Annotated in this window: 57 protein-coding genes (1 of these 57 cut by a window edge); 36 read left to right on the forward strand and 21 right to left on the reverse strand. The window is 64.0% G+C overall.

The genetic code is table 11. From position 1 onward, the window contains the following. Window positions 1-2: 2 nt before the first annotated feature. The 5 genes from U1R88_RS02600 (at window position 3) to guaA (ending at window position 6,643) form a co-directional block, all read left to right on the forward strand. The gene (locus U1R88_RS02600; protein WP_068282613.1) at window positions 3-380 is read left to right on the forward strand and encodes a hypothetical protein; all 378 of its coding nucleotides are present in this window, start codon (window positions 3-5) and stop codon (window positions 378-380) included. A gap of 136 nt (window positions 381-516) precedes the next feature. After that, the gene (locus tag U1R88_RS02605; protein ID WP_322429834.1) at window positions 517-1,734 is read left to right on the forward strand and encodes an LL-diaminopimelate aminotransferase; all 1,218 of its coding nucleotides are present in this window, start codon (window positions 517-519) and stop codon (window positions 1,732-1,734) included. Between the two features lie 226 nt (window positions 1,735-1,960). Beyond that, window positions 1,961-3,457 (forward strand): IMP dehydrogenase, encoded by a 1,497-nt coding sequence (gene guaB, locus U1R88_RS02610; protein WP_068282620.1) that lies wholly within the window; start codon window positions 1,961-1,963, stop codon window positions 3,455-3,457. Between the two features lie 130 nt (window positions 3,458-3,587). Next, window positions 3,588-4,877 carry an RsmB/NOP family class I SAM-dependent RNA methyltransferase gene (locus tag U1R88_RS02615; RefSeq protein ID WP_322429835.1) on the forward strand — a complete coding sequence of 430 codons (1,290 nt, stop codon included), beginning with the start codon at window positions 3,588-3,590 and terminating at the stop codon, window positions 4,875-4,877. A 215-nt stretch (window positions 4,878-5,092) separates the two neighbouring features. After that, the gene (gene guaA, locus U1R88_RS02620) at window positions 5,093-6,643 is read left to right on the forward strand and encodes a glutamine-hydrolyzing GMP synthase (protein ID WP_322429836.1); all 1,551 of its coding nucleotides are present in this window, start codon (window positions 5,093-5,095) and stop codon (window positions 6,641-6,643) included. A 140-nt stretch (window positions 6,644-6,783) separates the two neighbouring features. On the opposite strand, the gene U1R88_RS02625 is transcribed toward guaA, so the two are convergent. Together U1R88_RS02625 and U1R88_RS02630 are read right to left on the reverse strand one after the other, a co-directional pair. Next, window positions 6,784-7,383: an NADPH-dependent F420 reductase gene (locus U1R88_RS02625; protein ID WP_322429837.1), complete on the reverse strand. Its 600-nt coding sequence runs from the start codon at window positions 7,381-7,383 to the stop codon at window positions 6,784-6,786. 141 nt (window positions 7,384-7,524) lie between these two features. Beyond that, entirely contained in the window at window positions 7,525-8,277 is a 753-nt protein-coding gene (locus U1R88_RS02630; protein WP_322429838.1) for an SDR family NAD(P)-dependent oxidoreductase, read from the reverse strand. 276 nt (window positions 8,278-8,553) lie between these two features. Here U1R88_RS02630 and U1R88_RS02635 point away from each other — a divergent pair, with 276 nt between their 5' ends. Next, a complete protein-coding gene (locus U1R88_RS02635; RefSeq protein ID WP_322429839.1) occupies window positions 8,554-9,471 on the forward strand; it encodes a LysR family transcriptional regulator in 918 nt (305 codons plus the stop codon). A 110-nt stretch (window positions 9,472-9,581) separates the two neighbouring features. Beyond that, window positions 9,582-9,992, forward strand: coding sequence for a RidA family protein (locus tag U1R88_RS02640; protein ID WP_068282639.1), 411 nt, complete (start codon window positions 9,582-9,584; stop codon window positions 9,990-9,992). Window positions 9,993-10,083: 91 nt separating this feature from the next. On the opposite strand, the gene U1R88_RS02645 is transcribed toward U1R88_RS02640, so the two are convergent. After that, window positions 10,084-10,983: an AraC family transcriptional regulator gene (locus U1R88_RS02645; RefSeq protein ID WP_322429840.1), complete on the reverse strand. Its 900-nt coding sequence runs from the start codon at window positions 10,981-10,983 to the stop codon at window positions 10,084-10,086. 95 nt (window positions 10,984-11,078) lie between these two features. Here U1R88_RS02645 and U1R88_RS02650 point away from each other — a divergent pair, with 95 nt between their 5' ends. The 6 genes from U1R88_RS02650 (at window position 11,079) to U1R88_RS02675 (ending at window position 14,593) form a co-directional block, all read left to right on the forward strand. After that, window positions 11,079-11,828: an SDR family oxidoreductase gene (locus U1R88_RS02650; protein WP_322429841.1), complete on the forward strand. Its 750-nt coding sequence runs from the start codon at window positions 11,079-11,081 to the stop codon at window positions 11,826-11,828. A gap of 188 nt (window positions 11,829-12,016) precedes the next feature. After that, window positions 12,017-12,346, forward strand: coding sequence for an ArsR/SmtB family transcription factor (locus tag U1R88_RS02655; protein WP_322429842.1), 330 nt, complete (start codon window positions 12,017-12,019; stop codon window positions 12,344-12,346). Next, window positions 12,343-12,810, forward strand: a complete 468-nt coding sequence (locus tag U1R88_RS02660) for an SRPBCC family protein (RefSeq protein ID WP_322429843.1) — start codon at window positions 12,343-12,345, stop codon at window positions 12,808-12,810. The genes U1R88_RS02655 and U1R88_RS02660 overlap by 4 nt, the downstream gene beginning before the upstream one ends. A 15-nt stretch (window positions 12,811-12,825) precedes the next feature. Further along, entirely contained in the window at window positions 12,826-13,239 is a 414-nt protein-coding gene (locus U1R88_RS02665) for a GFA family protein (RefSeq protein ID WP_322429844.1), read from the forward strand. A gap of 125 nt (window positions 13,240-13,364) precedes the next feature. Next, entirely contained in the window at window positions 13,365-13,973 is a 609-nt protein-coding gene (locus U1R88_RS02670; protein ID WP_322429845.1) for a 2'-5' RNA ligase family protein, read from the forward strand. Between the two features lie 20 nt (window positions 13,974-13,993). Beyond that, window positions 13,994-14,593: a YdeI/OmpD-associated family protein gene (locus tag U1R88_RS02675; RefSeq protein WP_322429846.1), complete on the forward strand. Its 600-nt coding sequence runs from the start codon at window positions 13,994-13,996 to the stop codon at window positions 14,591-14,593. A gap of 179 nt (window positions 14,594-14,772) precedes the next feature. On the opposite strand, the gene U1R88_RS02680 is transcribed toward U1R88_RS02675, so the two are convergent. Together U1R88_RS02680 and U1R88_RS02685 are read right to left on the reverse strand one after the other, a co-directional pair. After that, window positions 14,773-15,963, reverse strand: a complete 1,191-nt coding sequence (locus U1R88_RS02680; protein ID WP_322429847.1) for an amidohydrolase family protein — start codon at window positions 15,961-15,963, stop codon at window positions 14,773-14,775. Continuing rightward, window positions 15,963-17,003, reverse strand: coding sequence for a questin oxidase family protein (locus U1R88_RS02685; RefSeq protein WP_322429848.1), 1,041 nt, complete (start codon window positions 17,001-17,003; stop codon window positions 15,963-15,965). The genes U1R88_RS02680 and U1R88_RS02685 overlap by 1 nt, the downstream gene beginning before the upstream one ends. 289 nt (window positions 17,004-17,292) lie before the next feature. On the opposite strand from U1R88_RS02685, the gene U1R88_RS02690 reads away from it, so the two are divergent. The 6 genes from U1R88_RS02690 (at window position 17,293) to U1R88_RS02715 (ending at window position 23,004) form a co-directional block, all read left to right on the forward strand. Beyond that, on the forward strand, window positions 17,293-18,567 hold the full coding sequence (locus U1R88_RS02690) for an ABC transporter substrate-binding protein (protein ID WP_425545375.1): 1,275 nt from the start codon (window positions 17,293-17,295) through the stop codon (window positions 18,565-18,567). Between the two features lie 200 nt (window positions 18,568-18,767). Further along, on the forward strand, window positions 18,768-19,667 hold the full coding sequence (locus tag U1R88_RS02695; RefSeq protein WP_322429849.1) for a carbohydrate ABC transporter permease: 900 nt from the start codon (window positions 18,768-18,770) through the stop codon (window positions 19,665-19,667). Continuing rightward, window positions 19,660-20,484 carry a carbohydrate ABC transporter permease gene (locus tag U1R88_RS02700; RefSeq protein ID WP_322429850.1) on the forward strand — a complete coding sequence of 275 codons (825 nt, stop codon included), beginning with the start codon at window positions 19,660-19,662 and terminating at the stop codon, window positions 20,482-20,484. Before U1R88_RS02695 ends, U1R88_RS02700 begins: the two co-directional genes overlap by 8 nt. 10 nt (window positions 20,485-20,494) lie before the next feature. Then, a complete protein-coding gene (locus U1R88_RS02705) occupies window positions 20,495-21,664 on the forward strand; it encodes an ABC transporter ATP-binding protein (RefSeq protein WP_322429851.1) in 1,170 nt (389 codons plus the stop codon). 134 nt (window positions 21,665-21,798) lie between these two features. Further along, the gene (locus U1R88_RS02710; RefSeq protein WP_322429852.1) at window positions 21,799-22,509 is read left to right on the forward strand and encodes a riboflavin synthase subunit alpha; all 711 of its coding nucleotides are present in this window, start codon (window positions 21,799-21,801) and stop codon (window positions 22,507-22,509) included. 18 nt (window positions 22,510-22,527) lie between these two features. Beyond that, a complete protein-coding gene (locus U1R88_RS02715) occupies window positions 22,528-23,004 on the forward strand; it encodes a DUF4279 domain-containing protein (RefSeq protein WP_322429853.1) in 477 nt (158 codons plus the stop codon). 18 nt (window positions 23,005-23,022) lie between these two features. On the opposite strand, the gene U1R88_RS02720 is transcribed toward U1R88_RS02715, so the two are convergent. From U1R88_RS02720 to bioB, 5 genes are all read right to left on the reverse strand, one after another. Then, on the reverse strand, window positions 23,023-24,015 hold the full coding sequence (locus U1R88_RS02720; protein WP_322429854.1) for a beta-ketoacyl-ACP synthase III: 993 nt from the start codon (window positions 24,013-24,015) through the stop codon (window positions 23,023-23,025). After that, on the reverse strand, window positions 24,012-25,289 hold the full coding sequence (locus U1R88_RS02725; protein WP_322429855.1) for an adenosylmethionine--8-amino-7-oxononanoate transaminase: 1,278 nt from the start codon (window positions 25,287-25,289) through the stop codon (window positions 24,012-24,014). Before U1R88_RS02725 ends, U1R88_RS02720 begins: the two co-directional genes overlap by 4 nt. Further along, window positions 25,283-25,939 carry a dethiobiotin synthase gene (bioD, locus tag U1R88_RS02730; RefSeq protein ID WP_322429856.1) on the reverse strand — a complete coding sequence of 219 codons (657 nt, stop codon included), beginning with the start codon at window positions 25,937-25,939 and terminating at the stop codon, window positions 25,283-25,285. Before bioD ends, U1R88_RS02725 begins: the two co-directional genes overlap by 7 nt. A 105-nt stretch (window positions 25,940-26,044) precedes the next feature. Further along, window positions 26,045-27,196, reverse strand: coding sequence for an 8-amino-7-oxononanoate synthase (locus tag U1R88_RS02735; RefSeq protein WP_425545388.1), 1,152 nt, complete (start codon window positions 27,194-27,196; stop codon window positions 26,045-26,047). Window positions 27,197-27,204: 8 nt separating this feature from the next. Continuing rightward, a complete protein-coding gene (gene bioB, locus U1R88_RS02740; RefSeq protein ID WP_425545376.1) occupies window positions 27,205-28,233 on the reverse strand; it encodes a biotin synthase BioB in 1,029 nt (342 codons plus the stop codon). Between the two features lie 184 nt (window positions 28,234-28,417). On the opposite strand from bioB, the gene U1R88_RS02745 reads away from it, so the two are divergent. After that, window positions 28,418-29,053, forward strand: a complete 636-nt coding sequence (locus U1R88_RS02745; protein WP_322429857.1) for a GntR family transcriptional regulator — start codon at window positions 28,418-28,420, stop codon at window positions 29,051-29,053. A gap of 188 nt (window positions 29,054-29,241) precedes the next feature. Here the strand turns inward: U1R88_RS02745 and U1R88_RS02750 are convergent, their stop codons facing one another. Continuing rightward, the gene (locus tag U1R88_RS02750) at window positions 29,242-29,931 is read right to left on the reverse strand and encodes a MerR family transcriptional regulator (RefSeq protein ID WP_322429858.1); all 690 of its coding nucleotides are present in this window, start codon (window positions 29,929-29,931) and stop codon (window positions 29,242-29,244) included. Between the two features lie 75 nt (window positions 29,932-30,006). Next, a complete protein-coding gene (locus U1R88_RS02755; RefSeq protein ID WP_322429859.1) occupies window positions 30,007-30,465 on the reverse strand; it encodes a winged helix-turn-helix transcriptional regulator in 459 nt (152 codons plus the stop codon). 177 nt (window positions 30,466-30,642) lie between these two features. Here U1R88_RS02755 and U1R88_RS02760 point away from each other — a divergent pair, with 177 nt between their 5' ends. After that, window positions 30,643-31,839 carry an MFS transporter gene (locus tag U1R88_RS02760; RefSeq protein ID WP_322430494.1) on the forward strand — a complete coding sequence of 399 codons (1,197 nt, stop codon included), beginning with the start codon at window positions 30,643-30,645 and terminating at the stop codon, window positions 31,837-31,839. 18 nt (window positions 31,840-31,857) lie between these two features. Here the strand turns inward: U1R88_RS02760 and U1R88_RS02765 are convergent, their stop codons facing one another. The 4 genes from U1R88_RS02765 to U1R88_RS02780 all read right to left on the reverse strand — a co-directional run bounded on the left by U1R88_RS02765 (window position 31,858) and on the right by U1R88_RS02780 (window position 34,171). Then, the gene (locus tag U1R88_RS02765; protein ID WP_322429860.1) at window positions 31,858-32,193 is read right to left on the reverse strand and encodes a tetratricopeptide repeat protein; all 336 of its coding nucleotides are present in this window, start codon (window positions 32,191-32,193) and stop codon (window positions 31,858-31,860) included. Beyond that, window positions 32,172-32,774: a flavin reductase family protein gene (locus U1R88_RS02770; protein ID WP_322429861.1), complete on the reverse strand. Its 603-nt coding sequence runs from the start codon at window positions 32,772-32,774 to the stop codon at window positions 32,172-32,174. Before U1R88_RS02770 ends, U1R88_RS02765 begins: the two co-directional genes overlap by 22 nt. A gap of 41 nt (window positions 32,775-32,815) precedes the next feature. Further along, window positions 32,816-33,424: a superoxide dismutase gene (locus U1R88_RS02775; protein ID WP_322429862.1), complete on the reverse strand. Its 609-nt coding sequence runs from the start codon at window positions 33,422-33,424 to the stop codon at window positions 32,816-32,818. 174 nt (window positions 33,425-33,598) lie between these two features. Next, the gene (locus U1R88_RS02780) at window positions 33,599-34,171 is read right to left on the reverse strand and encodes a TetR/AcrR family transcriptional regulator (protein WP_322429863.1); all 573 of its coding nucleotides are present in this window, start codon (window positions 34,169-34,171) and stop codon (window positions 33,599-33,601) included. Window positions 34,172-34,254: 83 nt separating this feature from the next. Here U1R88_RS02780 and U1R88_RS02785 point away from each other — a divergent pair, with 83 nt between their 5' ends. Then, a complete protein-coding gene (locus U1R88_RS02785) occupies window positions 34,255-35,760 on the forward strand; it encodes an MFS transporter (protein ID WP_322429864.1) in 1,506 nt (501 codons plus the stop codon). Here the strand turns inward: U1R88_RS02785 and cydX are convergent. From cydX to U1R88_RS02800, 3 genes are read right to left on the reverse strand one after another with little or no spacing between them, the layout of a single operon-like run. After that, complete coding sequence (gene cydX / locus U1R88_RS02790) at window positions 35,745-35,885, reverse strand: cytochrome bd-I oxidase subunit CydX (RefSeq protein ID WP_322429865.1); 141 nt, start codon at window positions 35,883-35,885, stop codon at window positions 35,745-35,747. The two genes, U1R88_RS02785 and cydX, sit on opposite strands and share 16 nt — an antisense overlap. 12 nt (window positions 35,886-35,897) lie before the next feature. Further along, window positions 35,898-37,046, reverse strand: coding sequence for a cytochrome d ubiquinol oxidase subunit II (gene cydB, locus U1R88_RS02795; protein WP_322429866.1), 1,149 nt, complete (start codon window positions 37,044-37,046; stop codon window positions 35,898-35,900). Between the two features lie 21 nt (window positions 37,047-37,067). After that, a complete protein-coding gene (locus tag U1R88_RS02800) occupies window positions 37,068-38,651 on the reverse strand; it encodes a cytochrome ubiquinol oxidase subunit I (protein WP_322430495.1) in 1,584 nt (527 codons plus the stop codon). 321 nt (window positions 38,652-38,972) lie between these two features. Here U1R88_RS02800 and cydD point away from each other — a divergent pair, with 321 nt between their 5' ends. Together cydD and cydC are read left to right on the forward strand one after the other, a co-directional pair. Next, on the forward strand, window positions 38,973-40,697 hold the full coding sequence (cydD, locus tag U1R88_RS02805; protein ID WP_322429867.1) for a thiol reductant ABC exporter subunit CydD: 1,725 nt from the start codon (window positions 38,973-38,975) through the stop codon (window positions 40,695-40,697). After that, on the forward strand, window positions 40,694-42,364 hold the full coding sequence (gene cydC / locus U1R88_RS02810; RefSeq protein ID WP_322429868.1) for a thiol reductant ABC exporter subunit CydC: 1,671 nt from the start codon (window positions 40,694-40,696) through the stop codon (window positions 42,362-42,364). Before cydD ends, cydC begins: the two co-directional genes overlap by 4 nt. Here the strand turns inward: cydC and U1R88_RS02815 are convergent. Next, window positions 42,350-43,117, reverse strand: a complete 768-nt coding sequence (locus U1R88_RS02815) for a Crp/Fnr family transcriptional regulator (protein WP_322429869.1) — start codon at window positions 43,115-43,117, stop codon at window positions 42,350-42,352. The genes cydC and U1R88_RS02815 overlap by 15 nt on opposite strands. A 237-nt stretch (window positions 43,118-43,354) precedes the next feature. On the opposite strand from U1R88_RS02815, the gene U1R88_RS02820 reads away from it, so the two are divergent. From U1R88_RS02820 to U1R88_RS02830, 3 genes are all read left to right on the forward strand, one after another. Further along, a complete protein-coding gene (locus U1R88_RS02820) occupies window positions 43,355-44,371 on the forward strand; it encodes an alpha/beta fold hydrolase (protein ID WP_322429870.1) in 1,017 nt (338 codons plus the stop codon). A 75-nt stretch (window positions 44,372-44,446) separates the two neighbouring features. Then, the gene (locus tag U1R88_RS02825) at window positions 44,447-44,902 is read left to right on the forward strand and encodes an AmiS/UreI family transporter (protein WP_322430496.1); all 456 of its coding nucleotides are present in this window, start codon (window positions 44,447-44,449) and stop codon (window positions 44,900-44,902) included. Between the two features lie 29 nt (window positions 44,903-44,931). After that, window positions 44,932-45,804: a LysR family transcriptional regulator gene (locus U1R88_RS02830; protein WP_322429871.1), complete on the forward strand. Its 873-nt coding sequence runs from the start codon at window positions 44,932-44,934 to the stop codon at window positions 45,802-45,804. 4 nt (window positions 45,805-45,808) lie between these two features. Here U1R88_RS02830 and U1R88_RS02835 read toward each other — a convergent pair whose 3' ends face one another. Next, a complete protein-coding gene (locus U1R88_RS02835) occupies window positions 45,809-46,597 on the reverse strand; it encodes an IclR family transcriptional regulator (protein ID WP_068282735.1) in 789 nt (262 codons plus the stop codon). Window positions 46,598-46,881: 284 nt separating this feature from the next. Here U1R88_RS02835 and U1R88_RS02840 point away from each other — a divergent pair, with 284 nt between their 5' ends. The 9 genes from U1R88_RS02840 to U1R88_RS02880 all read left to right on the forward strand — a co-directional run. Next, window positions 46,882-47,952: an ABC transporter substrate-binding protein gene (locus tag U1R88_RS02840; protein WP_322429872.1), complete on the forward strand. Its 1,071-nt coding sequence runs from the start codon at window positions 46,882-46,884 to the stop codon at window positions 47,950-47,952. Window positions 47,953-47,982: 30 nt separating this feature from the next. After that, entirely contained in the window at window positions 47,983-49,491 is a 1,509-nt protein-coding gene (locus U1R88_RS02845) for a sugar ABC transporter ATP-binding protein (protein ID WP_322429873.1), read from the forward strand. After that, a complete protein-coding gene (locus U1R88_RS02850; protein WP_322429874.1) occupies window positions 49,488-50,450 on the forward strand; it encodes an ABC transporter permease in 963 nt (320 codons plus the stop codon). Before U1R88_RS02845 ends, U1R88_RS02850 begins: the two co-directional genes overlap by 4 nt. Continuing rightward, the gene (locus U1R88_RS02855) at window positions 50,447-51,400 is read left to right on the forward strand and encodes an ABC transporter permease (protein ID WP_322429875.1); all 954 of its coding nucleotides are present in this window, start codon (window positions 50,447-50,449) and stop codon (window positions 51,398-51,400) included. The genes U1R88_RS02850 and U1R88_RS02855 overlap by 4 nt, the downstream gene beginning before the upstream one ends. Then, complete coding sequence (locus U1R88_RS02860; protein WP_322429876.1) at window positions 51,397-52,341, forward strand: amidohydrolase family protein; 945 nt, start codon at window positions 51,397-51,399, stop codon at window positions 52,339-52,341. The genes U1R88_RS02855 and U1R88_RS02860 overlap by 4 nt, the downstream gene beginning before the upstream one ends. Window positions 52,342-52,344: 3 nt before the next feature. Beyond that, a complete protein-coding gene (locus U1R88_RS02865; RefSeq protein ID WP_322429877.1) occupies window positions 52,345-53,646 on the forward strand; it encodes an alanine racemase in 1,302 nt (433 codons plus the stop codon). Between the two features lie 50 nt (window positions 53,647-53,696). Continuing rightward, window positions 53,697-54,041 carry a RidA family protein gene (locus U1R88_RS02870; protein WP_068282757.1) on the forward strand — a complete coding sequence of 115 codons (345 nt, stop codon included), beginning with the start codon at window positions 53,697-53,699 and terminating at the stop codon, window positions 54,039-54,041. Between the two features lie 13 nt (window positions 54,042-54,054). After that, entirely contained in the window at window positions 54,055-55,065 is a 1,011-nt protein-coding gene (locus U1R88_RS02875) for a M14 family metallopeptidase (protein WP_322429878.1), read from the forward strand. Window positions 55,066-55,178: 113 nt separating this feature from the next. Further along, a protein-coding gene (locus tag U1R88_RS02880; RefSeq protein WP_322429879.1) for an N-acyl-D-amino-acid deacylase family protein crosses the window boundary here: on the forward strand, window positions 55,179-55,439 show its start. 1,329 nt of this gene lie beyond the right edge of the window; only the first 261 of its 1,590 coding nucleotides appear in the window; it begins with the start codon at window positions 55,179-55,181; its stop codon lies beyond the right edge, outside the window.

Consider the following 55,439-nt stretch of genomic DNA (forward strand, 5'->3'; position numbering starts at 1 on the left):
TCATGCGGATCCATTCCTTCCTCGTCGTCGCCGCATTGGCTGGCATCGGGCTTGCCAGCTGTGCCGGAGGCTCCGGCCAGACCAGCAAGCGCCTCGGGCTGACCTCGGGTCCGTTGCCGACGCCCCAACCCTTCGTGACGCAATCCCGCACGAGCCAGCCCAATGTCTATCCGCGGATCGGTGCTTTGCCGCCGCCGCGCAGCGACCAGATTCTGTCCATGAGCGAGCGCAAGGCGCTGGAGGCCAGCCTGCTGGCGACGCCGGGCCGGCAGCCGAGCCCCGAGGAACTCAAGGCCCGAGCGCAGGCCAACCGCAAGGTCGCCCAGAAGCGCGTTCCGCCGTCCCAGCGCAAGCACGTCGGCTTTTTCCCGCCGCAATGATCGATATCGCATTGTCGTAGATCGATTTTTCACGACCGGCGCAGATTTTTGGCATTTCTTTTGCCATCATTCATCGAAATGATTTAGAGGTTCGCTCCCCGTAACCCTGAATGCGCTGTCGCGCGAAAGCACCGTCATGTCCGACTTTTACTCAACCCGCCGTTTGCCGCCCTATGTCTTCGAGCAGGTCAACCGGGTGAAGGCGGCAGCGCGCGGGCAGGGCGCAGATATCATCGACCTGGGCATGGGCAACCCCGACCTGCCCACGCCGAAATTCATCACCGACAAGTTGATCGAGACGGCCCAGAAGCCGCGCACCAATCGCTATTCGGCATCCAAGGGCATTCCGGGCTTGCGCAAGGCCCAGGCCAATTATTATGCCCGCCGCTTCGGCGTGAAGCTCAATCCCGACACCCAGGTCGTCGCCACGCTGGGGTCCAAGGAAGGCTTCGCCAATATGGCGACCGCCATCACCGCGCCCGGCGACGTGGTGCTTTGTCCCAATCCGTCTTACCCGATCCATGCCTTCGGCTTCCTGATGGCAGGGGGCGTAATCCGTTCCGTCCCGGCTGAGCCGAACGAGGATTTCTTCCGCTCGGCCGAGCGCGCGGTAAAGCATTCGATCCCCAAGCCGATCGCGGTGATCGTCTCCTATCCCGCCAATCCGACGGCCTGCGTCGCCAGCCTCGATTTCTACCGGGACCTGATCGCCTTCGCCAAGGCGAACGACCTCTTCGTGCTCTCGGACCTTGCCTATTCGGAAATCTATTTCGGCAGTGAGCCGACGCCGTCCGTGCTGCAGGTCCCGGGCGCGATGGATGTCGCCGTCGAATTCACCACCCTGTCCAAGACCTTCTCGATGGCGGGCTGGCGCATGGGCTTTGCGGTCGGCAACGAGCGGCTCTGCGCCGCGCTCGCCCGCGTGAAGTCTTATCTCGACTACGGTGCCTATACCCCGATCCAGGTCGCTGCCGCTGCCGCGCTGAACGGCCCGGAGGACTGCATCGCCGAAATGCGCGAGACCTATCGCAAGCGCCGCGATGCCCTGGTGGAGAGTTTTGCCCGTGCCGGGTGGGACGTGCCGACCCCGCCGGCCTCGATGTTTGCCTGGGCGCCGATCCCGCCCAAGTTCAAGGAACTGGGCTCGGTGGAGTTCTCCAAGCTCCTGATCGAGAAGGCCTCCGTAGCGGTGGCGCCGGGCATCGGCTTCGGCGAGCATGGCGACGATTTCGTGCGCATCGCCTTCGTCGAGAACGAGCAGCGCATCCGCCAGGCGGCGCGCAACATCCGCAAGTTCATGGAAGGCGCAGACCAGACGCTGCACAACGTGCTGCCGCTGACGAAGTCTGCGTGATCCGGTGTGCCGGTTCGCCTCCATCGCAAGGAAGCTGAGAAAGCCGGCACGCCGAATTTTTCGTTACGACCAAAAATGCATGGCTGACAGGCAGTAAAAAGACGACTGCCTGTCTTTCCCTTGTCGATTTCAAATGGTAAACGATCGCGCCAACCCAGCTCCGGCGGCACGGATTCCAGCCCCCCGAAGCAGGATCGATTCCGCTTTTACTGATTGAGAGTTGGCAATGACACGCATCGTTGATTCATCGCTTTTCCCTGAAGCGCTCACCTTTGACGATGTGCTGCTGACGCCCGGGCACTCCGAGGTGCTCCCGGCCCAGGCTGACATCCGTTCGCGCGTCACCCGTTCCATCTCCGTCAACCTGCCGCTGCTGGCTTCGGCGATGGATACCGTCACCGAGGCGAACATGGCGATCGCCATGGCGCAGAATGGCGGCATTGGCGTGATCCACCGCAACCTTACCCCGGAAGAGCAGGCCGAACAGGTTCGCCAGGTCAAGCGCTTCGAGAGCGGCATGGTGGTGAACCCGATCACCATTCCGCCGGAAGCCACGCTGGCCGATGCGCTCGCCTTGATGAAGCGCCACCGCATCTCCGGCATTCCGGTCGTCACCGGCGCCGCTCCCGGAGTGCCCGGCATCCTGGTCGGCATCCTCACCAATCGCGACGTCCGCTTCGCCGACAAGCTCGACCAGCCCGTGGCCGAACTGATGACCAAGGAGCGCCTGGTCACCGTGAAGTCCGGCGTGGAGCAGGAGGAGGCCAAGCGCCTGCTGCATCAATTTCGCATCGAGAAGCTGGTGGTGGTCGACGAGGCCTATCGCTGCGTCGGCCTGATGACCGTCAAGGACATCGAGAAGGCCACGCTCCATCCCAACGCCTGCAAGGACGAGCAGGGGCGCCTGCGCGTCGCCGCTGCTTCCACGGTCGGCGACGGCGGCCATGCCCGCTCCGAAATGCTGATCGATGCCGGCGTCGACATGATCGTGGTCGATACCGCCCACGGCCATTCGCAGAAGGTGCTGGACGCGGTGTCGCGCATCAAGCGCCAGTCCAATTCGGTGCAGGTGGTGGCCGGCAACGTCGCCACCGGCGAGGCGACCCGGGCCCTAATCGGCGCGGGCGCCGATTCCATCAAGGTCGGCATCGGCCCCGGTTCGATCTGCACCACCCGCATCGTGGCCGGTGTCGGTGTGCCGCAACTCACCGCCATCATCGACTCGGCCAATGCGGCGCGCGAACACGACGTGCCCGTCATCGCCGATGGCGGCATCAAGACTTCGGGCGATTTCGCCAAGGCGATCGCCGCCGGCGCTTCGGTCGCCATGGTCGGCTCGATGCTGGCCGGCACCGACGAGACCCCCGGCGAGGTCTATCTCTACCAGGGTCGCTCCTACAAATCCTATCGCGGCATGGGCTCGATCGGTGCCATGTCCGCCGGCTCGGCCGACCGCTATTTCCAGGCCGACATCAAGGATTCGATGAAGCTGGTGCCGGAAGGCATCGAAGGCCAGGTCGCCTATAAGGGGCCGGTCTCGGCCGTACTGCACCAACTCGCCGGCGGCCTGCGCGCCTCGATGGGTTATGTCGGCGCCGAGACGATCACGGATTTCCAGGAGCGTGCCAGGTTCGTGCGCATCTCCAATGCGGGCCTGCGCGAAAGCCATGTCCATGACGTGACCATCACTCGCGAGAGCCCGAACTATCCGGGACGGAATTGATCCTTCCCGGGTGCGCGGACAACAGCCACATTGAACTACGTTCAATGTGGCGGCGACGTCCGCCTCTTGTTTCTTACAAACGCCACGTTTCCAAGAGCGGACGAGACGTCCGCGCACCCGGGATTTTATCTTGACCCCCTCCGCCCGCCTGTCCGCCGCCATCGAGATCCTGGCCGATATCGAAGCCCGCCGCCGTCCTGCCGCTGATGTGCTCAAGGATTGGGGGCTCTCCCATCGTTTCGCCGGCTCCGGCGACCGGGCGGCGCTGGCCGGGCTGGTCTATGACACCTTGCGCCGCCGCGCCTCGGCCCGCTGGCTGATGGACAGCGAGGCACCGCGTGCCTCGCTGATCGGCATGCTGGTCCTGCAGCGCGGCGAGACGATCGAAACGCTCGAAGCCCTGTTCACCGGCGAACGCTTCGCGCCCGAACCGTTGACGGAGGACGAGCGCAAGGCGCTGGCCGGGCGCAAGCTGGAGCAGGCGGCGCCCGATATCCAGGCGGATGTTCCGAACTGGCTGTGGGCCTCCTTCGAGGCGGCCTTCGGAGAGGACGCCATCGCCGAGGGACGGGCTTTGGCCGAGCGTGCGCCGGTGGATCTGCGCGTCAACACGCTGAAGGCGACGCGGGACAAGCTCCTCGCTGAACTCGAGCCTCTCCATGCCAGCGCCACGCCTCTCTCGCGCTGGGGTGTGCGCGTGCCGCTCGGTCCTGACGGCCGCAGCCCGGCCATCCAGGCCGAGGAGAGCTTCCAGAAGGGCTGGTTCGAGATCCAGGACGAAGGCTCGCAACTGGCCGGCCTCGTCGCGGCGGCCAAGCCGGGCGAGCAGGTGCTGGATCTGTGCGCCGGCGGTGGCGGCAAGACGCTGGAATTCGCTGCCGCCATGGAGAACAAGGGACAGATCTTCGCCACCGACAGCGACAAGCGCCGCCTGGCCCCGATCCATGATCGGCTTGCCAGGGCGGGGATCCGCAACGTCCAGGTCCGCACACCGCGAGGAGGCTTGGCAATCGACGACCTCGATGGCCGCATGGACCTGGTGCTGGTGGATGCGCCCTGCTCGGGCAGCGGCACCTGGCGCCGCAACCCCGACACGAAATGGCGCATGCGCCCCTCGAGCCTGGCCGATCGCCAGAAGGATCAGGCCGCCGTGCTCAAGGCGGGGGCGAGAGCGGTGAAACCCGGCGGTCGCCTGGTCTTCGTCACCTGCTCCGTGCTGCCGGAAGAGAACGATGCCTCGGTGAAGGCCTTCCTGGCCGACAACGTCGATTTCACCGCCGCGCCCCTGCCGGAACTGGCCAAGGGCGCCGGGCTTTCGGCTTTCGCACGCTTCGGTTCGTCGGGCGGCATCGGCCTGCAACTTTCGCCCCTCCGTTCCGGTACTGATGGTTTCTTCATCGCCCTGCTGCACAAGAAGTAATAATTGGTGTGCCGGTCTTCAGACCGGCATGGAGCCGCCAGTCTGCCTGGGGTAAGATGCCGGTCTGAAGACCGGCACACCAAATTCGCACCCTTCGCCTTATGTTGGCATTATTGCAAATAACTCAGTTGAATCTTGTTTTGCACTGTGCGGCGTTGCAAGATTTCGACCTTCCCTCAGTTGCATCGAAAGCCCCGGTCGACTACCTCCCTGCCATGACACACAACGCCATCCTCATCATCGATTTCGGTTCGCAAGTCACCCAGCTGATCGCACGCCGCGTGCGCGAGGTCGGCGTCTATTGCGAGATCCATCCCTTCCAGAGCGCCGCCGAGGCTTTCGAGAAGTTGAAGCCAAAGGGCGTGATCTTCTCCGGCGGCCCGGCCTCGGTGACGACGGCCGGAAGCCCCCGGGCACCGCAGGCGGTGTTCGATTCCGGCGTGCCGATCCTGGCGATCTGCTACGGCCAGCAGACCCTGGCGACCCAACTCGGGGGCAAGGTCGAAGGCGGCCACGCCGCCGAGTTCGGCCGCTCCGACGTCGAGATCCTCGAGGCGAGTCCGCTTTTTGAAGGCTTCTGGGAAGCCGGCAAACGCTATCCGGTGTGGATGAGCCATGGCGACCGCGTCACGCAGCTGCCTGCTGGATTCAAGGTGGTCGGCACCTCCGAGAACGCCCCTTTCGCCATCGCGGTGAACGAGGAGCGGCGCTACTACACCACGATGTTCCATCCGGAAGTGGTGCACACGCCCGATGGCGGCAAGCTCCTGAAGAACTTCGTGCAGAAGATCGTCGGCATCGAGTCGGACTGGACCATGGCGGCCTACCGGGCCGAGATGATCGAGAAGATCCGCAAGCAGGTCGGCAAGGGCAGGGTGCTCTGCGGCCTGTCGGGCGGGGTCGACTCCTCCGTGGCGGCCGTGCTGATCTATGAGGCGATCGGCGATCAGCTCACCTGCGTCTTCGTCGACCACGGCCTGATGCGGGCCGGCGAAGCCGATCAGGTCGTCGGCCTCTTCCGCGAGCACTACAACATTCCCCTGGTACATGTGGATGCGTCCGAGCGCTTCCTGGGCGAGCTTGCCGGCGTCACCGATCCGGAAGTGAAGCGCAAGACCATCGGCCGCCTCTTCATCGAGGTGTTCGAAGAAGAGGCCCGCAAGATCGGGGGCGCCGAATTCCTGGCCCAGGGCACGCTCTATCCCGATGTGATCGAGAGCGTCTCCTTCTCCGGCGGGCCCTCGGTGACGATCAAGTCGCACCACAATGTCGGCGGCCTTCCCGAGCGCATGAACATGAAGCTGGTGGAACCGCTGCGCGAGCTCTTCAAGGACGAGGTCAGGGCGCTCGGTCGCGAACTCGGCCTGACGGAAGCCTTCGTCGCCCGCCACCCCTTCCCAGGTCCGGGCCTCGCCATCCGCATTCCCGGCGAGATCACAAGGGAAAAACTGGACACGCTGCGCGCCGCCGACGCGATCTATCTCGACGAGATCCGCAAGGCCGGCCTCTACGACAAGATCTGGCAGGCCTTCGCCGTGTTGCTGCCCGTGCGCACCGTGGGCGTGATGGGCGACGGGCGCACCTATGACAGCGTCTGCGGCCTGCGCGCCGTGACCTCGGTCGACGGCATGACCGCCGATTTTTTCCCCTTCGACATGAACTTCCTCGGGCGCGCGGCGACGCGCATCATCAACGAGGTGAAGGGTATCAACCGGGTGGTGTATGACGTGACAAGCAAGCCGCCCGGCACGATCGAGTGGGAGTGAGGGGACGGCGTAGCGGCGGATGGCAGAGGATATCTGGGTGAATCCTCGGCCATTGATGGCAGTCGATAGACGGCGCCCGGCAGATCTGTCGCTCCGTCGGGCGCCTTCTCGTTCTTCCAACAGCGTCCACACGCTATCGATCACTGCTCCTTCTTGAACAAATCCTGGAAGATGAGCTGGCCCCAGATGCGGCCGCGGGCGTGCACCAGCGCGCCACCCTCGTTGAGTTTTCCCAGCTGGACGGGTGCGAACCCCAGTTGTTTCGCCAACGTCGCCACGGGAGCGATCGCGTCCTCGTCGTCGCTCGACAGAAAGACGACCCGGTGGCCTCCTTCGACGATCGGGTCGGAAGCCAGGGTGGCGGCAATCAGGTGATTGAAGCCTTTCACGAGCTTGGCGCCGGCGAATGCCTTCGCGACGAAGGCGGAGGACGGGAGACCGTCCAACTCTTCAGGCGGAAGCAACGCGTTCATCGCGTCGATCACCGTCTTGCCTTTCCAGTTCGGCAGGGCCTTCGCAACCTCTCGATGCTTCGCGAACGGGACCGCCAGGATGATCGTGCCGGCCTCGAGTGCATCCGGCAGCGACGTGGCGACGACCGTGGGCCCAATCGCCCGAGCCTGCGGCGCCAATGTCTCGGGCGGCCGGCGGCTCGCGACGGCCACCTTGATGTTCTTGCGGGCGAAGGCGTGGGCAAGGGCCTGGCCTACTGCACCAAATCCTATGATCGCATAGCTCATGATACTTCTCCGATCCTAATTGAAGTGTCGATGTCCCGCCGCGAATGCTTGCGCGGCCGGACTGACTGTCAGCGTGGAAGTCGTTCCACCATGGACACGCTGGTTCCCGCCGATCAGCCATTCCCGCGATCAGGCGCGATTTCAGATGGCCGAGAAGCCGCCGTCGACAGACAACTCCACCCCATTCACGAAGCTGGAATCGTCAGAAGCAAGAAACAGCGCGGCTGCCGCGATTTCCTCGGGACGCCCCATCTTTCCCCGCGGGATCAGGGTTTCGAACATCCGCTTTGCTTCTTCGGTGAGAACTTGGTCCTGCATCGGCGTGGCGATCGGTCCCGGGCTCAGCACGTTCACCCGGATATTCCTGCCCTTCAACTCGTTGAGCCAGGTGCGTGCGAAGGAACGCAACGCCGCCTTGCTCGCCGCATACACGGCATAACCGGGAAAACCTTTCACCGAGGCGACCGACCCGGTCATGAAGATCGACCCGGTCATGAAGATCGACCCGCCATCGTTGAACAGCGGCAACGCCTTCTGGACCGTAAACAGCGTACCACGCGTATTCAGACCAAAGGCCGCATCGAAATGCCGCTCGGTAATTTCGCCCAGCGGAACGGCTTCGCCTGTGCCAGCGCTTGCGTACAGGATGTCGATGCTGCCCTTTTCCCGCCTGACCGTGTCGAACAGGCGGTCGAGGTCCTCGAGATTGGCCGCGTCGCCGCGCACGCCGGTTACGTTACGGCCAATCAGCCTGACCGCCTCGTCGAGCACCTCCTGCCTCCGGCCCGTGATGAAGACATACGCGCCTTCTTCGACGAAGCGCTTGGCGCTCGACAACGCCATGCCGCTCGATCCACCCGTGATGACTGCAACTTTACCGTCCAGCTTTCCCATGACTTCTCCTTTTCGGGCTCCGTTTTTGGTCGTGAGGGGAGCACCCGAGAAACCTCAACATGGGTTTGCTGAAGCGGAGCGTTGAGTGCGGAAGCGCGCACATCGGTGGTGCGAAAACGATCCGGTTGGACAGCTGACACCAGCTGCGATGATCGGTATCTGCTGTTCGGAATTGGGTCGTGTCCGTCGATACAGGCTATGATGATCGCCCATATTGCGGTTTGATGTGTTCGGTACAGGCTTTGGAAGGCACACCTTGCGGTGCCGGATTGCACCATGATCGACTGGGATGACGTTCGCTATTTTCTTGTTGTCGCGCGGGGAGGCTCGGTGCGGTCCGCTGCCGCACGCCTCGAGGTAAATCACTCGACCGTGCTGCGACGCATCGCGCAGCTTGAGGAACGCCTCGGGGCGCACCTGTTTGAAAAGCTGCCTTCCGGTTACCGCCTGACGGCTTCAGGCGAGGAGGTCCTCGAGTTTGCGAACCAGATGGAAGCGTCCTCGCACCAACTGGAGACGCGCGTCTTCGGTCGCGACCAGGGTGTGCGCGGGCTTTTGCGGGTGACGCTGGCGCCGACCCTCGCGTCACACCTGCTCATGCCGGACTTCGCCGATTTCGCGATGCTGCATCCGGACATCGAGATGGAAATCTTGTCGTCCGGCGAGCTGGCAAATCTGACCAACCGAGAGGCTGATGTCGCGATCCGCGTCGTCTACGACCGCAAAACCCTACCGCTCAATCTTCACGGCCTGAAGGGACCGGATATATTCGGCGGTATCTACATGTCCCGCGATCGACTAGCTGCGTGGCGTGGGGGCGTGCCTGATCCCATGCGGTGGATCGTCATCAGCATTCATGGCATCCCGGACTGGGCTCACGAGGGTGAGGTTCGCACCGCCGGGGTTCCGTTCAGGGTCACAGATGCCGAGGCGCAGATCGTTGCTGTACGGCAGGGACTCGGCTTGACGACGCTGCCGTGCTTCGTCGGAGATGCCGACCCCTTGCTGGCGCGGGTGCCGGGTACCCACTTGCACATGTACGGAACGCTCTGGCTTCTTACACAGGGGGAGACACGCAAGACGAAGCGCGTGCGGCTCTTCACGGAGTTCGTGTCCCGCAGGCTTGCCGCATACGCGCCGCTTCTGGCGGGACTGTCTGTATCGCGCGGCGGTTCGCCGGCGACACTTGTGTAAGGCGTTCGACATCCGACCCGATTTCGGTGACGCTTTGCTATCGCCCCGTGTGCCAGCGGCGCGGCGATCACCACCGCCGATGTCGATCAAGCCAGGCAGGAGATCGTCCAATGCCCCTCGAACTCATCAACCCGGCCGATCTGCCGGTTCCCGAACTGTACACCCAGGTTGTGGTTGCCACGGGTTCCAGGATGGTATTCGTCTCAGGCCAACAGCCCGAGGACATGCACGGCAAACTCGTCGGGCATGGCGATTTTGCGGCGCAGGCGCGCCTGGCCTTCGCCAATCTGGGCCGGGCACTTCGTGCCGCGGGGGCACGGCCCGAGCACGTCTGCAAGATCACGATCTACGTCGTCGACTATAAACGCGACGAACACGTTCCAATCATCGAAGAAGCGCAGATTTCGTTGTTCGGAGATCACAAACCGGCGAATGTGGTAGTCGGGGTGGCGATCATGTCCCCAGGCTATCTCATAGAGGTCGACGCTATCGCGGTCATTGACGAGGTGGTCACGCGCTAAGCACCGTGGAGACTTCGCTGCTCGCGGACAGTCGCCGCCGCCTGTCCTGCGAGTGGAATGGACGGACCGTCTTGAGCCGATGTTCGTTCAGTTAGGCGGCTTCACGCGCGAACTTACCCGGCGAGCAACCGAGACGTTTGCGAAAAGCGGTGCTGAAGGCGCTGGCGGATTCATAGCCAATTTCATCGGCGATCCGATCCAGGGACTTTACACCACGCGTGAGCGCATCCTTTGCGATCGCCATGCGCCAACGCGCTAGATACTCGATTGGCGCACATCCCAAGACCTCTCCGAACCGCGCGGCGAAGCCTGATCGCGACATGCCGGCCATCTTTGCAAGATCGACGACCGTCCAGTTCTTGCGAACATCGGCGTGGATTGCTTGCAGCACTCGGGCGAGAGCTGGGTCCCGCATGCCGCTGAGGAGGCCTGCAGGCATCGCCCGATTGCCGATGCTGCGCCAGCGAAGAGCCTCGACCAGCAGCGCTTCGAGCATGCGACGGACAATCAGCTCCTTGCCCGGGTAATCGGTCGCGCATTCCTCGGCGAGCAGATCAATGAGACGGCCGAGCCGTGTCGTTCGTCCCTCCGAAGCCGGAATGTGAATGAGGCCGGGCAACAGTGCCAGCAGGAGCGGTGCATTCACCCGCTCGAATGCGAAGGTGCCACCCAGGGCAACAAGGTCCGGCGCGCCTTCCGGTTCGCCATGCCGGATCGCTTCGTTTCGCGGTTCCACCGGTATGCAGTCGATATCCGGTTCGCTGGACAGGGAGAATGCGGGCGTTGTCGGAAGGAGCACGAAATCTCCCTGAGCAAGCCGGAACGGCTCTTCGCCGACGAATCTCAGCCAGGCCTGCCCCTCCAATATGATCGTGAAACCGGGCGCGTCATGGGCCCGATAGCTTACGCCCCAGCGGCCGCGCGCAGTGATCGGCTTGGAGATGGCGGCCGTCGGCCGGAGCAGGCTTATGATGTCGCTGAGTGGATCCATTTTGGACGGTTGGTAATTATTTATGGATAGTAAGTTATATATCGTCCAAATCGGCTTGTCTATCTTGCGGCATCAAACGCAAGGAGACAGGCACTATGGACAAGACGATCCTCATCACCGGCACCTCCTCGGGCTACGGCAAGGCCACTGCCGAGCATTTCCTGCAGAATGGCTGGCATGTCGTCGCTGCGATGAGACGCCCCGACCCGACCATTCTTGGCGCTCAATCCGACCGGCTGCGCGTATTGCCGCTGGATGTCACCGATGAACAAAGCATCGTTGCGCTGGCGGATGCTGCGGGCCCGATCGATGTACTCGTGAACAATGCCGGCGTGGGCGGTGTGGGCGCGTTCGAAGCCATGCCGATGTCACTGATCCGCCAGCTCATCGAGACCAACACGATCGGTGTCATGGCCATGTGCCGGGCAGTCATTCCGCAAATGCGTGCACGCCGTGCAGGCATCATCGTCAACGTGACATCGAGCGTGACGCTCGGGGAGTTTCCGCTCGCTGCCGCCTACACCGCATCCAAGCAGGCAGTCGAAGGGTTCTCGGGCTCGCTCGCTCATGAACTCGGTCATTTCGGAGTGCAGGTCAAACTCGTCGAGCCCGGCTATGCGCCGACCACGCGGTTCGGGGCCAATGCCATCGTGCCGGTCGAGGATTTGCTCCCGCAGGACTATGCCGAGTTTGCGAAGCCAATTCTTGAGGCCTTCGCGAAGCCGGCCATGACCACGCGGGAGAGCGATGTTGCCCAGGCTGTGTGGGCCGCTGTCCACGACACCTCCGGCCAGCTCCGTTTCCCCGCCGGGCCGGATGCCGTAGCTCTGGCGCAAGCACGCTGACCGAGTTTCGCTCCAGACTTTGGAGAGGAGCGCGACGAGCGCCTGCTCGACATGCCTGTATTGGGGGCAACGCTCTGGGCCGTTGAAGGGGCAGGCCGCATCGCATTCCAGGATGCCGAGATGCCGTTTCCTGTAGATTTAGAAACATTAGTGTTGACTAATTCATTAGTATTTGCTAATTGATAATCATGACAGAGACAGCTGCCATCGATACCGTTATGCGCGCCCTCGCGGATCCGACAAGGCGAGCCGTGTTCGAGCGGATCGTCGGATGCGACGAGATTACTGTCGCCGAGCTGACACAGGGGAGCGGCGTCACGCAGGGCGCGGTTTCCCAGCACCTCAAGGCGTTGAAACAGGCGGGGCTCGTCGCCGAACGTCCGGAAGGGCGGAAGGTCTATTACCGGGCCGAACCCGGCGGCCTCGAGCCGCTAGCCGATTGGATGAGCCATTACAGCCTGTTCTGGCGCCGGCGCTTCGCCAATCTCAGAACCCTCTTGAAGGAGATCGACCCGTGAATGATCAAGCCCTGGAGCCGGATACGCAGGAGATCGTGGTCGACGAGATCTTCCCGCATGCGCCGGAAACCATCTGGAAGGCCCTGACCTCAGGCGACCTCATCGCGCGCTGGATGATGGCGCCCGCCGATTTCGTCGCGGTGGAAGGACAGCGTTTCACCTTTCGCACCACGCCGGCCGGTGCCTGGGACGGCGTCATCCATTGCAGGGTACTGGACGTGAAGCCGAACGAGCGCCTCGCCTATGCCTGGCAGGGCGGGGACGAGAACAATGCGGGCTATGGCTCGCGGCTCGATACGGTGGTGACCTGGACGCTGGAGGCCGCCGAGGGCGGGACGCGGGTTCGCCTCGTCCATTCCGGCTTCGTCATGCCCAGGAACGAGACGGCCTTCAGGAACATGGGCGAGGGCTGGAAGAAGGTCCTGCGCAACCTCGGCACCGTCGTGGGCGGCAGCAAGGACTGAGGCGAGGAGGACGAGATGAGCAAGGCCTATACCGGCGGATGCGCCTGCGGCGCGATCCGCTACGAGATCACTGCCGATCCGGTGTTCAGCAATGATTGCCAGTGCCGCGACTGCCAGCGCGAAAGCGGCACGGGGCATCAGTCCCACCTGACCTTCCCGCGGCAGAATGTGACCCTCACCGGGGAAGGGCGGCCCTGGGAGATGGTGGCCGACAGCGGCGTCAGGAAGAACCGCTATTTCTGCCCAACCTGCGGGTCTCCGGTCTATCTGACCTTCTCGTCCATGCCGCAATTCTTCGCCGTTCGTGCCGCGAGCCTTGACGAGCCGAGCCGCTACAAGCCGCAGGCGGTGACCTATACCAGCGGCGGCTATGAGTGGGACCACCTCGATCCGGCCTTGCCGAAATTCGAGAAGATGCCGCCGAGGTGAGGAAATTGGCCGGGCAGCACTAGGGTGGCAGCCATCAGCCGCCTCGCAACCAGATACAATTCGGTTGACCATTGTTCTCTTTTTGTTCTAATTCGGGCTATGCCGATCGAGAACGCGAGGTCATCATGCAGTTGGCGTTTGAGTTCTATGGCGAGCTTCCGCGTGGGCCAGTGCGAGGGGAGAGATTGTTCTTCGCGGTGTTTCCTGCCGCAGAGGATGCGCTTCGGATCGAACGATTCAGGCAGGATTTCCTTGAGGCGAACCATTTCCGCGGGAGCATGTTGCGGCAGGACCGCTTCCACGTCTCGCTCCACCATATCGGCGACTTCAAGCGGCTCAAGTCGCCGCGCACCTATGCGGCGGAACTAGCCGGCGATCTCGTCCAATTGCCCGCTTTCGAGATAACGCTCAATGCTATCAAGAGTTTTGGCACGATCCCCAAACGGGGCAGGGCACCGAGTTATCCGCTCATCCTGTGCTGTGAAGGGGCAGCCCTGTTCGAGCTCCATGAAATACTGGGTGCGGCCATGACCAAGTTGGGGATGCGTGCCTTTCCGGATTTCACCCCACATCTGACCCTTTCCTACGGCGAGTGGCCAATATCGGAACAGCAAATCGACCCGATCTCTATTCGGGTCGCAGATTTTTGCATGGTTCACAGCAGGTTGGGGAAGAGGGAATATCGGATCATTAAGCGCTGGCCTCTCGTCCAGCCCAAGCCGCTCCTGCATTGACCCAAGCGTGAGGAACCCCGATGCCGCCCGTCACCGTCGATCCCGCCAAGATCCGTGAATTCGCGGATGCCGACAGCTTCCATGCCTGGCTTCGCGACCATCACGACAGCGAAAGCGAAGTCTGGATCAAAATCCACAAGGTGGGCTCGGGGCTCGCCTCGATCACGGCCAAGCAGGCGATCGACGTGGTGCTGTGCTGGGGCTGGATTGACGCGGTGCGCAAGGGGCTCGACGAGCGCAGCTTCCTGCAGCGCTATACGCCGCGCGGGCGCAAGAGCATCTGGAGCCGGATCAATGTCGACAATGTCGCCCGTCTGGTCGCCGAGGGGCGCATGACCGAACACGGGTTGAAGCAGGTGGAGGCCGCCAAGGCGGACGGCCGCTGGGATCGGGCCTATGGGAGCGGCAAGGATCTCAAAATTCCCCAGGATCTGCAGGCCGCGATCGAGGCCGAACCGGATGCGCTGCAGATGGTAAGCGCGCTCAGCGCACAGAACCGTTTCGCATTGGCCTTCCGCATGCACAACACCAAGACCGAGGCCGGGCGGAAGAAGAAGATCGAGGCCTTCGTCGCCATGCTCAAGCGCGGCGAGACGATCTATCCGCAATCGAGGAAATGAGGCGGCAGCGCCTGCGAATGAGGGACTGGGCCGGCAATGGGAGCGTGTCATTCCCGGCCGAGCGTAGCGAGGGGAAGGGAAGCTAGGGGGCTGAAACCGCGCCCCGCCGCTCCTGGATTCTCTTTCCGCCGCCTGCGGCGGCGCCGGGAATGACGGGTCGAGCTTTATGCGACCTGGTATCAGATCGGCAGTGTCTCGACCACGACGCCGTTCTCGGCAACGACCACGCCGCCTCGCAGCACGAGCTTGCGGGGCGGGCGGTTGATCACGGCTTCCTCGACGCTCGGCGTGTCGATGACGACGAGATCGGCCGGCGCACCCGGTGCCAGGCCGTAGCCGGCAACTCGGAGAGCCTTGGCCGGCTCGACGGTGGCAAGGTCGAGTGCCATGCGCAGATCCTCGTTGGCGTAGAATTCCTGCCGGGAAGCGACGATGGCGGCACGATCGAGCATGTCGCCATTGCCGAAGGGAGACCAGCAGTCGCGGATGTTGTCGGAGGCCGCAAACAGGGTGACGCCATGGCTGCGCAGCGCCTTCACCGGCGGTACCGGCACGGCGGCCGGGCTCGATGTCATGATCGCCACGCCGGCGCGCGCCAGGGCCTCCGCGGTGCGGCCGAAGCTCTCCGGAGACTGATCGCCGAGGGAAAAAGCATGGCTCACCACCACACGCCCCTGCAGGCCGAGCGCCTCGGTGCGGCTGGCAATGTCGCGCAGCTCGGAGCCACCGGTTTCGCCGCCGTCATGCAGATGGATGTCGACCCCCTTGCCGTATTTTTCGGCGAGGGCGAAGACGATGTCGAGCTGGCCTGGCACGTCATGGTCGAAACCAGCGGGATCGAGCCCGCCGATCAGGTCCGCACCGGCAGCGAGGGCCGCATCGAGGAGGTCGGCGGCGCCGGGTTCGCTTACGACGCCGCTCTGGGGAAAGGCGACGATCTCGATGTCGACCCAAGGCCTCCACCGTTCCCGAACGGCGAGCAGGGCCTCCAGGTTGGCGAGCTTTACGTCATTGTCGATGTCGACATGGCTGCGCACGCGGGTGGTGCCGTTGGCGACGAGGCGACGCAGGAGATTGGTGGCGCGAGCCTCGACGGGCAGGGGGACAGCATGCCGGGCTACGCGTTCGGCGGCGATGCGCTCGCGCACGCTTTCCCCCGGCACATGCGGCACCAGCGGCGCGCCCATATGGGTCTTGTCGAGGTGGATATGGCCATCGATGAAGGCGGGAAGCAGCAGGGCACCGGCAAGATCGCGCCGAGCCGGAGCGCTCAATTGGAAGCGGGACTCCTCGATCGAAGCGATACGCCCGTCGACGATATGGACATCCGCCCGGCGTCCATCGGGCAGGGTGGCATTGGCAAGCAGCATCAGATGAGTCCGAGACGTTTGGCGGCAACGTAGTTGTAGAGCGGATCGCGATAAAGCTTGAATTCCTCGGAGGCCGAGAAGCTGAGGCTGAGATCGTGCTCGTCATCGTGCCTGACGGCCTCGGCGAAAATCTCCGGCCAGTCCGGCACCTTCTGCCGACGCCATGCTTCCACCTGTTCGGCCGCCGGAATGTCGGGAAAGCCGATCTTGGGAATCAGCGAGGCGATGGCCTGCCAGAAGCGGCGCATCGGTATCGTCGGGTCGGGCGACCGCGGCGCCATCATGCGCAACCAATGCGTGCCGGTAAGGGCATGCAGCAGGGAGAAATCCTGGGTGGCCGCAAAGAGCGCCAGCGACAGGCGGGCGTACCGGTCCATGGTATCGGGGCCGATGGCCAGCATGTCGTGCACGGGCGCGAATTCCGGCTTGGCTGCGACCGCGCGCATATTGTGCCAGAGCAGGTCGCATTCTGTGACGATATGGCGGAAGGAGGAAGGCCCATACATATAGGCCAACACATCGAGCGGATCGTCGGTTGTGCCGGCTTCACCCCGGCCGGTGCCGAGGTCGAGATAGGTTGCGGCCCAATAGGCGAGAGCGATGGCGGTTTCCTCGTCATTGTCCGTCCAGGTCGCATAGGCCATGCGCATGAAGGCATGCATTGCGCTGGCGGCAAAGCCGTCGAACAGGACGGGCAGATAGAGCCGGGCTGCCGGCGTGGCCCCGAGCCGCATAACCTCCGACCGGAAGAAAGTGCGGTAATCGCCCTCCCGTTCGCGATCTCCCAGGGTGTCGCGCCAGTTTTCCCGGGAGATTACCTCCTTGGGGGCAGGCACCGGAACGAGGCCGTTCTGGACGCGGTAGATCTCGCAGAACTCCTCCAGCCGCCGGTCATCAGCGCCCATGCGCTGCATGGCAACCAGGATCATCGGCAGGTGGTTGGCGAGCATATAAGGAAACTCAGCGCTCCATTGCTGTGCCCAGCCTATGCATCGCGTGAGCGTATCGTCCTTCCTGTCCGCTTCCTGTCGTGCCGACATCGAACCCTCCCCATCCGGTCCTGGTTTGCCGGCGCATGAGGGGGCTCTGCGTTCCCTCTTGGCCGCTACCGGAAATCTATCCTGTCCGCGCAGGGCAGAAAAGGGTCATGCGCAACAAACCAAACAAAATTATGTAATAATTTGTTAGAATTTGCGAGGATGTGGGGTTCGTTTTTTATTAAGTTGCAAAAAAATGTTTGAGTGTGGTCGAATTTCTCACATTCTGATTGCGCGTAAAAAATGCAATGATAGCCTCCCGGTTGCGAGGGTGTAACGGAGGGGACCCACGATGAACATGACGGCAAAATGCCGCTCTCTCATGCTGGCGGGATTTCTGGTGTTTGCGGGAGGCGCGCAGGCCCAGGAACGTTTCGACGGCGTCACGCTGAGCCTGGCATCGCAGAACGACCAGTTCGCGGTGATCCTGGCTGCAATGGCGCCGGATTTCGAGAAGGCTACCGGCGCCAAGGTCAATGTCGAGATCCTGAGCTATCCCGAACTCTTGACCAAGATTACGGCCGATTATGTCGGTCACACCAAGGGCTATGATATTGCCACCACCGACATCGTCTGGTCGGGGCAGTTCGCCGAAGCCGGCTATACCGTCGACCTCACCGACTGGATCAAGCGCGATGCCGCCGAGATCAAGGTTGACGATATCTATCCCAGTCTGATGAAGGGCCTGGGCGGCTACAAGGGCAAGCAGGTCGCCTTTCCCTTCGCCGGTTATGCCAATGTGCTGGCCTATCGCAAGGACCTCTATGAAGCAGCGGGCCTGAAGCCGCCGGCGACGATGGAAGACTACATCGCCGATGCGATCAAGCTGACCGACCCGGCCAAGAAGACCTTCGGCTTCGTCGCCAATGGCCAGAAGGGCCCGGCCGTGGCGCAAGACTGGATGCAATATAACTTCCAGCTCGGCGGTTCGATCCTGGGGCCGGACGGCAAGCCCACGCTCAATTCGGCGGCCAATCTCCAGAGCGTCATGGATTACAAGAAGCTGTTCGACAAGGCGGCTCCTCCCGGCGCGGCCGATTATGATTGGGGCGCGCGCGAGGAAAGCTTCCGCCAGGGCATGGTCGCCAACATGCAGACCTGGTCGATCGGCGCCGCCGGCTACGATAATCCGGAAATCTCCAAGGTCGTCGGCAAGGTCGGCATCATGCTGACGCCGGCGCGTGCCGGCAAGGAACCTGAATACGGTATCGGCGGCTGGGGGCTCGGCATCAACGCCGATATCGACAAGCGCAAGCAGGAGGCGGCCTGGGCCTTCATCAAGTGGATCACCAGCCCGGCCGTGCACAAGGAATTCAATCTGCGCGGTGCCGGCAGCTATCTGCGCAAGAGCGAGATGACGGACAAGGACCTTCTGGCGAAGTTCCCGTTCCTGCCCGTGCTGGCCACCTCCTTCGAACATGGCAATGTCGATTTCCGGCCGCGCATTCCGCAATATCCGGAATTGCAGGACCTGATCGGCTCGGCTGTCAATGGCGTGCTAGTCGGCAACGCCGATCCCAAGGCAGCCCTGGACGATGCCCAGGCCCAGGCTGAAAAGCTGTTCTGAGCCTGAAATCTCCCAATGAGTGCAGCGAGCATGCGCTCATTGGGAACTAACTTCCGCAGGGCCTGTCCAAGCAAGGTTGCATTGCCACCGAGGGCGGCGCGATCATGCTCGCGCCTGTCTTGTCGTCGACGATTCCGGAGAGCCTGGTTTTGGAAAGTAGTTCAACGCGTCTCGTCGGAAGCAACGGCGCCACGAGGGCGATGCCCCGGCGCCTGTCCTATGCACGCAAGCGCCAGCTCTTCCTGATCCTTCTGGCGGCTCCCGCCATACTCTATGTGCTGGCAATCGCCGTCTGGCCGATGGCACAGGGGATCTTCTATTCCTTCCAGGAATACAGTCTCGTTCGCCCGGCGGGCCGGCATTTCGTCGGGCTCGATAATTATATCGCCCTGTGGAACGACAAGACCGCCCGTCAGGCGCTGATCAACACCTTCATCTTCACCATCGGTGCCGTTTCCCTCGAGTTCATCCTCGGCCTCGGCATCGCCTTGCTGCTCTGGCGCGACGACCTGTTCAACCGCATTGCCCTCGGCCTGTTGCTGATCCCGGCCACGGTGACGCCGCTGGTCGTCGGGCTGATCTTCAAGGCCATGCTCAACGCCGACTATGGCGTGCTCGGCTATTTCCTGGCCGAGGCCGGCATTTCGGGGCCGCGAGGCCTGCTTGCCGATCCGCTGCTCGCTTTGCCGACCTTGATCGCCGTCGACGTCTGGGAGTGGACGCCGCTGATGGCGCTGATCCTGCTGGCCGGGCTGAAGTCCCTGCCGACGGATATCCTCGAGGCGGCACAGGTCGACGGCGCCACCAGCGTGCAGCGCTTCGCCCTGATCATCCTGCCGCTCCTGCTGCCGGCGGCCTTCCTGGCCCTGGTGCTGAGGATGATGGATGCCTTCCGTGTTTTCGATATCATCTATGTCAGCACCAGCGGCGGGCCCGGCGATGCCACCACCACGCTGATGATCCATGGCGTCAAGCAGGGGCTGGAATTCTTCAATATCGGCAGGGCCTCGGCCGTGAGCAATCTGATCACCGTCTGCATCGGCGTGATGGCGGCCTTCTTCATCTTCCTGGTCAGGCCTGCGAGGAACCGCAATGCGTGAGGCTGTTGCCGACAGGGGATTATGGGCAAGGCGTGCTGCCCTCATCGTCATCCTCGCCATCGCGCTCTTTCCGATCGTCTGGCTGTTCTCCACCGCCTATAAGCCGGCGAGGGATATCTTCACCACGCCGCCGCAGCTCTTCTTCGAGCCGACCTTCGCGAATTTCGAAAACGTCTTCCGGCTGTTCGACCTGTGGTCGCTGGTGAAATCGAGCCTGATCATCTCGATCGGCTCGACCCTGCTGTCGCTGCTTCTCGGCGTTCCCGCCGGCTACGCCCTGGCCCGATCCAAGAATCCGAAAGCCGTGTGGCTGGCCTATTTTTTCCTGGCCATCCGCACGGTGCCGCCGGTCGCGACGCTGATACCCTTCTATCTGATGATGCGCGATATCGGCCTGCTCGGCACCTGGTGGGCGGTGATCCTGCTCAACACCGCCCTGAACAGCGCCTTCGTGGTGTGGATGATGTTCTCCTATTTCCGTGCCTCGCCGGTGTCGATCGAGGAGGCGGCGCTGACCGACGGCAGCAACGACTGGAGCACCTTCCTGTTCACTGCCCTGCCGTCCGTGGTGCCCGGCATCATCGCCAGCGCCATCTTCTGCATCATGTTCTCCTGGAACGACTTCCTCTATTCGATGTTCCTGACCCGGGCCGACAGCAAGCCGATCTCGGTGGCGCTGCTCTCGGCCTATGGCACCAAGGACATTTCCTGGGGCACGCTCGGCGCGCTGGCGCATTTCTCCACTCTTCCCATCGTCTTGATGATGATCCTGCTCAATCGCTATTTCGTGCAGGGCCTGACCAAGTCGGCCCATTGAAGGTTCTGTCATGGCCGCAATCAGCTTTTCCCAGGTCAGCAAAGCCTATGCCGACGGGCATCTGGCGGTGAATAAACTGGATCTCGACATCTCAGACGGCGAGTTCCTGGTGCTGGTCGGTCCGTCGGGCTGCGGCAAGTCCACGGCCCTGCGCATGATCGCCGGATTGGAGACCATCACCGGCGGCACGCTCTCGATCGGTGCGGAGGTGGCCAACGACCTGTCGCCGCGCGAGCGCAACGTCGCGATGATCTTCCAGAGCTATGCGCTCTATCCGCATCTTTCCGTCGCAGACAATGTCGGCTTCGCCCTCAAGGTGCGCGGCGAGAGGCGCGAGGTGATCGAGGAGAAGGTGAAGGCCGCCGCCGCCATGCTCGAGCTGGACAAGCTGCTCACCCGCCGCCCCGGACAGTTGTCCGGCGGCCAGCGCCAGCGCGTCGCCATGGGACGAGCGATCGTGCGCGAGCCCGCTGCCTTCCTGATGGACGAACCCTTGTCCAACCTCGATGCCCGACTGCGGGGTCAGATGCGTGCCGAGATCGCCCGCCTGCAGCGGGCGAGCGGTGTGACCACGGTCTATGTAACGCATGACCAAGTCGAGGCGATGACCATGGGCGATCGCGTAGCCGTGATGAACGGCGGTGTGCTGCAGCAATTGGCGCCGCCCCGCGAGCTCTACGACCGGCCGGTCAATCTGTTCGTAGCCACCTTCATCGGCGCGCCGCCGATCAATTTGCTGCCCGGCCGGCTGCTCCGGAGCGGGCAGGGGATGGAGGTTGCCCTGCCGGGCCTCGTTTTGCCCTTGCCGGCCGCTTTCGTACAGGAAAGGCCTGGGCTTGCCGCTGCTGGCGATCGTGAGGTCGTGGTCGGCATTCGTCCCGAAAACCTGTTCGTCGCCGATGGTGCTGCCGAGGCGCTTTCCGCTCGCATCGCCTTTCAGGAGGACCTGGGGGCGAGCCTGCTCATCCATGTCGATCTCGTCGAGCCCGGGACGGGCGCAAAGCAGAAGCGCGCGGGGCTGGACGAACTGGACGAAAGTGCGCCGGCCGTGATTTCCACCCGCATGCGCATCAGCGCGCCTGTCAGTGCGAGGCGCAAGGCCGGCGATGCCGTGAAGGTTGGGCTTCAGGCCGACAGCCTGCACTTCTTCGATCCGGCAAGCCAGCTGGCGATCCGCTGAAGGCATCGGGAGCCATCTTCGTACGGTGCTCGCGCTTGGCGGCTTTCCCAACCATGCCTATCTATGATTAAAGGCGTCATCGCGAGGCGCCGATGCATTGTTCGGCTTCCGGCTTCATTGACAGGACCTCTTCTTTGTTTACAGGCATCATTCAGGGCGTCGCCGATATCGACGCCGTCAAGGATCATGACGGCTTGCGCACCTTCACGTTGCGCTTTCCCGAGGGCTTCAGCGAAGGGCTCGCCATCGGCGCCAGCGTCTCGGTGGACGGTGTCTGCCTGACGGCAACCGAGTTGGTCTCGGCGCAGAAGGCAACCTTCGATGTGATGCTGCAAAGCCTGAAGATCACCACCTTGGCCGACTATGTCGCCGGCGATCGCGTGAATGTCGAGCGCGCCGCCAAAGATGGCGCCGAAATCGGCGGGCATCCGATCTCGGGCCATGTCGATTTCTCCACCACCATCGACTCCGTCGGCACCTCGGAAGGCAACAAGGTCATCCGCATCGCCATCCCGCCGGATTTCGCGCGCTACGTCTTCGCCAAAGGCTATATCGCCATTAATGGCGCCAGCCTGACCGTGTCGGAAGTCGACAAGAAGGAAGGCTGGTTCGAAGTCTGGCTCATTCCCGAAACCCGCCGCATGACCGTTTTCGAGGACAAGCGCGCCGGCGACCGGCTCAATATCGAGATCGAGCGCGACACCCAGGTGGTGGTCGATACCGTGCGCGATGCCGTCCAGGAGAGCCTGGGGCGCTTGCAGCCGGTGCTGGAAGCCCTACTCGCGGAAAAGGGCCTCAACCTCGAGGACTTCGTGCAGGTTCCGCGCCAGATCGGCAAGAGTTGAGGCTCGAAGGGGCGGACAATGTCTAACGTCGTGCCCTTCGGTAGGAGAAAACAAGACGGAGCGGACTCTGAAGGAGAGACGCAACGGCGGTTCGAGCTCCAACTCTTCATCAAACATCCAAGCATCGATCCAGCGGAAATCACGGCTGCGGTCGGACTTGAGCCGAAAATCCAGAGTCGGGTTGGAGATGCGCGTAAGACTCCAAAAGGCACGCCACAGCCGGGCGTCTACCCGGACACGAGTTGGCGCTATGGCGAGCGGCATTGTGTCGAAAAGCAATGGTTTGCCAGTCGTGTTGAAGAACTGGTTGATCGCCTTCTTCCCCACAAAGCCTTTCTGCTGAGCCTGAGGGAAAGCGGCGGCAGGACGTGGATCATCGTTGAGTTTCTTGGCGATGGCTATTTCGGCGATGAAATTTCGCTGCGGACATTGGCTAAATTGGTCGAGCTTGGCCTCGATTTCGGCATTGAGGTCTTCGCTGTTCCTCAAAACTGAAGCTTTTCGCACCCGTCATCACCCCATGCCCAGCACCACGGCGCCCCCGGTCATGCCGGCGCCGGCCGCGGAAAGCAGCAGCTTTTCGCCCGGCCTGAACGGTTCGGCCTGATGGGCGAGCGATAGCGACAACGCAATCGTGGCCGCCGAGGAATTGCCGTAGTCCTCGATGCTGCGCACGGTCTTGGCTGTGTCCAGCCCGAGTTCGGCCGAGACCGCATCGAAGATCCGCGCATTGGCCTGATGCGGCACAAAGCGATCGATGTCCACCGCCGTCATCTCTGCCCGAGCCATGGCCTTTTCGGCGCAATGGCTCATCATGCGCACGGCCTGCGAGAACACCGCTTTGCCGTCGCGCATGGTCATCAGGAAGTCCTGGGCGGCGATCTCGGGGGCGAAGGGGCGATTGCTGCCGCCGGCCGGAATGGAAATCAGGTCGTATAGGCTGCCGTCCGAGGCAAGGTCGACGCCGATGAGGCCGGTCTCCTCGTCGCGCGAGGGGCCGAGCAGCAGGGCGCCGGCGGCGTCTGCGAACACCACGGCACTGGCACGCTCCTGAGGGTTGATGCGGCGGCTCAGGATATTGGCGGCAACCACCAGCACGGCCTTCTCCTGGGTGCGTACGAAGCCATCGGCAAGCGTGAGGGCATAGAGGAAGCCCGAACAGGCGCCGGCAAGATCGACGGCCCCGGCTTTGGCCAGTCCGAGGCGATGTGCCAGCAAAGGTGCTGAGGGCGGCAGCAAATGGTCGGGGGTCGAGGTCGCCAGCAGGACCAACCCCACTTCGTTGGCCGTAATACAGGCATCGGCCAGGGCTGCGGCGCCGGCCTCGGCAGCAAGTCCGCTCAGCGTGTCCGCGGGGCCTGCCCAATGGCGATGATGGATGCCGGTCCGCCGCTCGATCCAACCCGCCTCGAGCCCGAGCTTTGCCTCAATCTCGGCATTGCCGACCCGGCGTTCCGGCACGCAGTGGCCGAAGCCGAGTACGCGGCTCGAACGGCAACGGGTCACGAACTGATGCCGGCGACCAGGTCCACCGCCTCGTCTATGGCCGCATAGGCACGGTCGAGATCATCCGGCGTGACGCAATAGGGCGTCATCAGATAGATCACATTGCCGAGTGGACGGATGAGCAGGCCGCGGGCCTTGAAGAAGGCGCGCAGCCGTGGCCCCGCATCGGAAAGATAGCCGCCCGAAGGCACGGCGATCTCCATGACCGCGATGGTACCGCATTGCCGGATATCGGAGAAACGCGGATCGCGCCGGAAATGGTCGAGGCGACGGCTGTGTTCGGCGGCCAGGCTTGCGATGCGTTCCGTGACCGGTTCTGCGCGCCAGATGTCGAGATTGGCGCAGGCCGCCGCGCAGGCGATGGGATTGGCGGTATAGGAACTGGAATGAAAGAAGGTGCGGCTGCGGTCATCAGACAGATGCGCCTCGAAGATCTCCGCCGTGCACAGGGTTGCTGCGAGCGGCACGGCGCCGCCGGTGAGCCCCTTGGACAGGCACATTATGTCGGGCGTGATGTCGGCTTGCTGGCAGGCGAAGAGGGAGCCGGTGCGCCCCCAGCCGGTCATCACCTCGTCGGCGATCAGGAGGACGCCATGGGTTTCGGCGATCCGCTTCAGTTCGGTGAGAACCCAGGGCGCGTAGATGCGCATGCCCCCGGCACCCAGCACCAAAGGCTCGATCAACAGGGCGGCAATGTCACCCTGCCGGCAGAGGTGTTCGAAGGTATCGAGCGTGCGCTGTTCCTGCCCGGCGGCGGGAAAGGGCAGGCTGTCGACCGAGAACAGCAAGGGGCCGTAGGCCGCATTGAAAACACCGCGTTCACCGGCCGACATCGTGCCGATGGTGTCGCCATGATAGCTGTGCTCCATCACCGCGATGCGCGAGCGCGGCGTGCCTCGATTGTGGAAGAAGCCGAGCGCCATCTTCAGGGCGACCTCGACCGCGGTCGAGCCACTGTCGGAATAGAAGACATGGGCGAGGCCCGAGGGCGCGAGCTCGATCAGGCCCCTGGCCAGCGTCTCGGCCGGCTCATGCGTGTAGTCGGCGAAGATGATCTGGTCGAAGCGTTCGCTGGCCTCCCGGATCGCCCGCATGATGGCGGGATGCCGGTGGCCATGGGTGATCACCCACCAGGAGGAGATCGCATCGAGCACCGCCCGCCCGTCCTCCTCATAGAGGAAGGCACCTTCCGTGCGGGCGATCCGGCGCGTCACCGGATCGAGCCGATGCTGGGTGAAGGGATGCCAGACCGGCGAGGGCAGGGATTTCAGCATGAGGCAAGCCCCTTCTTGATAGTGGATAGGTCGATCCACTTCCGAAAGCCGGCATGCAGGCCATCGGCGGTCAGGGGATCGAGTTTTGGCAGCCGGCCCAGGCTCCGGACATCGCCGATCTCGGCGATGACGGACTGACTGTCAGGCTGCTCGTCGCCGATGAAGACGATGCCGAGGATGGGAATGCCCCGGCGGCGCAGGGCTTCGAGCGACAGCAGCGTGTGGTTGATGGTGCCGAGCGCCGTGCGGGCACAGAGGATCGCCGGATAGCGCCAGCGCGCGAAGACGTCGGCGAACACGATCCGGCGAGTCAGTGGAACCAGCAGTCCGCCGGCTCCTTCGATGACGAGCGGGCCGAAGGTCGGCGGCGGATCCAGCGTGTCGGGATCGAGCTCCATCCCGTCGATGGCAGCCGAGAGATGCGGCGAAGCCGGCGTGGCGAGCCGGTAGGTTTCGGGCAGGATGCGGTTCGATGGGAGCCTGCCCAGGCGCTCCACCGTCTCGCTGTCGGTCTCCTCATCGAGGCCCGATTGCACCGGCTTCCAGTAGCTGGCCTCGAGCGCATGGGCGAGAGCGGCTGAGAATACGGTCTTGCCGATGCCGGTGTCGGTGCCGGTGACTACGATGCGCGGATGGGCCTCATCAATCATGGCGCAGCTCCTGGGACCGCGGACGTCCTCGTCCGCTCTTGGAAACACTGCGCCTCGATGAAAGGAAGAGGCGAACGGGACATCCGCGCTTCCAGGATCTGCGCTTCATCGCCCATCCTCCGCCATCACCGTGGCGAGCCGTTCGACCATTTGCGTGATGGCCTGCTCATCGACATTGGGCGTGATTGAAATGCGCAAACGCGCTGTGCCGGCTGGAACCGTCGGCGGGCGGATGGCGCGGATATCGAAGCCGTCCGCCTGCATCCGTTCGGCGATGGCGAGGCAGCGCTCATTGTCGCCGATGATGACAGGCAGGATCTGCGAGCCGCTGGTCGCGATGCCCAGTCGCTCGACCAGCAGGCGGTTGGCGAAAGCGATCAGGGCCAATTCGCGTTCACGCCGTTCCGGCTCATCCGTCAGCGCGCGGAGTGCCTCCCGCACCAGCACAGCCTGAAGTGGCGAGGGAGCGGTGGCATAGATGAAGGGCGCGGCGTGATTGACCAGGACGTCGCAGAGCACGGCGCCGGCACCGATGAGTGCTCCCGACGAGCCGAGCGCCTTGCCGCAGGTATGCAGCACCACGACGTTGTCGCGGCCTTCCAAGGCGGAGGCAAAGCCGCGCCCGCCCGGGCCGTGAACACCGGTGGCGTGGGCCTCGTCCACATAGAGGAAACCATCATGGGCATCGGCCAGCGCCATCAGTTCCGCCAGGGGCGCGATGTCGCCATCCATGGAATAGAGGCTCTCGACCACGATCCAGGGATGGCCTCTACCGCCGCCCGCCCGCCAGGCGCGGATGGCCTGCTCGAAGGCGGCGACGTCATTATGCGGCACGGCCACCGTCGCTGCGCGGCCGGCCGCGATGCCGGCATGGGCGCTGGCATGGACGAGGGCGTCGCGGACGACGAGGTCGCTGCGCTGGGGCAAGGTGGAGAGCGCGGCGAGATTGGCGGTATAGCCGCCATTGAAATAGAGCATGCGCTCCGAGCCGAAGAAACGGGCGGCTTCAGTTTCCAGGGCTTCGTGCTCGGGGTGGTTGCCGCGCAGCAAGCGCGAGCCGCCGGCGCCGGCGGGTACGCCGCGGTCGACGGCAAAGACGAGGGCTTCGCGCAAGCGCGATGACGACGCCAGCCCCAGATAATCGTTGGAGCTGAAATCGATGCCGCTCTGGGGCGCCAGGACCCGGCGGCGCCCCTTGCGTTCGAACTGGCCGAGCCTCGCCGTATAGCGCGCCAGCCGGGGCCGTTCGCCCGGCAATGCAACGCTCACGGGGCGTCCTCTATGCGCGCGGCCGTGAGGCCAAGGCGGCGCATCAGGCTGGTGTCCTTGTCGTCGCCCGGATTGGCGGCGGTGAGCAGCGTGTCGCCGACGAAGATGGAATTGGCGCCTGCGAAAAAACACAGCGCCTGCATCTCGTCGCTCATCGCAGTGCGTCCCGCGGTGAGGCGTACATGAGAGGTCGGCATCAGGATGCGGGCGAGCGCGATGACGCGAATGAACTCGATGGAATCGACCGGCGGGGTATCCACCAGCCGGGTGCCGGGCACGGGGATGAGCATGTTGATCGGCACGCTTTCCGGCGCCTCGGGCAGGTTGGCGAGCGTCACCAGCATGTCGATGCGGTCATCCACCGCCTCGCCGAGGCCGAGAATACCGCCGGAGCAGACCTTGATGCCGGCCTCGCGCACATTGGCGAGTGTATCCAGCCGCTCGGAAAAGCTGCGGGTGGTGATCACCTCGGGGTAGAAGCGCTCGGAGGTATCGATATTGTGGTTGTAATAATCGAGCCCGGCCTCGGCGAGCGTTCCGGCCTGCTGGGGCGACAGCATGCCGAGCGTCATGCAGGTCTCCATGCCGAGCGACTTCACGCCTTCGACCATGGCGACGAGCATGGCCATGTCGCGCTGCTTGGGACTGCGCCAGGCCGCGCCCATGCAATAGCGCGTGGCGCCGCCCGCCTTGGCCTGGCGCGCCTCCTCGATCACCCGCTGCACCTCAAGGAGTTTGGAGGCCTTCAGGCCACTGTCGTGATGGGCGGACTGGCTGCAATAGCCGCAATCTTCAGGGCAGCCCCCCGTCTTGATGCTGAGCAGCTTGCTGAGCTGGATGCGGTTGGGATCGAAATGCCGACGATGAACGGTCTGGGCGCGAAACAGCAGGTCGTTGAACGGCAGGTCATAGATCGCACGTGCATCGGCACGGTTCCAGGCCAGGGGGATAACGCTGTCAGCGCCCGAACCGAGGATACCGGCTGTAGTTTCACGGCTCTGAACTGTCGATACCTGATCGTGCATATCGTCTCCTCGCGTGACCGCTCGCGGATCCCATGGGGGAGATGCGAGCCTGGGAAGGAGAGGCAGCCAAACATCGGGCGCCTCAAATTATAGATAAAATTTGAAATCTATCTATCTGGAATCATCATAAAGTTGCGAAGAGAGGATGCATCTGATTTTATCATAGATAATCTATGGAGCTGCCATGGCTGAAACCGTCGCCGAGCGCATCGCGCGCACCCTGGCCGAGCGCATCGTGCGCGGAGAACTGGGGCCTGGCACACCGCTCCGGCAGGACAAGATCGCGGCGGAGTTCGAGGCGAGCCATGTGCCCGCTCGCGAGGCCTTCCAACTGCTGCGCGCCCAGGGGCTTGCCGTCAGCGAGCCCCGGCGCGGCATGCGGGTGGCACCGCTCGACCGCAAGGCGGCGCGGGAAATCGTCGAGATCCGCGCGAACCTTGAAGTGTTGGCCGTCAGCCAGGCTATTCCCTGGCTGAATGCGGTGAGCTTGGAGCGAATGGAGCGGGCGCTTCAGGCTGGCGACCGGGCTGACACTATCGAGGCATGGGAGCTCGCCAACCGGGCTTTCCACCGGGAGATCGTGGCGCCATGCCGCATGCCCCGGCTGCTGGCCATGCTGGACGGACTGCAACTCGCCAATTCACGCATCATCTTCGCCGCAACACGCACCGCCGGTTGGCGGCCCGGCACGAGTCACGCCCACCGGCAGATCCTCGATGCCCTGAGGCAGCGTGACGCCGGCCGCGCGGCCACCCTGCTGCAGTCACATATCCGCGGGCTTGAGCAGGGACGGGGCGGCGGGCTGGCTTCCATGCCCTGATCGCCAGGCTATGACCCCTTCTGTGCGGGCTCGAACCTCGGGAGAAGCAAGGCAACTGGCAACGGCCTCGTAGCCGGGGAAACCGGGAAGGGCTGCGACCAGCGCGGGAGGGCTGTGATTGGCCGGACACAGGATGACGGCCTCGTCCCCGCCTACATTCGCCAGGTCCAGGATGGCACGGGATCGGGTCAACATGAAAAGAGGAGGGGAGCCTGGCGCGCGAAACCGACGAGCTGCTCCAGCCTGTGCTCGACGCGGGCGCGAAGAGCCGGATCGGCTGCCAGAACATCCCGCCATGCAGCGCCGTCGGACAGGCGTTCCAGGCCGAGAAACGCCGCGTTCGGCAGGGTTTCGGCCAGCCGCAAGGCGAGCCGGGTCTTGCCGGAGCCGAGCGGGCCGACGATGTAGGTCAGTGGCTTGATGTCCTGCATCTCGAAGCGTTCGCCACCCCAAGGCCAGGGCAGGTCGAAGGCGATGGCTGGCGGCCGGGCCGCGAGCGGCCCTCGCATGAGGTCTCGAACCGTGCATGCCGGCGAGCGTGAAAGACCGCTTCGCAGGCTTCCGAGTGCTGCGAGCGTGGCGGCAAGGCCCTTGAGCCGCTCCTGCACGGCCGACTGATGGGCCGCGAGTGCGGCATCCAGTTCCCGGCCGTCTCCGTTCAGGAGCCGTGCAATCCCGGCAAGGGGGAAACCCAGTGTGCGAAGCTCGGCAATCACGCGTGCCCTGCGCATCTCGTCGGGGCCATAGACCCGCCAGCCCGCCGCAGTACGGGGTGGCGCGAGCAGGCCTTTGTGCTCGTAGAGCCGCAGGGCCTTGGCCGAGACGCCCAGCCGCCGGGCGGCTTCGGATGGATTAAGGAAGCGCACTGATGCCGGCATGAATCACCCCTGGCTGGCTGACCATCCTCTTATCGAGGCGGCCCCAGGGGCAAGGTCAAGCCTGCCGGCTTTCAATCATGCCGCGCCGTCTTCCTCGACCTTCAGGATGACGGCGTCCTTGGCATCGACGGCACGTCCGTCGCTGGTACGGATCTCGAGCTGGATGGCCTGTCCGGTCTCGCGTTCCACCAGGCGCGAATGCGGCTCGCCGGGCGCGAACAGATGCGCCTCGCCGAATTTGCGCAAGGCGACCATCACCGGGAAGAGATCCCGCCCCATTTCGGTGAGGTGATATTCCTGGTGCGCGCCGCCATCCGCTGCCGGCACGGATTTGAGAATTCCCCGAGCGACCAAGGTCTTCAGGCGCTCGGACAGGATATTCTTGGCGATGCCGAGGCTCTTCTGAAACTCGCCGAAACGCGTCAGCCCGTCGAAGGCGTCGCGCACGATCAGCAGCGACCACCAGTCGCCGATCACGTCGAGCGAGCGCGCGCTCGGACAATAGTCCCCGGTAAGGCTCTTGCGCTTGACCATCGTCCTGGTTGTTTCCGAATGCCTTTTCAATTTCGGTTGCATCATAAAACTTCATCATCTATGAGGCAAATGGTTTCATTATTAAACCTATTTGAGATGGAGTTTGCCATGCCCTCGGACGTGGAATTGGGGTCCTCCCGCGCCGCGGCATTGAATGACGGTGCGCCACAGCCCTCCATGCTGCTGTCCCGTTCTCTCATTCTACTTTTTGCGGTGGCGAGCGGCCTTGCCGTCGCCAATGCCTATTTTGCCCACCCCTTGCTCGACGTCATGGCGGACGATCTCGGCCTGTCGCGTGCCACCGCCGGCCTGATCGTCGGTGCGACCCAGCTCGGCTATGGCTTAGGCCTCATCCTGCTGGTGCCGATCGGGGATCTGGTCGACCGGCGCAAGCTGGTCATCGGACAGTCTCTGCTCAGCGTGCTCGCTCTCATCTCGATCGCCTTTGCCTCGAGCGGTGCCATGCTGCTCGCCTCGATGGTCGTAATGGGCCTGCTGGCCGTGGTCACCCAGGCTTTCGTCGCCTATGCCGCCAGCCTGGCACGGCCATCGGCACGCGGCGAGGTGGTCGGTATCGTCACCAGCGGCATCGTGCTCGGCATTCTGCTGGCCCGAACCGTAGCCGGCGTGCTCACCGATCTCTCCGGCTGGCGCACCGTCTATGTCGTCTCCGCGGTGGCCACGCTCGCCATCGTCCTGGCCTTGTGGAAGATGCTGCCGGCTCAACAGCGACCAGCGCAGCGCCTGGCCTACCCCAAGCTGATCGCCTCTCTCTTCACCTTGTTCGTGCAGGAACCGGTGCTGCGGATCCGCGCGGTCATCGCCTTGCTGATCTTCGCCGATATCACCACGCTGCTGGCGCCTCTGGTGATGCCCCTGAGCGCGCCGCCCTTTTCCTTCTCGCACAGCGTGATCGGCCTGTTCGGCCTGGCCGGCGCGGCCGGGGCCCTCGGGGCCTCCAGGGCGGGACGCTGGACCGATCGCGGTTACGGGCAGCGCGTGACCGGCATCGCACTCGGCCTGATGCTGCTTGCCTGGCTGCCGATCGGGCTATTGCCCTGTTCCATCTTGTGGCTGGTCCTCGGCGTTCTCGTCATCGATTTCGGCCTCCAGGCCGTGCATGTCACCAATCAGGGCATGATCTACCGCGTCAGGCCCGAGGCGCAGAGCCGGCTGACCGCCGGCTATATGGTGTTCTATTCGATCGGCAGTGCCGTCGGCTCGTCGTCCTCGACGGTGGTCTATGCCTATACCGGCTGGACCGGCGTCAGCCTGCTCGGTGCGGCCATCGCGGCGGCCACCCTGGTGTTCTGGGCGGCAACCCTAGGGGCAACGCCCAAGGAGGCGACGCAGGCGATCGATGCCGCCGAGTAATGGTGCGCGATCGAGGGCTCAGGTCGAATGGCGCCGCTTCAGCTTGCCGAGCAGCGATGTCATTTCCCGCAGGGCCTGCAACTCGCCGCTGTCCCGGGCAACGGCGCAGCCCTTGCCCCAGACGGCCATCGCCTCCGGCGCATTGCCTGCCTTGGCATGGGCGGCACCAAGCTGCTTGTAGGCGGCGGCATAATCGGCTTTCAGGGCGACGGCTTGCGTGAGGTGCAGGATCGCTCCGGCCGGGTCGCCTTGTTCCAGCCGGGTTCGGCCGAGTGTGAAGCGCGCAAGGGCATTGTCGCGGCCGGAGGCAATCTGCTGTTCGAGACGGGCGATCAATCCGCCGGAGTCGGCCATGGCTGCGGCTCCTCGATCGAGAGTGTCGGCCATCCCGAAAGCGGGGCCGGCCGGTGGTATTGCCGCCGGTGCCAGAGCAGCGGGACCGTCGTCTTCGCCAGTTCGGTTCCGACGATCGCGCCCGCGATGACGAGATGCGTGGGAACCGACATGCTGCCGATCAATTCGCAATCGAGGGACGCGGCGGCCGAGGACAGGCGTGGCGTACCGGATTCCCAATTTTGCCAGTCGCCGATGCTGAAGCGATCGATGCCGCCGAGCTTGCCGGCGAAAGCATCGGCGATGGTCTCCTGCTCGCTCGCCAGCATCGCCACGGAAAAACGACCCGAGGCAAGAATGAGCTCGGCCAGGCGGCATGTCCGGTCGATCGAAACCAGAAGAGACGGTGGTTCGGCCGAAAGGGAAAGCACGGCCGTTGCCGTGCGCCCCTGGCGTTCACCCTGCCAATGGCCGGCGACGACGCACACTGTCGCCGCCAGGTTCGACATCGTCTCGGCGAATTCCGACCGGTCGATGGGAGGCCGGCGCGGCAACGTCCATGCCATCGGCGTGATGGGGGCGGAACGGTCGATCTCGCGCATGCTACCTTCTCCCGCTCCGCCCGACAGGCCGCAGCCAGCCGTCAAAGCGCCGCCAGATTGGCTTCCGCGAACTCGTAATTGGCCAGCTTGTCGAGGAAGTTCGTGACATAGTCGGGGCGCCGGTTGCGGAAGTCGACATAATAGCTGTGCTCCCAGACGTCGAGGCCGAGCAGGGGCGTACCTTCGCCGGTGGCCAGCGGATTGGAGCCGTTGGGCGTCTTGGTCACCTTGAGCTTGCCGTCCTTGCCTGCGATGAGCCAGGCCCAGCCCGAGCCGAACTGCGTGGTCGCCGCCGTCTTGAAGGCTTCCTTGAAAGCCTCGGTGCCGCCGAGATCGGCATCGATCCTGGCCTGCAGTCTGCCAGGAATACCGCCACCATTCGGGCTGAGCGCCTGCCAGAAGTGAATGTGGTTCCAATGCTGGCCGGCATTGTTGAACACCGGCGCCACCTCCGGCCTGTCCTTGACCAGGGCGATGATCTCTTCGAGCGTCTTGCCCGCGAGTGCCGGATCCTTTTCCACGAAACCGTTGAGGGCCGTGACATAGGCCTGGTGATGCTTGCCGTGATGGAGCTCCAGCGTCTCCTGGCTCATGCCGCGTGCGGCGAGGGCGTTGATGGCATAGGGCAGGGTGGGGAGCGTGAAGGCCATGGTCTTTCTCCATCATCGAAGGACGGCGCTCGCCAACAATGGCCGCGCAATCCATTTTCAAAGTATTTCCTTTGAAAAACGAATTGGCTCATATGTCAAGCCGGCGGTTGGAAAATCACCGGGCTTCGCCTTGGCATGGCTTCGGAGGCCTGACGTGCAGCCTACTCGCCCGCGTCACGCAGGACTGTCCGGCAGCAGGCGCATTATGTCCTCGAATATCTCCTGCCATTCGGCTTCGGTCATCTGCACGAATTGAAAGCTGTGCAGGAAGAAAATGCCTTCGGAGGCGAGAAAGGCGAGGCGCGCCTTGCGTCCTTCGGGAGAAGACGGGTCTATCGCCGCCAGATAACGGCGGTACCAGGCGCGGGTATCGGCCAGTTGGTCCGGACTCTGGATCAGGGCTGCCAGCATGGCAGCCGAACGGGACGCATCCTTTTCGTCGATATGGCGATTGGCCTCGACATAGGCCCGCACCATGGCGAAAGGACCCGGCTGTTTGGCCGCGAGCTTGGCAACTTCGGCGTCGAAACCTTCGGCCCAGCGCTCGAGCATGGCCTTGAGCAGGCCGTCCTTGGTGCCAAAGCAATATTGCACCCCTCCCTTGGTGATGCCCGCCTCCTTGGCAACCGCATCGATGGTCAGGCCGGCGGGGCCGATGCGCGCCACCACGGCTTCCGCCGCATCGAGAACCTTGTTGCGATCGATGCTGCGGGGGCGGCCGAGGCCACTTCTTTCTTTTGTTTCCATACGTATGTATTTATATTGACCGAGTGAGGTGGGCAAGCGGTCCGCTTTGCGCGGACAAGTTTCATTCAACGCTGAACTCGATCATGGCATATCACAATCGTTGGCTGGTTCTCGCAATCGTTTCGAGTGCCCTGTTCCTCATCGTCGTCGACCTGACTGTGCTTTACACGGCGCTGCCGCGCCTGACCCATGACCTGGCCGCGACCGCCTCCGAAAAGCTCTGGATCCTCAATGCCTATCCGCTCGTCGTCGCCGGCCTGCTGCCCGGCTGCGGCACGCTGGGTGATCGCGTCGGTTCCAAGCGCCTGTTCATGGCCGGCCTGATCGCCTTCGGCGCGGCCTCGCTGCTTGCAGCCTTCGCGCCCAGTTCGATGGTGCTGATCGCTGCCCGTGCCTTGCTGGCCGTCGGCGCGGCCATGATGATGCCCGCGACCCTCGCCATCATTCGCGTCACCTTCACCAGTGAGAAGGAAAGGGCCTTTGCGATCGGCGTCTGGGCGGCGGTGGCCTCGAGCGGCGCGGCTTTCGGACCCGTGCTCGGCGGCCTGCTGCTCGAATTCTTCTGGTGGGGTTCGGTCTTCCTGATCAACGTTCCCGTGGTGGTCGTGGCCTGGTTGGCGGCTTGGCTGGTGCTGGAAAACCGCCCGGGCCGTGCCACCCATCCTTGGGACCTCGTCGGCTCGCTCCAGATCATGGTCGGGCTGATCGCTACCGCCTATGCCATCAAGGAACTGGGCAAGCGTTCGCCGAGCTGGGAGGCCGCCCTTGCGGCTGGGCTCCTTGGCGCCCTGGCATTCTTCCTTTTCAGGCGGCGGCAGCGCCGGAGCGAGATGCCGCTGATCGATTTCGGCCTGTTCCGCAATCCCGAATTTGCCGCCGGCGTCATCGTCGCTACCGTCTCCTCGGCGGCCTTGATCGGCGTGGAACTGGTGTTCAGCCAGCATCTGCAGCTGGTGCGCAACCTGTCGCCGCTGCAGGCAGGCCTGCTCCTGCTTCCCATTCCCCTGGCATCGATCGTGGCGGGGCCGCTCGCGGGCCTTGCTCTGCCGCGGCTCGGGGCCCGCCACGTGCTCTGGACGTCGCTGGCGTTGGCCGGTGGTGGCCTTGCTGTCTTCCTGCTGACGCATGACGGAACGGCGGCCCTCTGGCTGACGGCCCTGAGTGCCATGGGGTTCGGCGTCGGGGCATCGATGTCGGCCGCTTCCAGTGCGATCATGGTCAATGCGCCGGAGGAGCGTGCCGGCATGGCCGCTTCTATCGAGGAGGTCTCCTACGAACTCGGCGGCGCGCTTGGGGTTGCCGTGATGGGCACCATCATGTCGGCGATCTACACGGCGATGCTGGTGCTGCCGTCCGACCTGCCGGTTGCCGGTACCGTGCGCGACAGTCTGGACGAGGCCCTGCTTGCGGCCGAAGGCTTGCCCTCGCCCTTGGGCGACATGCTGGCCCGGCTGGCACGCTCGGCCTTCGAGCGGGCCTTTCTCGGCGTGATCGCCGTCTGTTCGCTGCTCTTCCTGCTGACGGCCCTCGTCGTCGGCCTGATGGGCCGCCGTCAGGATCGGCTGGGTGACCGTCAACCGATCGGTTGACGGCCGGGCTTGTTCGCCGGCTTTGCGGCGACGACCTTCTGCTCCCTCAGCTCAAACCACATGGCATTGAGAATGGCGAAGGAGCAGGCGAGGCCGAGCCCGAGGATCCAGGAAAAATACCACATGAGCCGATCTCCTCAGTAGGCGTTGGGGTTGCGGCCGATCGAGTCGGCGGTGACGGGGCCGCGCATCACGCGAAAGACCCAGGTGGTGTAGGCCAAGATCAGCGGCAGGAAGACCGCCGTCGCCAGCAGCATGACGAAGAGCGTCATGTGGCTGGAGGAGGCGTCCCACACGGTGAGGCTGACCCTGGGATCGAGCGAGCTCGGCAGCAGGAAGGGAAACAGTGCCAGGCCGGCGGTGGCGATGATGCCGATGATGGCGAGGCCGCTGCCGGCGATCGCAAGCTTGCCCATGCGGGCCGACAGGCCGGCAAAGGCCACCAGTGGCCCGAGCAGGCCTAGGGTTGGTGCCGTCCACATCCAGCCATGGCTGTGGAAGTTGGCGAGCCAGCGGCCCGTTTCGAGCGCGACCGTCTTGCCCAGCGGATTGGAGGGCCCGAACGGATCCTGCTGGCTGGTGACGACATAGCCCTCGATGCCATAGGCGATCCACACGCCACCAAGCCCGAACAGCACCAGGGTCGCCAGGGCGGCAAGGCGGCCATAGGAGCGCGCGCGCTCCGTCATCGGCCCCTGGGTGCGGGCCGAAATCACGGTTGCACCATGGGTGACCAGCATGGCGAGGCTGACCAGCCCGGCAAGCAGCGCAAAGGGCCGCAGCAGGCCGAAGAAGTTGCCGCTATAGGACGGACGCAGCGTGGCATCGAGGCCGAACGGCACGCCCAGCAAGACATTGCCGACGGCGACGCCGAAAATCAGGGCAGGCACGAAGCCGCCGAGGAACAGGGCGCAGTCCCACAGGGTGCGCCAGCGCGGATCCTGGAGCTTGCCGCGGAACTTGAAGCCGACGGGACGCAGGATCAAGGCCAGCAAGATGGCGATCATCGCCAGATAGAAGCCGGAAAAGGACGTCGCATAGAGCGCCGGCCAGGCGGCGAAGATCGCGCCGCCGCCGAGGATCAGCCAGACCTGGTTGCCTTCCCAGGTCGGTCCCATCAGGTTGATCAGGATGCGGCGTTCCTCGTCGGTATGGGCGGCAAAGGGCAGCAGGGCTCCGATGCCGAGATCATAGCCATCCATGATGGCAAAGCCGATCAGGAGCACGCCGAGCAAGGCCCACCAGATCAGGCGCAGGGTTTCATAGTCGAGGGGGATCGTGTTCATGGGTACGTATCCTGATATGGCTCAGCGCGGCGTGCGGGCGACGGCGGGCTCGGGCAGGGGGCCTGCACCCGCCGGTGCGTCGTCCAGTACGCTATGCTCGGACGGCCCCTTGCGGATGGTCTTCACCATCAGGAAGACCATGACGATGAGCAGGCTGGTATAGAGCGCCAGGAAGAAGCCGAGGCTGATGACGAGATCGGTGAGGGTGAGGCCGGAAGCGGCATAGAAGGTCGGCAGCACGCCCTCGATCGCCCAGGGCTGACGGCCATATTCGGCGACCAGCCAGCCTGCCTCGATCGCCACCCATGGCAAGGGCAGGCTCCACAGGGCCACGCGCAGGAAGGCCCGGTTTTCGCCGAGACGGTGGCGGCAGCTCATCAGGAAGGCGAGGCCGAAGAAGGCGATGAAATAGAAGCCCAGCCCCACCATGACGCGGAAGCTCCAGAACAGCGGCGCCACGCCGGGCACCGTATCCAGGGCTGCGCGCTGGATCTCCTCGGGCGTCGCGTTCTGGATGTCGGGGCGGTAGCGCTTGAGCAGCAGGGCATAGCCGAGATCCGGCCATTGCTTGGCGAAGGCCTCGCGGGCGGCCTTGTCGTTCGGGTCCTTGCGGATGACGTCGAGACTGGCCGAGGCCTGGATGCCGTTGCGGATTCGAACCTCCGCATGCTCGACCAGCGTCCGGATACCCGGCAATTCCTTGTTCAGGCTGCGGGTGGTGATCAGGCCCAGCACCCAGGGAACCTTGACCTCGTAGCGGTTGCCGTCCTTGTCGGGCAGGGCAAAGAGCGTGAGGCCGGCCGGTGCAGGCTCGGTCTCCCACATCGCCTCGATGGCGGCGATCTTCATCTTCTGGTGCTCGGTGGCGACATAGCCGCTTTCGTCGCCCAGCACGACGACGGACAGGGCCGAGGCGAGGCCGAAGCTCGCCGCCACCACCATGGAACGGCGGGCAAGCTCGCGATGGCGTCCGCGCAGCAGGAAGAAGGCGCTGATCGCCATCACGAACATCGATCCGGCGACATAGCCGGCGCTGACCGTGTGCACGAATTTGGCCTGGGCGACCGGATTGAAGATGACCGCAACGAAGTCGGTGATCTCCATGCGCATCGTATCGGGATTGAAGACCGAGCCGACCGGGTTCTGCATCCAGCCATTGGCGATCAGGATCCACAGCGCCGAGAAATTGGCGCCCAGTGCGACCAGCCAGGTGACGGCCAGATGCGCCACCTTCGACAGGCGGTCCCAGCCGAAGAAGAATAGGCCGATGAAGGTGGCTTCCATGAAGAAGGCCATCAGGCCTTCGATGGCGAGCGGGGCGCCGAAGACATCGCCGACATAGTGGCTGTAGTAGCTCCAGTTCATGCCGAACTGGAATTCCATCACGATGCCGGTCGCCACGCCCATGGCGAAGTTGATGCCGAACAGCGTGCCCCAGAACAGCGTCATCCGGCGCCATACCGGATTGCCGCTCATCACATAGACGCTCTCCATGATGGCCACCAGGATGGAAAGGCCGAGCGTCAAAGGCACGAAGATGAAGTGATACATGGCTGTCGCCGCAAATTGCAGTCGCGACAGATCGACAATGGTGAAATCAATCATAGACGCCAAACCCGGTCCAATACTGGCGTTGCGCCAGTTTCAAGTTTTCCTAAACGGGCTGCCCGTGGCGGGCATTGATTGAAATCAATGCCCCAAGCAGCCCGCGGCGGCTAAAGATGGTGGGATTGTGCTTCGATTGATTTTGCTTTTTCAAGACAAAATCTAAAGTGTGCAACACTTTGTGCCGCAAGAAGTGAAGTAGATATACTGGCATCAGTGGTGAACTATTGGAGCCCGCGTTGCTTGGAGGTTTCAGATGAGGCCCGTGTGGAGCAGGTAGGAAAGACGTCCGGCACCCGGATCGCGGGAGCATCGAGCAGGGTGGATCGTTCCGCGCTCGCCAATCTCGCCGGCAGCGCACGGCGCGGACTGGCGATCGCGGCCATCCTGCCGCTTATCTCGGGGGGGCTCCTAATCGCCCAGGCCTATCTGCTGGCTTCGGTGCTGCATCGGGCCGTGGTGGCAGGAGAGGACATTGCGGCGCTTGGAAGCGCGATCTTCTCGATCGCCGCCTTGATCGCCTTGAGGCTGGGTTTGGCGGCGCTGGGCGAGCAGGCGGGTATCGTCGCGGCCGAGCGCATCAAATTCGATTTGCGTAGCCGGCTTGCAGCGAAATTGTCGGCCGGCTCGCTGGAGTGGTCGGCATCGCGCTCGTCCGGCGCCTTGAGCGCCGCGGTCGTCGACCAGGTCGAGGCACTCGACGGCTTCTTTGCCCGCTTTCTGCCCGCGAGCATACAGGCGGCCGTGCTGCCGCTGGCCTTCGCCGCCGCGGTCATGCCGTTCGATTGGGTGGTGGGGCTGCTCTTCCTGCTGACGGCGCCGCTCATCCCTCTGTTCATGGCGCTGGTCGGCTGGGGAGCGGAGGCGGCGACCAAGGCCCAGGCGAATGCTCTCACGAGACTGTCCGGGCACTTCGCCGATCGCTTGCGCGGCATGACCACGTTGAAGCTGTTCGGCCGTGCCGAGTTCGAAACCCGCGACGTCGAACGGGCGAGCGAGGATTTGCGACGCCGCACCCTGCGGGTGCTGCGCATCGCCTTCCTGTCCTCGGCCGTGCTGGAATTCTTCGCGGCCCTCGGCGTGGCCGGCGTGGCGCTCTATGTGGGCCTGACCTATCTCGGATTTGTGGACCTGCGCGGCTCCTCTCTCACATTGCAGGCCGGTCTGTTCTGCCTGTTGATGGCTCCGGAGGTCTATCAGCCGCTGCGCCAGCTCGCCTCCCATTACCACGACAGGGCCTCCGCCAAGGCAGCCATCGCCGAGATCGAGATGCGTTTTGCCGGTCTGCCGGAGGCCGGTGCCGCCGCTGAGCAGACCGCTCATCTCCCCTCGTTGTCCGGCGGGTTGCCGCTCCGCGTCGAGCACCTGACCATCAGGGTACCCGATAGCGACCGTGTCCTGCTCGACGATGTCTCCCTGGAGATCGGCGCCGGCCGGCATCTGGCATTGTTCGGCGAAAGCGGGATCGGCAAGTCGAGCCTGCTGGAAACGCTGGCTCGCCTGAGACCGGGGGAGGGCATCCGTATCGCCGGGTTCGACCTCGCTGAGATCGACGAGGCCAGCCTGCGGGCGGGTGTCGCCTTCATCAGCCAGCGCTCACGCCTGTTTCACGGTTCGATCGCCGACAATATCAGGCTAGGCAAGCCTGCCGCCTCGGCCGCGGAAATCGCGCGCGCGGCGGCGCAGGCATGCGTCCTGGATTTTGCCTCGAAATTGCCTGAAGGCCTCGACACCCCGATCGGAGAAGGCGGCGTCGGCCTGTCGGGCGGCGAGGGACATCGGGTGGCCCTGGCGCGGTTGTTCCTGCGCGATCCCGGTCTGATTCTCCTGGACGAGCCGACGGCGCATCTGGATACCGCGACCCAAGCCCGGGTGCTCGACGCGCTGCTCGATTTCGCAGAAGGGCGCACCATGATCGTCGCGACCCATTCGCCCGCCGTGGCCGCCCGGCTGGACGAAGCCTGGCGGCTGGTCGGCGGCAAGCTGCTGCCGATGCCCCGTCCCCATGGCGGCAGGCTGCAGAAACAGCCGAGGTGGACCGCATGACCGCCTTGCTGTCCTTCTGGCCGTTGTTTCGCCAGCATATCGGCCGCATGGGGCTGGCGCTGATCCTGTCCGTGCTCACCCTCACCGCAGGCGTCGCCTTGCTCTGGGTCTCGGGCTGGTTCCTGACGGCCGCGGCTCTCACCACCGCGGCGGCAAGCTTCAACCTGTTCGGTCCATCCTCCCTGATCCGAGGCCTGTCCCTGATGCGGATCCTTTCGCGCTATGGCGAAAGGCTGGTCGGGCACGACGCGACCTTGCGCCTCCTCTCCGCTCTCCGGGGCTGGCTCTTCGCGCGCCTGTTTCCCCGGATTCCGCTGCCCGCGCGCGATCTCCGGCATGGCGATCTCGTCAGCCGTCTCACGGCCGACGTCGACACGCTCGATACGGTCTTCCTGACGGCGTTTGGCCCCATTCTCACGGCCTTGCTGATCGGGACCGGCATGACGGCCGGGCTTATTGTTCTGCTGCCGGCCGCCGCCCCGATCTACGCCATGGCGATGATCCTCGCCCTTGCCGGCGTTCCCACCGTGTTGATCCTGTTCTCGCACCGGCTGGGTGCTGAACTCGTGGAAGCCTCCGCCGCACTGCGTATCGCCATGCTGGATCGCATCGATGGCCATGCCGATCTGGTCGCATTCGGGGCGGTCGCGGCCGCGAGGCAGGAATTCGACGGAGCCGCCAAGCGGCTTGCCCGTGCCCGGCGTCGTTCAGGGCGGGCTGGCCTGCTGGCCGCGGCGGCTGTTCAGGTTCTGGCCGGGCTCGCCCTTGTCGGCGTGCTCTGGTGCGGCATTGAGGCCCTGCGCCGGGCCGAGATCAGCGGCCCTCTGCTCGTCGGGCTGCTGCTCGCGGTGCTCGCCAGTTTCGAGGCGACGGCGATGCTGGTGCGCAGCGTCGCCAAATTCGGCGCCGCCGTCACGGCGGCCGAGAGGGTAAGGGCGATCGCGCAAATGGCACCGGCGATCAGCGATCCGCGACGGCCGGTGGCACTGCCGGGTGGAACGCTCAGCGTGAAGCAGGTGACCTTCGGCTTCGACCCGGCCCGCCCGGTGCTGCGTGATCTCAGCTTCGCGATCGCAGCCGGCGAACGTGTGGCGATCATCGGCGAAAGCGGCAGCGGCAAGTCGACCCTGCTCGCCTTGCTGCTCCGGCTGCATGATCCCCAGGCCGGCTCGATCGCCATGGGCGGCACGGATATCCGCACCGTTCGCCAGGCCGATCTTCATGCGCGGATCGCCCTGCTGAGCCAGAACGCACCCGTCTTTCTCGGCTCGCTGCGTGACAATCTGCTGATCGGCCGGGCAGAGGCAAGCGACGCCGAACTCTGGTCGGCGCTCGAAGCCGCGCGGATCGCCGATTTCGTGCGAAGCCTCCCCGAAGGGCTCGATGCCTTCGTCGGAGAATCTGGGCGTACCCTCTCCGTCGGACAAGCGCGGCGGCTCTGCCTCGCCCGTGTCCTGCTGTCACCGGCCGAGATCCTGGTCTTCGATGAGCCGACTACCGGTCTCGATCGCACCATGGAAGTGGGTTTTCTCGCCGATCTCGCAGCCGCCGCCAAGGGCCGGAGCGTCATCCTCGCCACCCATGCGGAGATCCCGGCGGGAGCGGTCGACAGGGTGCTCGCGCTCGTCGACGGTCGCCTGATGCCGGTGGAGCTAGCAGGCGGTTGACTGCAAATGCTCGGGTATGCCGATGCCGGCAATGTCGGCCAGCCGGTCCTCGCGCAGAATTTCCACCAGATGGGCGTCGGGCAGGCGGATCAGTCCCTGCATCTTCAGCCTGGTGAAACAGCGGCTGACGGTCTCGATGGTCAGGCCGAGATGGTCGGCGATGTCGGTCCGCGACATCGCCAGCTGCAGCAGCCGCCCACGGTGGGGGTGATGGCTGGCCCGGGCATCGAGCATGAGCAGGAAGCTGGCCAGCTTTTCGAGCGGTGCCAGCCGGCCGAGCATGAGCTGACTGTCATGGGCCTGGCGCAAGGCTGCCCTGGTCATGCGATGGAGCCGATCCCGCAGGCTCGGGAATTCGTCCATCACCAGTTCCATCTGGCGGATGGGAAAGGTGCATAGCTTGGACGCGACGACGGCTTCGGCCGATTGGGAGTGGACGTCGTCGTCGACCAGGCCGAGATAATCGCCCGGCAGCAGGAATCCGGTGATCTGGCGTCGCCCGTCAGGCAGGTCGATAAACAGCCGCAGCATGCCGGATGCCAGGCAATACACCTTGCGGCAGGGATCGCCCTGGCGCAGCAGCGTCTGGTTGGGCTGGAGAACCACCGGGCTCATGATATCGTCGAGACGATGGAGATCTTCCTCGGCCATGGCCGCGCAAAGGGCCTGATGCCGAACGTTGCACGCGTTGCAGGCTGCACAGGCCTTGCGGACCAGCGTGAGAGAAGAGCGGAAACCGGCTGCTGCGCCCATGATGAGAACCAATCGCGTTGCGACCACGTCCTTGGGTTAGCAGGCGGGGGCGCCCTGAACGACTGGACATTTCGTCCAGTGGGATCAACAGGAAAATTTTGAGATTTGGCCGAGAGTGTAGTCCTAATACAGGAAATAAATACTTCTAATTTGCTAACATAGATGGCGTACCTCTAAATCGTCTTCGTTTAAAATTCACGATTGTGCTTCGTGAAAAAGAAAAATCGGAGAGGGAGTATGGTAGATTACAGCATCTACGATCTTGGCGATGTCGTATTGCAATCCGGGGCCACATTGCGCACGGCCAAACTGGCCTACAAGACCTATGGTACTCTCAATGCCAAGCGCGACAATGCCATCGTCTATCCGACCTGGTATTCCGGCCAGCATTATGAAAACGAATGGCTGATCGGAGAGGGCCTTGCCCTTGATCCCAACCGTTACTTCATCATCGTGCCCAACATGCTCGGCAACGGCCTGTCGAGTTCGCCGAGCAACACGCCCGTGCCCTGGAACAAGGCGCGCTTTCCCAAGGTGACGCCCTATGACAACGTTCGCCTGCAGCACAGGCTGGTAACGGAGAAGTTCGGCATCGAGACGCTGCCACTGGTAACGGGCTGGTCCATGGGGGCTGGGCAGACCTATCACTGGGCTGCTCTCTATCCGGACATGGTGCAGCGCATCCTGCCCTTCCAGGGCGCGGCACGCTGCTCGCGTCACAATTTCGTCTTCCTGGAAGGTGTGAAGGCGGCGCTTACGGCCGACGCTGCCTTCAAGGAGGGCTGGTATGATGCACCCCCGACGCGGGGGCTGCGGGCCATGGCCCGCGTCTATGCCGGCTGGGGCTTCAGCCAGGCCTTCTATCGGGAAAGGCTCGACCTCGAGGCGATGGGCTATGCCAGCCTGGAGGACTTCCTGGTGGGATTCTGGGAAGACATCTTCCTGCCACGCGATGCCAACAACCTCCTGACCATGCTGTGGTGCTGGCAGCATGGCGACATCTCCAAGAACGAACTCTTCCAGGGCGATTTCGAAAAGGCGCTCGGTGCTATCAAGGCCAAGGCTTTCGTCGTGCCGGCATCGACGGACCTCTATTTCCCACCAGAAGACAATATCCATGAGGTCAGGCATATGCCCAACGCTGAATTGCGCCAGATCGACAGCATCTGGGGGCACTTCGCTGGCGGGCCGGGCACTAGTCCGGCCGATGTGAAAACTCTCGACGGTCTCCTCAAAGAACTTCTGGCCAGTTGAGATCGGGAGGTCCTCATGCTGGTAGGCTTGGTTCTGCTCTATGTCGGCGTCGTCCTGTTCTAGAACGGCCTGTGGCTGCTCGGCCGGATCGGCGACAGGGAAGTCGCCTTGCCGAACTTCTTCTCTGGCGCCGTACTGGCCCTCGTCAGCCTCGATCTGGTGGTGGGAGGTTCGCTTACCCTCGGCGCGGTCAAATCCGCCGCGTTGATTCTCTTGTTCGGCATTACTTTCCTCTGGGTCGGCTTCAACCAGATCAACGGCCATGATGGTCGGGGGCTTGGCTGGTATTGCCTGTCCGTGGTCGCCATTCTCGTGCCGATTGCCATAGAGAATTACCGGGTGGCGGCAACCACCTGGGAGCATTGGTTCACGTTGTGCTGGCTGCTTTGGGCCGTTCTCTATGCCATGTTCTTCCTGTTGCTGGTGAGGGGCATGGAGATCGGTCGTCCGACCGGCTGGATGGCATTGTTCAACAGTGTGGTCACCGGTCTTCTCCCCGGTTATCTCTTGCTCGAAGGTCATATGGCATAGTCATCTTGCCTGACCGGGCAGAGGAAGCCATGTCGTCGACCTATCTTGATATTCGCTCGTTGCGCGCCTTCGTCCTGACGGTCGAAACGGGGAGTCTCACCGAGGCTTCCCGCCGCATGGGACGCACGCAATCGGCCGTGACCCAGCAGATCCAGAAACTCGAGCAAATCATTGGCCGCCCCCTGTTCGACGACACCAGGCGCGCGCTCGAATTGAGCGAGACCGGCACGGTATTCCTGTCCCATGCCCGCCAGATCCTGAGCAGCCACGACGAGTGCCTGGCGCGGTTTGCTCCGACGGCCGCCGAGGAGAAAGTCGTTTTCGGTGTTCCCGATCTCTACGCTACCTTTCTACTGCCGCCGATCCTCAGTGCCTTTCGCCGGGATTATCCGCATATCCGAATCGAACTGCGTTGCGCCCTGTCGAGGCCGCTGGTGGCTCGTGTGCGTGAGGGCAGCGTCGATATCGCCCTGGTGACGCGCATGGACGGCTTTACGGGCGGCCAGGTCGTCGGGCGCGAACAACTGGTCTGGCTGACGGGAGCGACCTCATCGGCCCATTTGGAAGACCCTGTGCCGATGGCTTTGTTGCCGCCCGGCAATATCTATCGCGATTATGCCATCGAGGCGCTCGACCGGGCCGGGCGGAACTGGCGGATCGCCTGCGTCAGCGACAGCATCAGCGGTTTGCAGACAGCCGTGCTGTCGGGAATCGCCGTTACCGTGCTGATCGAGAGCGCCCTGGTCCCGGGGGTGCGCCAACCGCCCGTGCAGGCAGGGTTTCCAACCCTGCCGAGTGTCGACCTCCTGCTTTACCGCTCGGCCACGGAGCAAAGTTCGCCGGCCGTGGAGACACTCCATCGCTATCTGCTCAATCATCTCAGCCTGACGGGCGGCAAATAAGAGGCTAGGCCGCTGCGCGCGGGCCGACGGCCTTGCCGTGCAGAGAAAGTGCCGCCGTCTTCAGGCAGTCGAGATAATGCTGGCGGTTGCGAATGCCGTCCTCGCGCGGGGTAACGAGGCAGAGCGTGGCGGTGCAGCGATCCTGGCCGTCGAAGACGGGCACCGCGAAGCAGTGGGTGAAGCTGTCGACGATGCTGTTGAAAGTGAACTCGCCCGCGGCGGCAGCCTGGCGGACCTCGGCGATGAAATGGCCGGGATCGAGCATGTTGCCATTGGGCAGGCGGAAATCGCCGGGCGGAATGAAATCCCGGATCTCCTCGTCGCTCAGATGCGACAGCAGGAGGCGTCCCGATGCGGTCCAGGGAATCGGTACGGCGCGCCCGACATCGGAGGAAATCCGGAAGGGCCGGACTCCCTCCTTCATGCGCACGACGGTGTATTTGTTGCCGTCCAGCATGCAGAACTGGGCGGTCTCGCGCGTCTCTGCCGCAATCTGGGCAAGGACCTTGTCGCATTCGCGCATGAAATCGAAATGGTCTTCATAGGCCGCGCCGAGAAAATAGAGCTTGCGGCCGAGATAGACCCGGCCTTCGCCATCCGCATATTCGAGAATGCCGTTGCGCAGGAGAAGGTTGACCAGTTCATAGACCGATGAGCGCGGGGCTCCGATGCGGGCGGCGATCTCGTTGGGCTTGGTCGGCTCGCGCTTCATGCGCAGGAAATCGAGGATTTCGAAGGCGCGGTCGAGACCACGTGTGCGTCTGGCAATACCTTCGTCGCTGATTGAATCCATTTCCTGCCCTATCTGACCCGCTCGAGCGGGGTGCCGTCCGCCTGATTTTTCACTGATGAACCTTACGGCACGCATCAATGCAAGCCGCAAGCCGATTACTTCCGCAACGATATTTCGAGTTGCATGGCCAGCGCCTTCAAAAATTTCGCCACCCGCTTGTCAGCCCCGAAAAACCACCTATAGTTCGCGTTGTCCGATATTGTGACCATATGTACAGTATATTGTACATCATGCAAGAGCCAAGGCTGCAAACAAGCCCCGCTGGCTCACAAGAGGGGAACGACATGATCAAGACTTCACTGCTGCGGAAACTTACCGATCGGCGCGCCTTGATGGCGGGAGTCGGTCTCGCCGTGCTGGCCTTCGCTGCCACGGCCGGCATGGCTCAGGCCGCCTCGAACTGCGTCAAGGGCGATCGCAAGGCGCCGTATCGCATCGGCTGGGCGAATATCTATTCCGTTCCGACCTGGATGAAGCAGACGGAAGGCACCATTGTCAGCGAAGTCGACGCGCTCAAGAAGGAGGGGCTGGTCAAGGATCTGATGATCACCGACGCCCAGGGCAATGCCCAGACCCAGATCCAGCAGATCCAGTCGATGATCGACGCCAATCTCGATGCCATCATCGTCGAGGCCGGCTCGTCCACGGCGCTCGATCGCGTCGTCTCCGATGCCTGCGCCAAAGGCATCGCCGTGATGAATTTCGACAGCCTCGTCGACACCGACAATCTTACCGCCAAGATCAACACGGATTCGCTCGAATGGGGCAAGCAGGCCGCCGAATGGATGGTCAAGCAACTCGGCGGCAAGGGCAAGATCATCATCATGAACGGCCCGGCCGGCGTTTCGGTCAGCGACGACCGCCGCAAGGGCGCCCAGCCGGTGCTCGACGCCAACAAGGGCCTGGAAATCATCACCGAGACCAACACCGAATATAATGTCGCACCCGCCCAGGAAGCGATGACCAGCCTGCTCTTCGCCAATCCGCAGATCGATGGTGTGCTGTCGCTCGGCGGCGCCCTGTCGGCCGGTTCGGTGCTGGCCTTCGACCGCCAGGGCCGCGACCAGGTGCCGACCACCGGCGAGAACGCCCGCCAGTTCCTGGAACTGTGGAAGGAGAAGAAGTTGAAGGGCTGGGGCACCATGCAGCCCAATTGGCTCGGTGCTTTCTCGGTCTATGCGGCGGTCCAGGCATTGCAGGGCAAGACCGTCCCGGCCAAGGTCAAGGTACCGCTGCCGGTGATCGACGACAGCAATATCGACTCCTATCTCGCCCGCGCCGACAAGTTCCCGGCGGATGGCTACATCTACTCCGACTATGACCGGGCGCTCTTCGACAAGCTGCTGGCGCAGTAGGCGTCGAGGTTCGCACGGAGAGTCTGTTTCATGACCGATCGTCCGCCTTTGCTGGAAGCCCGCCAGGTCCTGAAGGGCTTCTACGGCAACCCGGTGCTGAAGGGTGTCAGCATCGCGCTGCGCCCGGGCCGGGTTCATGCCCTGCTGGGCGAGAACGGCGCCGGCAAGTCGACCCTGATCAACCTGCTGTCCGGTGCCCTGGCACCGGACGGTGGTGAGATCGTGCTCGACGGCAAGTCCGTCTCGCGCTTCAACCCGGATCTCGCCCGCAAGGCCGGCATCGCCGTCGTGCAGCAGGAACTCAGCCTCACGCCCGAGCTCTCCATCGCCGAGAATATCGGCCTCGGCGCCTATCCTCGCCGTTTCGGCCTGGTGGACTACCGTGAGCTGCAGCGGCGCGTGAAGGAGGTCTGCGGCCTTGTCGGCCTGACCGAAGCACCGGACACCCTGGTCGGCGACCTCGCGCTCGGCCGCCGGCAGATGGTGGAGATTGCCAAGGCGCTGTTCCGCCGTCCGCGCGTGCTGATCCTGGATGAGCCGACCTCCTCGCTGTCGGGCCATGAAGCCGGCATCCTGGCGGGTTTGATCGGCAGGCTGCGCGAGGAGGGCCTGGCGCTCCTCTACATCTCGCATCGCCTCAACGAGGTGCGGGCCCTGTGCTCGCATGTCACCGTGCTGAAGGACGGCGTGGTCACCGCCGACCAGCCGCTGGCCGGCGTTGATTCCGAGGGGCTGGTCAAGTTGATGGTCGGGCGCGAGGCCGGCGACCTCTTCCCGGCCTGGACGCCACGGACCATCGGCGAGGAACGCATCCATGTCAGGGGCTTTTCAGCCGGCATGGTGCGCGACGTCGATTTTGCCGCCCGTTCCGGCGAAATCGTCGGCATTGGCGGCCTGGTGGGGCAGGGGCAGGAGGATTTCCTGCTCGGCCTCTATGGCGCCATTCCCGCCTCGGCGCGGAGTGCCAGTCTGGGCGGCAGATCTGGGCTGTTCTCCACGGTGGGCGCCGCCAATGCGGCCGGCCTGGCCTATGTGCCTGCCGACCGCAAGAAGGAGGGGCTGATCCTGCCCCATTCCATCGCCTCCAATCTGCTGCTGCCCTCCCTCGACCTGCAGACACGGCGCGGCCTGCGCGATGGCGGGCGGGAGCGCTCGATGGTGGCCGAGCTTGCCAAGCGCCTCACCATCAAGGGCGATACCGCCCGGCCGGTCCAGGCCCTGTCCGGCGGCAACCAGCAGAAGGTGGCGCTGGCCAAATGGCTGCCGCTCGATCCCTCGGTGCTACTGCTCAACGACCCGACGCGCGGCGTCGATATCGAAACCAAGAGAGAGATCTATCTGATGCTCCAGGGCTTTGCCGCCGAGGGCAAGCTGGTGATCCTGCTGAGTTCGGATACCCCCGAACTCGTGCATCTGTGCGACAGGGTCGTGGTGTTCAGCGAGGGGCGGGCGGTGTCCATGCTCGATCGGGATGCGATTTCCGAGGAAGCCATCGTCGGCTCCGCCATGGGCGTCTCCAAACGGGAGGCTGCGGCATGAGCAGTACCGTCTCTTCGTCCAGCCTTTACATGGCGGTCCAGCGCCGCCGCAATCGCGGCCTTGGTGGCCTCTATGTCGTCGTGGCCCTCTTCCTGCTGCTGTATGCCTGGCTCTTTCCCGGCATATTGAGCCTCGGCGGCTTTTCGAAATTCACCCAGAATTGGTTCCCGCTCGCCTTGGTCACCATGGCGCAGGCCCTGCTGATGCTGAATGGCGGCATCACCCTGGCGGTCGGGCCGATGGTGAGCCTGGGGGCGGTAATCGCCGCGACGACGATGGGCGGGCCGGCCGGTTCGGTCGGCGGCATCGTCCTGGTCGCCCTGGCTGGATTGGCGATAGGCAGCCTGATCGGCGTGATCGTCGCCTATCTGCGCCTGCCGGCCATCATCGTCACGCTGGCGGGCTCCTTCATCATCACCGGCGTCGCCTTGCTGATCCTGCCGCGGCCCGGCGGCTTCGTGCCGCCCTGGTTCTCCGAATTCCTGGCCGGCGACGGACCGACGGCCTTCGTCCTGCTCCTCATCGTGCTGGTGGCCTGGAAGCTGTTCCTGGCCACGCCGACCGGCCTCGGCATCTATGCCGCCGGCGACAATCCGGTCGGCGCCTATCGCTCGGGCGTGCCGGCGGAAAGGGTGAAGGTGATTTCCTTCGCCGTCTCCGGCCTCCTCGCCGTCCTCGCCGGCCTCTTCGTGGCGGCACAGACCGGATCGGGCGACCCCGTCATCGGCAATCCCTTCACGCTGAATTCGATCGCCGGAGCGGTGCTGGGCGGCGTCGGCTTTCTCGGCGGCAAAGGCACCATGCGTGGCGCGATCTGCGGCAGCCTGCTGCTCTCGGTGATGATCAACGTGATGTTCTTCCTCGGCTTCCCCCCGGTCGCCCAATATGTCGCCCAGGGCCTGATCATCGTCGGGGCCGTGGCCATTCCCGAACTCTCCGCGCGCTGGAGGAGGAAATGAGCAATCTGTCCGCCACTGTCAGGGGGCTTTTCAGGAATCCAGCACTGCTCACCTTGATCCTGGTGGCGCTGGTCTGGCTCGTCGCCAGCCTCAGCCTGCGCGGCTTCGGCGCCTATGGCCATCTGCGCTACCTTCTGGAACTGGCCGCCGTGATCGGCATTGTGGCCGCCGGCCAGACCCTGGTGATCATCATGGGCGGCATCGACCTTTCGGTCGGTGCCGTGATCACCGTGACCGCGATCATGCTGCCGCTGATCTCGCCGGGCTGGGACGCTTCGGGGTTGATCGGCATCGTCGGGGCCCTGGCGATCGCCACCGGTATCGGGCTGCTCAACGGCGCCGGCGCTGCCTTCCTGCGCGTGCCGCCGATCATCATGACCCTGGCAATGGCGACCTTCCTGCAGGGCCTGCTGGTGATCGTCGCCGGTGGCAGCGCCGTGTCCGTGACCAACAAGGCCGTGATCTGGTTGGGATCGGCACGGCCGCTCGGCATTCCCGCCGGCATCATGCTGTGGATCGTCGTGTCGCTGGCGGTACTCGTGCTATTGCACCGCATGCCGATGGGCGTGCGCTTCCTGGCCCTGGGTGCCAACCCGGTGGCGGCTCGGCTGTCGGGCGTCAGCGTCGTCAGAAACACGCTGCTGCTCTATGCCCTGTCCGGCTTCTTTGCCGGGCTCGCCGGCACCCTCATCCTCGGCATGAACCGCCAGGGCTATGTCGGCATCGGCGATCCCTATCTCCTGATGTCGATCGCCGCGGTGGTGCTTGGCGGTACCTCCATTCTCGGCGGCAAGGGCAGCTATGCCGGCACCATCCCGGGCGCCATCCTGCTGGTGACCACCACGGCGCTGATCACGGTGGTGAATGCCTCGCCGGGCTGGCGCTCGATCATGTTTGGCTCATTGATCCTGGCCCTGCTGTTGATTTCAGGGCGTGAGGCGCGCCGATGACCCGCCGCTATGACGGGCCGGTCATCGACCCGCATCATCATCTCTGGGACCTGTCTCTGGGGCGCCACCCGTGGTTGCGCCCCCCGGAGGGCGAAGAGAGGGAACTGGTGTTCGGCAGCCTCGCGCCGATCCGGCGCAATTATGGTGTCGCCGACTATCTTGCCGATGCCGCCGGGCAGAGCATCGTCGCCACCGTACATGTCGAGGCCGGCTGGTCTTCCGAATATCTCCTGGAGGAAAGCCGCTGGCTTGAAAGCCTCGACAGGAATTCGGGTGTGGCACGGCGCATGGTGGCGCGCGTGCCGCTCAATCGTCCCGACGCTGCCACGCTGCTGGAGGCGGAAACGGCAAACGGCCTGGTGGTCGGTATCAGGGACATCGTCAGCTGGCATCCGGAACCCGCCAAGAGTTTCGTCCGCTCGAAGGACCTGATGGGCGATCCGCGCTGGCGCGACGGCCTGCGCCAGGCGACACGACTCGGCCTATCCTTCGACCTCATGCTGTTTCCCTGGCAAATGGAAGAAGCCCTCGGTCTGGTTGCAGATTTTCCCGACACGCTGTTCGTGCTCAATCATTGCGGCAGCCCGGCCGACCGCAGCCCGGAGGGCATGGCGCTGTGGCGGCGGGGCCTGCAGGCGCTGGGACGGGCCGACAACGTCCTCGTCAAGATCTCCGACCTCGTCGCCTATGACAGAGATTGGAGCCTCGACAGCCTCAGGCCGGTGATCGAGCACTGCGTTGCCTGTTTCGGTCCGCGGCGCGCCATGTTCGCCAGCGATTTCCCGGTGGCTGGGCTGCATGCAAGCTTCGCGGAGGTCTATGACGCTTTTCGAACCGTCGCCTCCGAATTCAGCGCGGATGAACAGCGGGACCTTTTCTTTGCCACCGCCGACCGGGCCTACCGTCTCGGTCTCGATAAAGCCGCCACCAGCGAAACCTGACCCATGTCCGACCTCCATCTTTCCCTCGATGCCATCGATGACCGCGTGCGGGGCTTTCCTGCCGGCCATAGACCCTTGCCGCTCGCCGAAATTGGCCGGCAGGGCTGGAAGCCCTATGACGGCACCATGTCGCTGCCGCTCATGTCGCTCGACCGGCCGGCCTTCGAGGGCAACGTTGAGCTGATGATGCGTTACGTCCGCGACCATGGCGTGGCGATTGCGCCGCACGCCAAGACGCCGATGTCCACGACTCTCGCCAGGGTGCTGGTCGAGGCCGGAGCCTGGGGCACCACCGTCGCCGATATCCGCCAGGCCTCCGTGCTGCTCAAGGCCGGATTCGATCGACTGATCCTGGCCAACGAGATCGGTGGCGAGGCTGCTGTCAGGCGCCTAGCAGCGCTGCTCGCCGGACATCCGGAAGCGCGGCTGCATGTTTTCGTCGACTCGCCGGAACTGGCTGCGAGCCTGCTGGAGACCTGGCGCGGGCGGGACGACCTGCCGCCTCTCGGCCTGTTGCTGGAAGTCGGGGCCGGGCGAGCCGGGGCCCGGACGATCGAGGCTGCAAGCGCCGTTCTCGACGCGATCCTGGCGGGCGAGAACGCGGGCATCGGTCTGAGCGGCATCGGTGCCTATGAGGGCGCGGCCGCGACGGCCGATCCGGAAGAGAGCATCCGCCGCATCGATGAATTGATGTCTCTAACGGTCGCGACACACGAGCTCGTCCGCAGCCGTGTCGGAATGGAACGCCCCCTGATCCTGACAGCCGGCGGTTCGGTGTTTTTCGACCGGGTCATCGCGGGTCTTCGGCCGATCGGCGGCCGGGATGCTGCCACCACCCTGGTCCTGCGCAGCGGCGCGATCTTCTTTCACGACCACGGGGTCTATGAGCGCGGTCTTGCGGCCCTCGACGCTCGCTCCGGCTTCGAATTGTCAAGTAAAATTGTTAGCGCCTCCAAGGGATTCAAGCCCGTTCTTCGCATCTGGTCCGAGGTGTTGTCGCGCCCCGAACCCGGCCTGGCGATCTGCGGCATGGGCCTGCGTGACGTCGCCATGGATCAGGGACTGCCACGCCCACTGGCGCTCTATCGCGAGGGACGCCGTATCGGCGCTCTCGATGCCGTGGCGGTTGCCCGCCTCAACGACCAGCACGCCTTCGTCACGACCGGCGGCGCGGATCTGCGCATCGGCGATGTCGTCGAATTTGGCCTGTCGCACCCCTGCACCTGCCTCGATCGGCATGCCCTCGTCTATGGCCTCGATGCCGATGTCACGGTGACCGACGTCTTTGCCACCTCCTTCGGCTAAGGTTTCGAAGGGACCCATATTTTCACGACTTTACAAAGGATTACGTAAAAATGATCATGCGGTATCAGAAAGGCTCGCGCATGAGCCAAGCGGTCAGCTATGCCGGTCTCGTCCATATCGCTGGCCAGGTTGCCGATAACCGCAAGGCCGGCATCGAGGCCCAGACGCTGGACGTACTTTCCAAGATCGATGCTCTTCTCAAGGAAGCAGGCACGGATCGCTCGCGCCTTCTGGCCGTCAATGTCTTCCTGCCCGCCATCGTCGACTTCGACGCCATGAACGGCGTCTACGATGCCTGGATCGATCCGGCCAATCCGCCGGCGCGCGCCTGCGTCGAGGCCCGGCTCGCCGACCCGGATCTGCGGGTCGAGATGACGGCCATCGCGGCTCTGTAGAAAGCTCTCCGCCATGCATAGCGGCCTCGTCCATACCCTGGATTTCGACGCCGATGGCCGCCAGAGCGCCCATCTGAGCATTCCCTATTCCATCGATCGCTCACCCTATTATCAGATCAAGATCCCGATCCTGCGCGTGCGGAACGGGGCGGGGCCGAGCCTCCTGCTGATGGCCGGCAATCACGGCGACGAATATGAGGGCGAACTGCAGCTGGCGCGCCTGATGCGGCGCATCGATCCGGCAGCGATCCGGGGCAGTGTCACCGTCCTGCCTGCTGCCAATCTGCCCGCCGTCATGGCAGCCAGGCGCTGCTCGCCCTTCGACGGCGGCAATCTCAATCGGGCCTTTCCCGGCGATCCCATGGGAACGCCGACCGCGCGGCTCGCCTATTTCCTCGAACACGAACTGTTCCCGCGCCACGAGGTGCTGCTCGACATTCATTCCGGCGGCACCTCCATGGCGCATCTTCATTGTGCCCTGATCGAGCGCCAGCCTGACGCGGAGCGCTCCATTCGCGCCAAGACCCTGCTCAGGGCGATGGCACCCAGCCATGCCTTCATCGCCGACAATGGTTTGCATTCGCCGACCTCCATGGGAGCCGCCATGCGCGCCGGCATCATCGGCCTCAGCGGCGAGTTCGGCGGCGGGGGCACGGTGACGCCGGCCAGCATGGCGTTCACGGCGCGATCGATCGACAATCTGATGCTGGCGCTCGGCATCATCGACAGTCCCCTGCTGGGCAGTGACATCAGCGCCAAGCCGGGCTTGCAGCTGCTGTCGCTTTCACGCCATAGCCAGGGCATCTATGCCATGCGTCGAGGCTGGTTCGAGCCGGCCGTCGAACTCGGGGCCCGGGTTGCGGCCGGCGACCTTGCCGGCTGGTATCACGATCTCGAACGCCTGGAACAGCCGGAGGAAGCGCTGCGCTTCGCCGAGGGCGGCATCGTGATCTCGCATCGGCTGCATTGCGACAGCCAGGCCGGCGACTGCCTGATGCAGGTGGCCGAACCGATCGAGGATTGAGGCGTTTTGCGATTTGGTGGAATCGCCAAGAGGCGTAAACACGTCGAGGCAAAGGGCATAGGCAAGGTGGTGTTTCCTCCCAACGCTCCTTGCTCCAGAAAGGACCAGGCGTCATGGCCGATACACTCATCCGGGGCGCACGCATCATCGACGGCACGGGAGCGCCCTGGTATCGCGGCGACGTGCTGATTTCGGGCGGCGCCATTGCCCGTATCGGCCAGGACCTCAAGGCCGGCGATGGGGCCGCGATCGTCGATGCGGCCGAGCGCTATCTCGCGCCCGGCTTCATCGATGCCCATTGCCATGATGACCTCATCTTCCTACGCGAGCGGGACCGGCCGGAAAAGGCGCTGCAGGGCGTCACCAGCATCGTG

Origin of the sequence: Labrys sedimenti (assembly GCF_034424805.1) — a bacterium.
GTDB classification, from domain to species: Bacteria; Pseudomonadota; Alphaproteobacteria; order Rhizobiales; family Labraceae; genus Labrys; species Labrys sedimenti.

Coding starts and splice junctions, on each gene's coding strand:
- U1R88_RS02600 (WP_068282613.1), top strand. CDS start 3: ATGCGGATCCATTCCTTCCTCGTCGTCGCCGCATTGGCTGGCATCGGG.
- U1R88_RS02605 (WP_322429834.1), top strand. CDS start 517: ATGTCCGACTTTTACTCAACCCGCCGTTTGCCGCCCTATGTCTTCGAG.
- guaB (WP_068282620.1), top strand. CDS start 1,961: ATGACACGCATCGTTGATTCATCGCTTTTCCCTGAAGCGCTCACCTTT.
- guaA (WP_322429836.1), top strand. CDS start 5,093: ATGACACACAACGCCATCCTCATCATCGATTTCGGTTCGCAAGTCACC.
- U1R88_RS02625 (WP_322429837.1), bottom strand. CDS start 7,383: ATGAGCTATGCGATCATAGGATTTGGTGCAGTAGGCCAGGCCCTTGCC.
- U1R88_RS02630 (WP_322429838.1), bottom strand. CDS start 8,277: ATGGGAAAGCTGGACGGTAAAGTTGCAGTCATCACGGGTGGATCGAGC.
- U1R88_RS02635 (WP_322429839.1), top strand. CDS start 8,554: ATGATCGACTGGGATGACGTTCGCTATTTTCTTGTTGTCGCGCGGGGA.
- U1R88_RS02640 (WP_068282639.1), top strand. CDS start 9,582: ATGCCCCTCGAACTCATCAACCCGGCCGATCTGCCGGTTCCCGAACTG.
- U1R88_RS02645 (WP_322429840.1), bottom strand. CDS start 10,983: ATGGATCCACTCAGCGACATCATAAGCCTGCTCCGGCCGACGGCCGCC.
- U1R88_RS02650 (WP_322429841.1), top strand. CDS start 11,079: ATGGACAAGACGATCCTCATCACCGGCACCTCCTCGGGCTACGGCAAG.
- U1R88_RS02655 (WP_322429842.1), top strand. CDS start 12,017: ATGACAGAGACAGCTGCCATCGATACCGTTATGCGCGCCCTCGCGGAT.
- U1R88_RS02665 (WP_322429844.1), top strand. CDS start 12,826: ATGAGCAAGGCCTATACCGGCGGATGCGCCTGCGGCGCGATCCGCTAC.
- U1R88_RS02670 (WP_322429845.1), top strand. CDS start 13,365: ATGCAGTTGGCGTTTGAGTTCTATGGCGAGCTTCCGCGTGGGCCAGTG.
- U1R88_RS02675 (WP_322429846.1), top strand. CDS start 13,994: ATGCCGCCCGTCACCGTCGATCCCGCCAAGATCCGTGAATTCGCGGAT.
- U1R88_RS02680 (WP_322429847.1), bottom strand. CDS start 15,963: ATGCTGCTTGCCAATGCCACCCTGCCCGATGGACGCCGGGCGGATGTC.
- U1R88_RS02685 (WP_322429848.1), bottom strand. CDS start 17,003: ATGTCGGCACGACAGGAAGCGGACAGGAAGGACGATACGCTCACGCGA.
- U1R88_RS02690 (WP_425545375.1), top strand. CDS start 17,293: ATGAACATGACGGCAAAATGCCGCTCTCTCATGCTGGCGGGATTTCTG.
- U1R88_RS02695 (WP_322429849.1), top strand. CDS start 18,768: ATGCCCCGGCGCCTGTCCTATGCACGCAAGCGCCAGCTCTTCCTGATC.
- U1R88_RS02700 (WP_322429850.1), top strand. CDS start 19,660: ATGCGTGAGGCTGTTGCCGACAGGGGATTATGGGCAAGGCGTGCTGCC.
- U1R88_RS02705 (WP_322429851.1), top strand. CDS start 20,495: ATGGCCGCAATCAGCTTTTCCCAGGTCAGCAAAGCCTATGCCGACGGG.
- U1R88_RS02715 (WP_322429853.1), top strand. CDS start 22,528: ATGTCTAACGTCGTGCCCTTCGGTAGGAGAAAACAAGACGGAGCGGAC.
- U1R88_RS02725 (WP_322429855.1), bottom strand. CDS start 25,289: ATGCTGAAATCCCTGCCCTCGCCGGTCTGGCATCCCTTCACCCAGCAT.
- bioD (WP_322429856.1), bottom strand. CDS start 25,939: ATGATTGATGAGGCCCATCCGCGCATCGTAGTCACCGGCACCGACACC.
- bioB (WP_425545376.1), bottom strand. CDS start 28,233: ATGCACGATCAGGTATCGACAGTTCAGAGCCGTGAAACTACAGCCGGT.
- U1R88_RS02745 (WP_322429857.1), top strand. CDS start 28,418: ATGGCTGAAACCGTCGCCGAGCGCATCGCGCGCACCCTGGCCGAGCGC.
- U1R88_RS02750 (WP_322429858.1), bottom strand. CDS start 29,931: ATGCCGGCATCAGTGCGCTTCCTTAATCCATCCGAAGCCGCCCGGCGG.
- U1R88_RS02755 (WP_322429859.1), bottom strand. CDS start 30,465: ATGGTCAAGCGCAAGAGCCTTACCGGGGACTATTGTCCGAGCGCGCGC.
- U1R88_RS02760 (WP_322430494.1), top strand. CDS start 30,643: ATGCTGCTGTCCCGTTCTCTCATTCTACTTTTTGCGGTGGCGAGCGGC.
- U1R88_RS02765 (WP_322429860.1), bottom strand. CDS start 32,193: ATGGCCGACTCCGGCGGATTGATCGCCCGTCTCGAACAGCAGATTGCC.
- U1R88_RS02770 (WP_322429861.1), bottom strand. CDS start 32,774: ATGCGCGAGATCGACCGTTCCGCCCCCATCACGCCGATGGCATGGACG.
- U1R88_RS02775 (WP_322429862.1), bottom strand. CDS start 33,424: ATGGCCTTCACGCTCCCCACCCTGCCCTATGCCATCAACGCCCTCGCC.
- U1R88_RS02780 (WP_322429863.1), bottom strand. CDS start 34,171: ATGGAAACAAAAGAAAGAAGTGGCCTCGGCCGCCCCCGCAGCATCGAT.
- U1R88_RS02785 (WP_322429864.1), top strand. CDS start 34,255: ATGGCATATCACAATCGTTGGCTGGTTCTCGCAATCGTTTCGAGTGCC.
- cydX (WP_322429865.1), bottom strand. CDS start 35,885: ATGTGGTATTTTTCCTGGATCCTCGGGCTCGGCCTCGCCTGCTCCTTC.
- cydB (WP_322429866.1), bottom strand. CDS start 37,046: ATGAACACGATCCCCCTCGACTATGAAACCCTGCGCCTGATCTGGTGG.
- U1R88_RS02800 (WP_322430495.1), bottom strand. CDS start 38,651: ATGATTGATTTCACCATTGTCGATCTGTCGCGACTGCAATTTGCGGCG.
- cydC (WP_322429868.1), top strand. CDS start 40,694: ATGACCGCCTTGCTGTCCTTCTGGCCGTTGTTTCGCCAGCATATCGGC.
- U1R88_RS02815 (WP_322429869.1), bottom strand. CDS start 43,117: ATGGGCGCAGCAGCCGGTTTCCGCTCTTCTCTCACGCTGGTCCGCAAG.
- U1R88_RS02820 (WP_322429870.1), top strand. CDS start 43,355: ATGGTAGATTACAGCATCTACGATCTTGGCGATGTCGTATTGCAATCC.
- U1R88_RS02830 (WP_322429871.1), top strand. CDS start 44,932: ATGTCGTCGACCTATCTTGATATTCGCTCGTTGCGCGCCTTCGTCCTG.
- U1R88_RS02835 (WP_068282735.1), bottom strand. CDS start 46,597: ATGGATTCAATCAGCGACGAAGGTATTGCCAGACGCACACGTGGTCTC.
- U1R88_RS02840 (WP_322429872.1), top strand. CDS start 46,882: ATGATCAAGACTTCACTGCTGCGGAAACTTACCGATCGGCGCGCCTTG.
- U1R88_RS02845 (WP_322429873.1), top strand. CDS start 47,983: ATGACCGATCGTCCGCCTTTGCTGGAAGCCCGCCAGGTCCTGAAGGGC.
- U1R88_RS02850 (WP_322429874.1), top strand. CDS start 49,488: ATGAGCAGTACCGTCTCTTCGTCCAGCCTTTACATGGCGGTCCAGCGC.
- U1R88_RS02855 (WP_322429875.1), top strand. CDS start 50,447: ATGAGCAATCTGTCCGCCACTGTCAGGGGGCTTTTCAGGAATCCAGCA.
- U1R88_RS02860 (WP_322429876.1), top strand. CDS start 51,397: ATGACCCGCCGCTATGACGGGCCGGTCATCGACCCGCATCATCATCTC.
- U1R88_RS02865 (WP_322429877.1), top strand. CDS start 52,345: ATGTCCGACCTCCATCTTTCCCTCGATGCCATCGATGACCGCGTGCGG.
- U1R88_RS02870 (WP_068282757.1), top strand. CDS start 53,697: ATGATCATGCGGTATCAGAAAGGCTCGCGCATGAGCCAAGCGGTCAGC.
- U1R88_RS02875 (WP_322429878.1), top strand. CDS start 54,055: ATGCATAGCGGCCTCGTCCATACCCTGGATTTCGACGCCGATGGCCGC.